This is a genomic window from Vescimonas sp., from assembly GCF_057856985.1.
The window spans coordinates 1-57366 of the sequence record NZ_DBLZXX010000002.1 but is presented as its reverse complement, the minus strand read 5'-3'; the positions used below and the strand labels follow the sequence as shown (position 1 = coordinate 57366).

Here is a 57366-nt window from a genome sequence, read left to right as displayed (position 1 = left end):
TATCGTGCTCTAAACTGGCCCAAAAGTCCATAGCGATCGTACGGATCTGAATTTCCGCAGTTACCAGCTCCGTCCTGTCTGACAGATACACCGGTACCCGGATATCCAGATGTAATGAGCGGTATCCGTTATAGTTTGGTGTGCGGATATAGTCTTGCCTTTTGATGATCTTGACATCCTTTTGCAGCTCCAGCATCTCCGCCACCCGGTACACATCGTCGATATAACTGCACACTACCCTGACACCGGCGATATCATTGATGTGCTCCCGCGCTGCCTCAATGGTCAGCGGCAGCCCTTTATTCAGCAGCTTGGCCGCAAGGCTTTCCACAGACTTTACGCGTCCTTCAATGTGGTGGATGGGGTTCCTCGCATAGAGCACCTTGAACTCATTGTTCAGTATTTCAAATTTCAGCGACAACTGCTTTACGGCGGAATCATAGAGGTTCTGCATGAGCTGTATCTCGTATGGATCATTACAAAGTACTGCTCGGAATTCTGTTCTTACCATTTGCTTGTTGCCCTCCCTTTTTAATTTCGCCCTCCGAGGCCCAGACAAAGGCGCTCCATAGCGGGCGGATGGCGGCTGAGCTGATGCTGCGCTCTTTTCCGTGTCCAGAATGAAGCGATCTTGAGGATTTTCTTCCTGCACGCCTTCTTTTATCGGAACAGCAAAAGACTAACCTTCGCTACCTGACTGACGAAGCGGATCATCTCCTCCTTGCTGTACTTGTCGTAGCCCTCTACAATAACATGCATCAACCCGTTGGAAAGATGCGTATACATCATCTCCAACTCGGTTTCACTGGCCTTCGGCAATTCCCTGTGCCAATAAGCGAGGCTGCCCGGTTTTGCCAGAGCGATCATTTTCGCAATGACAGCCGAACTGGTATTCCCCAGAATGAGTGTCCGGCAGGCTTCCTGATTTTGATCGACCATGGCATAGAGGGCTTCGATCAGAGCCGCCACATCAAAGGAATTAACATATCGGAGGGATTTCTCAAACTCATCAATGAGCTCATTCTCAATGCTCTCCAGCAGTGCAAAGCAGTCGCTGTAATGGGTATAGAAAGTAGCCCGGTTGATCTGGGATAGTTCGCAGAGCTCCTTTACTGTGATTTTATTGACCGGTTTCTCCTTCAGCAGCTTCAAAAAAGACTGCTTGAGTATCATCTGTGTATAGCGTTTCCTCGCATCCAGTTTCGCCATCCGGAAATCTCCCTCAAAAAGATCATCACGTTCCTCAACACACCGGCGGGATGTGTTGATTTAATTTCAGCTGTACAGTAAGTGCTGATTGTTTCTGTTTTCCACTTCAAGTATACTATGCTTGTGAAAGATAATCAACACTTGTGCAATTATTTTGAGAGGAGGCTTTTTGAATGTTTGATAAATACCTAATTACAGGCGCTACCGGCTTCCTCGGCAGAGCCGTTGCGGCGGAGCTGGTACGCCACGATGCTCAGGTGCGTGCGCTTGTGCTGCATAACGACCCCTATATCAGCCTGCTCCCAAAGGAAGTTCGTACCGTCGCCGGCGATGTGTGTGATAAAAGCTCTCTTGCGGACTTCTTTGCGGACGCCGACAGCCGTACCTGTGTGATCCACTGCGCAGGCATTATCTCCGTCGCGTCCAGACCCGGCCCGAAGCTCTATCAGGTCAATGTGGGCGGCACATGGAGGATCCTCCGGCAATGCATGGAGCACGATGTGGGAAGATTCATTTATGTCAGCTCCGTCCATGCCATACCGGAAAAACCGGAGGACTGCGTTATCACGGAAAGCGCTGACTTCTCTCCGGGTCTTGTAGACGGCGATTACGCAAAGAGCAAGGCGGCCGCAACCGAACTGGTCTTTGACGCGGCGGAGCGTGGGCTGAATGCCGGCATTGTCTTTCCCTCCGGCATCATCGGACCGGGTGACGTACAGGGAGGGAGTTTTACTTCTATGGTAAGGTCTTTCCTGGCCGGAAGGCTGCCCTTTGCCGTTCGCGGCGGGTATGACTTCGTGGATGTGCGGGACGTTGCAAAAGGCATTCTGGCCTGTTCCGAAAGCGGAGAGCCCGGCAAGGGCTACATCCTGTCCGGCCACTACATTACGATCCGTAAGATGCTTCAGCTTGTCGGAAAGGCCGCAAAGCTGAAATATCGCCCCGTCTGTCTGCCATTGGGCCTTGCAAGGTTGGCAGCGCCATACTGCGAACGCCGGAGTCTGAAGGATCGAAAGCCGCTGTTTTTCACCCCCTATTCCGTTGCCGTCCTCGCCTCAAACGGGCAATTCAGCCATGCCGCCGCATCGGAACGCTTCGCGTATCAGCCGCGCCCCATGGAGGAGACTTTGCGGGACATGGCAGTCTGGCTTATGGCGCGGAAGGAAAAGGGTGAGCTATGAGTTCGCCTCTGCGTCATGATGCCCCGCCTCCTGCGTAAGGAGCGAGCCTCCCGCTGCCATAAAGGATATCTTGACGGGCCTGCTGCGGGAGGACGCTCTCAGGAGCGTCCTCCGCTTCCTTTCCCGTCCGTCAGGAAAGAGTTGCGGCGGGCGGCGTTTTATGCTATATATTAAAATGTGTCTGCGGATACAGCCTGAAGAAAGCGAGGGCCTTGCCTCTTGAAAGCGACCACCAAGCATCTGCTGCCGACGGTCTTCGTGTTTGCGGCAATCGCCGTAGCCTATGCCTGTCGGATGCTGGCGAAATTCGACATCGGCGGCCCCGCCGTGAACCATATCCGGACAGCGCTCTATCTGCTGCTTTTTACCCTGTGGGGCGTTTCCCTTGACCGGCGCATTATCCAGCGGCAGGCGCTGCACTGCCTGCGGCTGACGGCGGCGCTGATGCTGCTGTGGCTCATACTGCGGACGCTGAAATACAGCTTTGTCACCGGTCTGGCGGCGGGGCGGTACATATGGTATCTCTACTATCTGCCGATGCTGTTCCTCCCACTGCTGTGTGTGTATATCGCCCTGTCCATGGGAAAGTCAGAGGACTACCGCCTGAGCCGAGGGACCGGTATGCTGTCGATCATCCCTGCGGCACTGTTTCTGCTGGTGATCACCAACGACCTGCATCAGCAGGTATTTGCCTTCAAAAGCGGCGTCCCCGGCTTGCCGGTTTCCGGCACATATTCCTACCGCCCGCTGTATTTTATCTGCCTTGGCTGGATGGTGGTCTGTATGGCTTTTTCCCTTGTCTGCCTGTTCCGGAAGAGCCGTATCCCAAGTGGTGAAGGAAAGCGGATAACGCCGTTTGTGCTGGGCTGTGCGATGCTCCTGTACGGTATTCTCTATCTGTCGGGTATTCCGGCTGTTCGGTGGTGGTTCGGCGATATGAACGTGATGTTCTGCCTGCTGTATGCCGCCATCTATGAAAGCTGTATCCGCTGCCGTATGATACCGTCCAACACGGGATATGTGGAACTGTTTGAGGCCTCAACGCTGGCGGCCTGTATTGCGGATCGCAGCGGCCGGATCGTCCTGCGCTCCCGTGCCGCAGGTAAGGATATGACCTGTCCGCAGGAGGGGCAGCGGATCGTTCGGCCCGATGGTATGCGCATTTCCTCGGCGCCCATCAGCGGCGGCTACGCCGTTTGGCAGGACAATGTGCGCCAGCTGGCGGAGCTGCGTACCCGGCTGAATGCGAACAAGGAGGAAATGGAGCGCAACAAGAAGAAGCTGAAGGACGCCTATCTTGTGCAGAAAAGTCTGCATGAGCTGACGGAAAAGAACCGCATATACAATGAACTGGAGGCAAAGCACAGCAGGCAGACAGCTCAGATGCGGCAGATGCTTGCCCAATGCGAGAGATCCGGACCCGCCGAGAGACGAAGCCTGCTGAAGAAGGTGCTGCTGCTGGGCACCTACATCAAGCGCAGCGCCAATTTGTACTTCCTCAGCAGCGAGTACCAGTGGCTGCCGCAGCAGGAGCTGCGGCTGACGGTCGACGAAGCCGTGCGAGCCTTGACCGCCTGCGGCACGGAGTGCGGCGTGATCTATCGCACAACGGAACCGATGCGCGCCTCTGAGGTCGTGCGTCTGTTCGATCTGCTGGAAATCGTCGCGGAGACCACGGTAGACGATCTGCACTCGCTGTTTATCTCCGTTTCCGACAGCGCGATGGATCTGTCGGTGGAGTGCGCCGCCGATCTGTCGGCGATCGCCTCCCTGGAGGTGACGGTGCGGCAGGAGGACGGCTTGTGGCTGATCCGCACAGGGATAAGGGGGCGGGAGGATGCATAAGCTGAGACGCTTCGGGTTTAACGCCATCAAGGAGAGCTTTGACCGGCTGCCCACCGCCGTATGCTTTTTTGACCGCTCGGGCGGCATCGTGCTGTGCAACCGGCAGATGTATCGGCTGAGCCAGTATCTGCTGAACAGCGATATGCAGTATCTGGAGGAGCTTCAAAAGGCGCTGGCCTCTCCGCCAAAGGGCATAATGCCCATTGCCAGCACGGAGAATACCTACCGCTTTCCGGACGGGCTGGTATGGAAATTTGAGAAGGCGGCCGTGACCGACCGATATGGGGAGACGTATATACAGCTGACCGCCGCAGATGTTACGGCGCTGCACCGGGCGCTGGAGCAGCTGGCCGAGGATAACCGAAGGCTTGAACAGGACGCGGAAAAGCTGCGGCGTCTCTCGGAAAACGTGGCGGCGGTGGCGCGGGAGAGGGAACAGCTTGCCGCCAAATCCGCCATGCACGACAGCCTTGCCGCCTGTATTACCGTCACGAAGCAATATCTGGCCGGAGACCTTGGCGGCATCAACGCAGACGTTGTGCTGCGGGAATGGGAAAAAAGCATTGTCTTTCGTGACGCAGAACGCTTGCCGGCAAGGGAGGCGCTGTATGAAAGCGCGGATAGCAGCGGCGTGGCCATCAGAATAAGAGGTACAGAGCCGGCGGGAGGCGCGGCGGATCTGATGTATGCCGCCATGCAGGTCTGCCTGAGCAACGCCATACAGTACGCGCGGGCAACCGAACTGATCGCCAACATCTGGGAGGACGGCGACAGATATACCGTCCTGATCCGAAATAACGGAAAGCCGCCGGAAAAGACCATCACAGAGGGCGGCGGTCTGTCCAATCTGCGCCGCAGGATCGAAAGGATCGGCGGGACCATGACGGTGCAGAGTCTGCCGGAGTTCGCGCTGGTGATAGGAATACCAAATCGGGAGAATTTGGAGGAGGGGAACGAATGGCTGTCAGAGACATATTGATCGTTGAGGATCAGGCGCTTGCCAGAATGTATCTATGCTCCTGCGTGGAAAAATGCGCAGACTGCCGGGTGGCGGGCACGCTGAATCGTGCTGATGCGGCGCTCCGGCGGTGCGGCGACAGTCATATCGACCTGATTTTAATGGATATCTGCACCGAAAACGACTCGGACGGCTTAACCGCCGCTGAGGAGATCAAGAAGATCTATCCCCGGATCAAAATTGTGATGGTGACCTCCATGCTGGAGGGGCGGTTTCTGGCGCGGGCAAGAAAAATCGGCGCCGACAGCTTCTGGTATAAGGATTCCCCTTCCGGCGATCTTGTTGGCGTGATCGAGGGGACGCTTTCCGGAAAGAGCTATTGGCCGGACAGCACGCCGGCAGTGCAGCTGGGGAACACCCTTTCCTGCGGCCTGTCCGATCAGGAACTGGAGACGCTGCGCCTGCTCTGTGAGGGGCAGACCAACGCCGAGATCGCCGCGGGGATGAACGTGGCGGAATCCACAGTGCGCACCTATATCAACCGGATGCTGGAGAAAACCGGATACCTCAACCGCAACCGGCTGATGGTTGCCGCTGTCAGCAAGCGGCTGGTGGTGCCGGGGAGCCTGTTCGGCACGGCGGAAGAAAACTGAACAGGAATACGTGCATTCACAGCATCATCCGCAATCAGCGGCCCTGTCTGTCCTCACTTTCGTGGACAGACAGGGCCGCTTTTCCATGCTACAATAGCAGCATAGAATGGGACGCGGTAAACCCGTCGGATATACAGGAAAGGGAAGAGGGATGGCACAATGCGTAAAATTGTGATAGATATGCAGAATTATCTGTTTGCCGACGTTGTGGCGGCCGCTTTCAAAAGCTCTGACTACGATATCGAGGTGATCCGTGCAGAGTCCCCAAGGGACACCGTGGAGCTGTGCCAGATATACGAGCCCTTTGTGCTTGTGATGGAGGTGACAGGGTATGCCCCGTGGAAGCTCGGCGAAAGACTGAGACTGCGCGGCGAGGTAAAGGCGCTGTGCCCCAACTGCAAGATCGCGCTGATGGTGGATGCCAACACCGAACGACAGACGGCAAAGGACATCCGGGACGCCAAGAAGGACGGGCTGATCGATCAGTTTTTCTACGGCTCCATGCCTGCCGAGTACCTGATGGATCAGATCTATGCTATGTGAAGGAAAGAGCCCGCAATGGGATATTTCATAAGCAGCTACAGGAACCTGCCGAATCGGGCAACGACGGAAAGGAGAAAATGTTATGGCGAACAAGTGTGGAATTTGCGGCGCGGACATCAACCTGATGCAGACCCAGAAGCTGGCGGACGGCAATTGCATCTGCCGTAAGAATTGCAGGAGCAGGGGCTTCAAGGTGTACGACTATGTACATGGCAATCTGCCCGGCGTGAAGGCGCATCTGGATCAGGTGGCGCGGGGGACGAAGCTGTGGGATCACTACTTTGTGCCCCGTCTGAAGACAAAGGATAAGAACCAGAAGCTGACACGCTTCGGCGCAAACCTGTATGTGGCGGAGGACATCGGGCTGGTGGCCTTTACACAGGTGGACTACAAGATCCTGATATTCGGCAAGACCACACGGGCCTGCGTGTACCGCATCGCCGATCTGCGGAACTATAAGTATGAGGAGCAGATGGTGAAAAACGGCGACAAAACCGAGAAAAAGTCAACGGTGCGGATGGTCTTTATCAACACCGCGGGCATGAACGCCTTTAACCTCGAGGTGAACAACTTCAAGGAGTATGAAAAGCTCAGCAAGTATTTCGATACGCTCTTCGGCGTGCAGAAAACGCTGGGCAACGCCGCCAACACGTGGAAGCAGCAGATGACCGCCATCAAGGATATGGCCTCGGGTCTCAGCGCCGCCATGCGGGGCGAGGAGGACGCCGGGGAGAAGGCGGCCGCCGCCATCAATTCGCTGGACGCGGCGGTCTACGGCGACCGCACCGAGTGGATCCGCCGGGCAGACGCGGCCCTTGCCGCGTTTAACGGATAAAATTGTTTAGGAGGCAGAAATCATGAAAAAGCAGTGGCTCAGCATGATATTGGTCCTTTGTATGGTGCTGTGTCTGGCGCCCGCCACGGCGCGAGCGGAAGAGAGTAAAACATGTAAGGTAATAATCACCGTGGAGGTGAACGGACTGCCTACGAGCGTCAGCGCGGCAGGCACGACCTTTACATTCCAAATCAAGAAGGCCATAAATGCAGTGACTCCACAATACTATGTTTATGATACGACGACTGTCAACGTCGGAGCAGACGGAAAAGGAACAAGCACCGTACCGGTCGAGGAGGGCAAATATATCGTGAAGCAGGATGTACCCGGCGATCCAATCGGGGAGTATGTATGGTACAGCATTTCTTATACGGGCGGCAGCAACGAAAGCGGCCCGCAGGACGTGTATGGCAACGGAAAAAGCACCGAATTCAAGGTATACAACACCTATAAACCAGCGAGCGAGACAAATGTGACCACACTGCCGATCACGGTGACCGGATATAAGGCGGGCGCAAATGTAAAAGATGCCAAGGTTACAACGACAGAACCCGGTATTGCGCTTAGCTACTTCCGATTTATGGAAAAGAACTTGGCGGGTGAATGGACGCCCGCACCTCTGACCGAAACCTTCAAGGCGGATACAGAATATCGAGTAGAGATTTATTTTAATGAGATTTCGGGGTGCAATTACGACGAGCTTAAAAAGGAGAACGTGACCGTAAACGGAGTGAAAGCGGACGCCTTTGAAACGACGTGGGATGATTCTCCGAAGAACGAAGATTATCGGGTGGTCCACGGCCTTGGCAAACCGGAGGTCGTCAAGAAGGTGGATCACATTGAGATCACAACACCGCCTGCCAAGACCGTGTACAACGCCGGCGACAAGTTCGACCCGAAGGGCATGGTGGTCACTGCGGTTTACGAAGATGGCACCAGCGAACCCATTACCAACTATATCATATTCCGCGGGGATAAGCTCGTTCAGGGGCAGGCGGATGTGACGATCCAGTATGACGATGGCAGCGGCAGCAGCAATATCAAGGTCAGGCAGTCCATCGAAGTGAAGCCGTATGTGGGAGACCATCGGCATACCTACGATGGCGGCCCGTGGTACGCGGACGCGAAGAGCCACTGGCATCAGTGTACCGACAAGGATTGCCCGGATCGGTATGCCAGCACAAAGGATCTGGCGTCCCATACCTTCGTGTGGAAGGTAGACAAGGCGGCCACCGCCACTGAAACCGGATCGAAGCACGAGGAGTGCACCGTCTGCGGCTTTGAGCGCAATGAAACAGAGATCCCCACGCGGCACGGCAGACCGGACACCAAGCCGGACGGCGGCGCGGAGAATACCGCTACATCTCCCAAGACGGGCGATGCGGGTATCGCGCTGTATGCAGGGCTGTCCCTGCTGGCGCTGAGCGGCAGCGGATGGGTCGTTGGCAAAAAGCGCAGAGGAGAGAGGTAAAATTCGCCTTCCGCAGGCGGCAGGGATCGTTTCGCCCTGCCGCCTGCAGAGATGGTGCGCCGGGTACGCTTTGACGGCGCAGGCAGCCGGGACACCTTATTACGCGGTATTTTTCACGAAAGGGTGAGACTCTAACATGAAAAGAAGAATCGTTTTGTGCCTGTTGGCGCTGGCGCTCCTGCTGGTGACAGGATGCACGCAGGAAAAGGAAGCGGAACCACTGACCGTAACGCTGTGGCACGTCTATGGCGGCGAGGTGGATTCCCCGCTGAACGGCCTGATCGAGCGGTTCAACAGCACCGTGGGCGCAAAGCAGAACATCCGCGTGAAGGTGGAGCTGGTCAGCAACAGCGGCAGTATTCATAAAAGCGTGCTGGCCGCCGCCAACAGCGATCCGGGCGCACCGTCGCTGCCGGATATGTTCGTATCCTATCCCAAGACGGTGCTGGCTCTGCCGGATCAGAGCATATTGGTGGACTATCGGGATTATTTCAGCGAGGAGGAGCTGGCGGCGTTTATCCCTGCCTTTCGTGAGGAGGGGATGATCGGCGGGCGGCAGGCGATTTTGCCCCTTGCCAAATCCACGGAGGTGCTGTTTGTCAACCGGACGCTGTTTGACCGGTGGGCAGCCCAGTCCGGCGCCAGCTATGACGATTTGACTACATGGGAGGGCGTTTACGCGCTGGCAGAGCAGTACGCCGCGGATACCGGCAAATGCTTCTTTGTCCACGACTACCACTTCAATTATTTTCAGGTGGGCGTGGAGTCTCTGGGCGAGGACTTTTTTCAGAATGACGGCGTCAGGTTTGGTCCCGGATTCGAACGGGCCTGGGAGCCGTATGCCCGGGCAGGTCTGACGGGCGGTTTGTGGCTGTACGACGGGTACGCCACGGAACCGCTTCGCACCGGAGATGTGGTGGTATCTGTGGCATCTTCCGCCAGCGTGCTTTACTATTCCGACACGGTGACGTATCCGGACAACACCTCGGAAAAGGTGACGATCACTTCCATGCCCTGCCCGGTGTTTGAAGGGGGCGACAAGCTGGTGATGCAGCGCGGCGTGGGAATGTGTACCGTGAAGTCTACCCCGGAACGGGAGCAGGCGTGCATCACGTTCCTTAAATGGCTGACCGAGCCGGCATGCAACGTGGAATTCGTCACCAGCCTGGGCTACATGCCGGTGACGCAGGAGACATTTGAGAAATATCTGCCCGATGCCGTGGAAAAATTGAGCAACCCGCTGTATGTGTCGCTGTATGAGACATATCTGCAAATGCAGGAGGCGTATACCTTCTGCTACCCGCCGCAGATGGAGAATTATCTGGATCTGGAGACGCGGTTTGAGAATCTGGCACGGCTGAAGCTGACGGCAGGGCGGACACAGTATCTGGAGGGCGGCAATACGCTGGACGCCCTGATCTGGGAGACTTTAGAGAGTTTTAAGCTGGATTACGGCACGTGAAAGAGGAAGGCACATGCGATCGATTCGGAATGCGATTCAAAATTCGTATGCAGCCAGCCGCAGTATGGCTGTGCGGCTGGTGCTGTATTGGTTCATAATGGCGCTGCTGCTGGTGGCGGCCATCCTGTCTATCCTGATGGCCACGGGCGTGCTGTCCCATCCTGCACGGCAGCTGGCCAGCGCCCTCGACATTCAGCAGAAAAATACATATGCGGCACTGGATGCGCAGATGGATGAGCTGACAGCCCACAGCGTGGCCATATCGGAAAAGCTGGGACGGGAGCTGGACACCTTCCTTGCGGCCAAGGGCATTCCCTTTGACGCGCTCAACGATGACCCAGCCACCATCGCGGAGCTGGAAAAACGGCTGTACGCGCCGCTGAGCAGTACGTTGAGCGCCGCCTCGTGCAGCGGGATATTCTTCTGCCTGAATGTGACCGCCAACACAGAGCTGCCCAACGCGGACGTGCTCAGGGCGGGACTGTATCTGCGCTATACAGGGCTTCAGCCTACGGTGGCCTCGGAGCAGGATGCGGTCTGCTTTCGCGGCGCGGCAGAAGCGGCGCGGGGGTTACGGCTTCAGATGCACAACCGCTGGAATCCGGAGCTGAATACCGCGCTGATCCCCGGCAGCGAGAGGGTTTCCGCCAGTCAGGTCGAGCGTCCGGCGGAGGGCAGCCTGTGGGTAAAGCGTACAGAACTGCTGGATACATGGGAATATGTGACGCTTCTGTGCGTGCCGATCCTGGATGGCAGCGGCACCGCGCGGGGATTTTGCGGCATGGAGATCAGCGACCTCTATTTCAGCCTTTCCCACGATACCGTGTCCAGCGCCTATGGCAATATGCTGACCCTGCTGGCGCCCATCGACGGCGACAAGCTCGATCTGTCGGGGGCTATGCTGGGCGCTACCAATGGTACGCGCCTGACGGCCGAGGGTACGCTGCATATCAAGCCGGGGAAATACTATACCGTCTACTCCGATGGCAAGGAGTCCTATCTGGGGCGGCACCGGCTGCTGGACGCCGTCACCTCGGACGGCGTTCCGCTTGCTGTGGTGACGCTTGTGACAGCCAACGCCTTCCGCAGCTATGAACGCAACTCGCAGATCGCATGGTTTTTGGGATCGGTATTCTTTTTGCTGGCAATGCTGGTTGCCGCAACCGTGCTGTCCCGCCGCTTCGTCAAGCCCATCAACGAGAGCCTTGCGGCGGTCAGAGGCGGCACAACGGAGGTGGTGGCCTCCGGTATTTCGGAGATCGACGAGCTGCTGACCATGATCCGCACCCGGCCGGCGGGCGCGCTGCCGCCCGATGTGGAGGCGCGGCTGTGCGGCTTTGCGGAGAGGGCGGGTACGCTGACCGGCATGGAACGTACCATCCTGCAATACTATATGGACGGCTATACCGTCAAGGATATTCCTGAGCTGGCACATATCAGCGCCAGCACGGTAAAGACTCATAACCGCAATCTGTACCGAAAGATGGAGGTAGATTCGTTCGATGAGCTGAAGGTGTATATTGAACTGTTCGCCAGCTGCGGCCGCAGTGGTGAGCTGCTGAAAAGATAAGAAAGACGATAGCAGAGTGCACAATCCAAGTCACATTGGATTGTGCACTCTGTCTACGCCTAAGGGCGATTTTCACGTTTGCCGGCAAAATTCACCCTTTGGGTAATAGAAATTTTACGTAAAACCACATATAAGTGTGTATATAGCTGAGCGTGAGTACGGGAAAGAACTGCGACGTAAGCAAGGAGGGACTGGAATGCGCCGCATCATTAAAGCGTCCATGGAGGACAGATCCTCTATGGAAAGGTTTCAGTTTTCATTGCGCTGTGCGGTATGCGGCTCCCTTTGGGAAAGTCAGCCGGTGTGCTTCTCCAAGGCGGGGATGCAGCCGGAGAGCGAAGGAAAGCGCGTGATTTTTCAGGCGCTGTACCGGCGGGAGCGAGAGGAAGCCTTCGAGTGGGCCGCCACAGAGGCGCTGGAGCATTTCAGCCTGTGTCCCATTTGCAAACGGCTGGTTTGTGACCGGTGTTTCCTGCTGGGCGAGGATATTGACCTGTGTACGGACTGTGCGGCGTTCTTACAGGAGAGCGGCGAGCCGGTAGAGAACTCATTCACAAAACACGGCTGAAGCGGAGGAGCTGCCTATGAAATGGAAGGGCTGGATAGGAGGTGCGCTGCTGGTCATGATGCTTTTCGGAACGCTGGGCTGCGGTAAAAAACGCGGCCCTGTAACCGGCGGTATGGTGGACGGCCCCGGCATGATGTATACGCCGGAGGATCAGAGCCCCTTTGCGGGGAAGTGGCAGAGCCGGGACGGCAGCATCGTCATGGAGGTGGAGAGCAGCGACCCGTTGGAGAGCTCCCGCATACAGGTGTTTGTGGACGGCGAGCTGGATTTCGAGTCCGATATGTGGGTGTATCAAACCGGAAGCGTGAAGCTGACGCAGGAGCACAAGAGAATCCTCATGACGGGGACGTTCAGCGGCCTGACGTTCAATCACAAGGAAAACGCTTTCCGCATCCGGTACAGTGACGACAGCGGCTTGAAATGGCTGACGAGAGACGGCGCTGCGTGCAGCGAGGAGGATGTGAGCTTCTCTTACGAGCCGCAAACACCGCCGCCCGCGGCGTGGAGCTGTCCCACCTGCCATGCGGAGAATGAGGGCGGCTGCTGTACCAGCTGCGGCATGGAGAAGCCGCTGACCTGCCGCCGATGCGGCTGGCAGCCGGCAAACGAAAAACTCCCCGCCTACTGTCCCGAATGCGGCCTCCGCCTCAAGTGAGACGTGCCAATATAATGTAGAGTAAAGATAACACAGAAACACTAAAAAAACAGGAGGAGACATGATGAAAAGATTGAGAAAGCCTGCGGCGCTGCTTCTGGCGCTGGTGATGGCGCTGACGCTGGCGGCCTGCGGCGGTAAGGGCGCCAGCAAGACAAACCCCGCCGTGGGCAAGTACATCGGTGAGACGGTCCTGTCCTTCGATGAGTGGGTGCCCATGGACGAGGTGTATGATCTGGGTGACAACTACATTGAACTGAAAGAGGACGGTACGGGCTGCTTTATGCTGGACGGTGACCCGACGACCATCGACTGGAAGCTGGATAAGGACGGCGCCCTGACGCTGGACAGGGACGGAGCGATCTGCAACTGCACGCTGAAGGACGGCCTGATCACGGTGAATGACTACTTCGGCTTTGACCTGCAGCTGACGTTCCGTAAGAGCGGAGGCAGCACAGGCGGGAACACCGGCGCGGATGAAATGTCTTTGGATGACTTTGCCGAGGTATACGGCGGCGACTGGCACGGCATGGCGGGTCTCACCGACGCCACCGGCGCATTCGAGGAGCTGAACGATACCGCCCATGAGATCCTGGCGCGGCTGGTGTTCGACGGGGACGGAGACTGTCAGGTCTGGCTGGCCATGTATCTGGAGGGAGAGAACGATTTCAACTTTATCGACACGTATGCACGCGTCGTGCCGGATGACGACACCGGTCTGGAGCTGCGGGGTACGTTCATGGGCGGCGAGATGCAGGACGGCATCCTGTCCGTGGACGAGACCGGCGCACTGTATGTCAGCTGCGAGGTGGATTCCGACCTGGTGGACGGCTCTATCAGCCTGCTGGCCAACCTGCGGCATTTGGACGACGAGAACTGGACAGACGAGGACTACATCCCCATGCCGGAGAGCGCCGTGGAGTATTATCGCGGCATGACCTTTATGGAGATCGCCAGCACCTTTGAGATTGACACCAGTCTGATCCCCGATAACGGCAGCGGCGACGCTGCCGCTGCCATCCCCGACGGCGGCGACAACGGCGGTCTGCCGGAGAACTATCCCTTCGAGCGCACCACCTCCAACGGCGAGGGCGAGTACGGCAAGTCCAATCCCGATGCCACCGGCCGGGCGGATCTGGCCACCATGCAGAAGGTGCGTCAGGAGCTGTGGGACATGAGCTCCTCCAAATCCTCGAAATTGACCTATGACGACATCAAGGCTATGCTTGGCGGCGAGGACGGCATCCCCCATACCGGCATGGATGAGAAGAGCTGGAACAGTGAAAAGCACGCCTACGGCTGGTTCAACGGCGAGGGTGACTACTACGTGCTGTACTTCGTGGTGCGTGACGGCGACGAGTACTACACGGCCGCTACCTTCTCCAGCAGCGTGAGAGGCGACAGCTGACGAACGGTACGGAAATCAGAGAAAGGAAGGACGAGATATGCAAGTGACATTGAACGCACTGCCCGCTTCGCTGGCGGAATTTCGGAATCTATCCCTGCGGACACCCGAGGAGGTAGTGGCGGGCTTCCTGTGCGCCCTGCACCTGTATGTGAAGAACCCCAGCGAGGGTGTGGAGACTATGAACCTCCTGCGAGGGCCCCGTCCTATGACCCCCTATGACAGCCAGTTCCTGCGGGATCGTCTGCGGGGCAAGGAATATCTGCCGCTGGCGTATTTTGCCGGAGCCACGCCTCAGAACAGCTATGTGCCTACCCAGCCTTATGTGCTGAAGGTGCTGGCCGATCCCCGTCCGCAGGATATTGAACCGGGCTATCTGCGCCTGTTCATCGCCACACCCGGCGCGGACTCTCCCCGCCCCATCAAGCTGCGGCAGAAGCCCTCCACCGGCGAATGGTTCCTGTGGGAGTATTCCAGTCCCCTCAGCGGCATCCGCATCCCGGCCGCCCAGGACCCCTGGGCCTGAGCCGTGAAGCGGCGGTGGTATCCGCTGGCGCTGCTTCTGGCGCTGGCGGTGAGCCTGACGGCCTGTCAGGTGGAGTTCATCCCCCGCGGGCAGCCGGAGAACAACGGCAGCACCACGATAGACACACCGCCCCTGCCCGGCGGCAACACCGACCCGGTGGATGTGACCGACCCGGTGGGCGGAGATGAGGAGCCCTCCGGCGGCAGCACGGACTACACCATGGAAAAGTACCGGCGGTATCTGGAGGGTGAGTGGGCCGGCGTGGAGGGCGAGATCGAGGGCGATCGGTATAAGCTGGCGGACGAGGAAATGTCCCTGACGCTGACGTTCATGAGCGCCGACGGCGTGACCGAGGACGGGCACGGCACATGGAGCATGGGCGCATGGTACGAATATACCGACAGCTATGGCAACCACGAAAAGCTGGATGGGCTGCACGTGGAGTTCCACAAGGGGCCCATGTACTACGGCTGCGCCAACGAGGAGTGGTACGCGGAGCTGGTGGGTGGCCCGGAGAACGTGGAGTACACCGTGACCGTCGTCGACAACAACTATCTGGAGCTGTACCGCTATGTGAAGGATTCAGCCATGGTATGGTTCGTCAGCTGCGAGCGGTCGGACGGCCAGTGGATCGAGGAATAGCAACGGTTTTCCATTATAGGCGGAAATAAATACAGAGAAAAGGAGATTACATAACTATGGGACTGATTAAAGCGGCATTGGGCAGTGCGGGCGGCGTACTGGCTGACCAGTGGAAGGAATACTTTTATTGCGAGGCACTGCCCGAGAACGTGATGGCTGTCAAGGGTCAGAAGCGCACCTCCGGCCGCAGCAGCAACACCAAGGGCGGCGACAACATCATCTCCAATGGCAGCGTCATCGCGGTGGCCGATGGCCAGTGCATGCTCATCGTGGATCAGGGCAAGATCGTGGATATGTGCGCCGTGCCCGGCGAGTACACCTATGACCAGTCCACCGAACCGTCCATTTTCGTGGGCGATCTGGGCGAAGGCATCAAAAACGTATTCAACAACATGGCCAACCGCTTCACCTTCGGCGGTGAGGCTCCCAAGGATCAGCGTGTCTATTACTTCAACACCAAGGAATTGATCGGAAACAAGTATGGCACCGCCAATCCCGTGCCCTTCCGCGTGGTGGATCAACGCGCCGGTATTGATATTGATGTGGGCATTCGCTGCTTCGGCGAGTACAGCTACCGCATCTGCAATCCCGCCCTGTTCTATACCAATGTGTGCGGCAACGTGGCGGAGGCCTATACCCGAGACAAGCTGGACGGCCAGCTGAAAACCGAGCTGCTGACCGCCCTCCAGCCCGCCTTTGCCAAGATCGGCGAGGATGGCATCCGCTACTCTCAGCTGCCCGGCCATACCATGGAGCTGGCAGACGCACTGAACGAGGTCCTCAGTAAAAAGTGGCGTGACCTGCGTGGTATCGAGATCGTTTCCTTCGGCGTGTCCAGTGTGACGGCGGACGAGGAAGATGAGAAGATGCTGAAGGAGCTGCAGCGGAACGCGGCCTTCATGGATCCCACCCGCGCCGCCGCCCATCTGGTGGGCAGTCAGGGCGATGCCATGAAGATGGCGGCCTCCAACACGGCTGCCGGCCCTGCTATGGCCTTTATGGGCATGGGAATGGCCGGTCAGGCCGGCGGAATGAACGCTCAGAACCTGTTTGCCATGGGCCAGCAGCAACAGGCCCAGCAGGCGGTGCAGCCCGCACCTGCCGCTCCCGCCGGATGGACCTGCTCCTGCGGCCACAGCGGCAACACCGGCAAGTTCTGTGCCGAATGCGGCCAGCCCAAGCCCGCCCCCGCCGGCGAGTGGAAATGTGCCTGCGGCGCGGTGAACACCGGCAAGTTCTGCGCCGAATGCGGCCAGCCCAAGCCCGCCCCCGCCGGTGAGTGGACGTGCGCATGCGGAACGGTCAACAAGGGCAAGTTCTGCGCCAACTGCGGTCAGCCTCGCCCCTAAAGCCATGAAGAAGATGATCGTCATTCTTATCGCGGGTGTTGTGGTGGGTATCACGATCTCGGGTCTTTATAAGCACTTTGTCACCGACCGCATAATGGACGGCGGCGGCATGGAGAACGAGTTCGCCAACGCCTTTCGGGATGGCGACACGCTGAAGAGCATCCGCTGGTCGCAGAGCGCCTCGAACTACGACGACTGCTTTCACTTTGATCTGGAGGAGACGGACGGCGCGTATACCATCTCCGGATGGTGCATTGACACCGAGGGCAGCCGAGAAAGGGTAGAGCGCACAGACGCGCCCCTGACGCCGGAGCAATGGGCGGAGGTGGAGGCGTGCCTGCGGGAGAACTGGCATCAGCCGCCCACGGCCTTGCCGGAGGGGGTGCTGGTCCTTGACGGGGCGGAGAGCTACCTCTACATCACCAGCCAGAGAGAGGACGAGATCTTCACGGCAGAATACAACGGCGAGTATGAGGACGCCCTGAGGACGCTCCTGCGGGAGCTCCTTATAGGCACGTCCGGGGAATATGCTCCGGCAGAGGAGGAGTAAGAGCACCGTTACCCGGCAGCCTCAGACGCAGGCGGATCACTACCCGTTATGCGGCGTGAAGCGCGGCGGCAAGAGCCTCTGTCAGGACCGGGGAACGCCCCTGTGACAACAACAGATCACCGTCAGCCGGCAGGCATACTGCCGGCCGGTGATAGCGTTAGGAAAGGAGAAAACAATGAACGATTACTACGATTATTACACTTACAGCAGTCCCCCTACCTTTAACCCGCTGCCCACCATTATCTCTCTCGTGTTGTGCGTGTTCGTTCTGGTGTGCATGTGGATCGTTTTCCGGAAAGCCGGTAAGCCCGGCTGGGCAGCCATTGTTCCCTTCTACAATCTCTATGTGCTGTTTGATATCACCTGGGGCAGCGGTATGCGCTTCCTGCTGCTGCTGATCCCCATCTACAACATCATTCTGGGCATCCAGACACAGGTTCGGCTGGCCAGGGCATTCGGCAAGAGCGGCGGCTTTGCGGCGGGACTGGTTTTCCTGCCCTACATCTTCATCCCCCTGCTGGCTTTCGGCAAAGAAACATATCAGGGCGTTCCTGTCAAGGCGGCTCCCTATCAGAACAATCCCTATCAGCAGGGCGGCTATTCCCAGCAGCCCCAGCAGCCCTATCAGAATCCCTATTCCCAGCAGCCCCAGCAGGGGCCCTATGGCGCCGCGCCTCAGCAGGGCTACCAGCAGCCGCAGTATAACGTGCCCCAACAGGGCTACCAGCAGCCCCAGCAGTCTCAGTATGCTGCGCCTCCCCAGCAGCCCCAGCAGTATGCGGCCCCTCAGCAGCCTGTTCCTCAGCAGCCCCAGCAGTATACGGCACCCCAGCGGCCTGCCCCTCAGCAGCCGGAGCAGACCGCTGCCGCTCCCGCTTTTTGCCCCAGCTGCGGCGTGAAGAGCAACGGTGAGAAATTCTGCCAGAACTGCGGCGCACCTTTGCACTGATCCTTCCTGCCATAGCTGGACGGAATAACAACTGACGATGTAAAAGAAAGGAAACCTATCATGAAAAAATCGATTGCACTTGTATTGGCCATGTTGATGACGCTGTCCCTCACTGCCTGCGGTGGCGGCGGCAGCAGCGATAAGGGCGGCGCTCTGCCCGGTATTGATATGAAATCCACGGATACACAGACCGTGACCTCTGACAGAGCAACGCTGGAAGTGCTGAACGAGACATTCTTCACCTATCTGGGCGGTCTGAACTACTTCACTGAAAGTGATGCACAGTCGAAGCTGACCTATGCGGACCTGAAGGAGCATATCGGCGTGGATTGCTCCGAGTATCGGTATGAAGAGGAGTACCAGCGCGGTGTATACACCTGGTACGCCGCCGAGGATGACGCGTGCTGCCTGTCCCTGTTCTTCGGCGACAACGGCAAGCTGATTGCTGCCGGCGCGTATAACCTCAGTCTTTGATCGACACTGGCTGACCGTATTATCTGAACGCCATTTTCCACGGGAGCGGCCAAAGCCGCTCCCGTAGCGGAAAGGAGAGAATCATGGCATCCCAAATTACCAACTATAAATGCCCGGCATGTACCGGCCCCCTGCACTTTGCAGGCGCCTCCGGTATGCTGGAATGTGATTTCTGCGGTGCGAAATATGACGTGGCGCAGATCGAAGCTCTGTACGCGGAGAAAGAGGCCAAGGCCGTGGCCGCCACGGAGCAGGCTAACGCCAAGGCGGAACAGAACCGCCAGAAAATGGCGGACATGGAGTCTCAGGGCTGGGATACCTCCAGCCTGAGCAGCGACTGGGGCGCGGAGGCCGACGGCATGAAGGCCTATAACTGCCCCAGCTGCGGCGCGGAGCTGATCTGCGACGCCTCCACCGCCGCCACGTCCTGCCCCTACTGCGGCAATCCCACCGTGGTTCCGGGCCAGTTCAGCGGTGCGCTGAAGCCGGACTTCGTCCTGCCCTTCAAGCTCAGCAAGGAGGACGCCGTGGCCGCCCTGAAGAACCACTATAAGGGCAAGCCCCTGCTGCCAAAAGCGTTCACCAATGGCAATCATATTGAGGAGATCAAGGGCGTGTATGTCCCCTTCTGGATATTTGACGGACAGGCAGAGGGCACCGTGGACTACGAGGGTCATATCACCCACGTCTACGAAAGCGGCGACTACGAGATCACCGAGACGGAACACTATGACGTGCGCCGCGGCGGCTCCATTTCCTTTGAAAAGGTACCGGTGGACGCGTCCAGTAAGATGCCTGACGACCACATGGACTCTATCGAGCCTTACGATTATAAGGAGCTGCGTGCCTTCTCTACGGCGTATCTGCCGGGTTTTCTGGCGGATAAGTACGATGTAACGGTGGAACAGAGCTGCGAGCGGGCGGACGGACGCTGCGCCGCCTCGCTGGAGGGCGCGCTGCGCCGCACCACTACGCAGTACGACGCCTGCATCACCAAGGACAAGGATATCCGGCTGCGCCGCGGCAAGGTGCATTATGCCCTGCTGCCCGTCTGGATGCTGCACACCAAGTGGAACGGCAAGGATTTCCTATTTGCCATGAACGGACAGACCGGAAAGCTGGTGGGCGATCTGCCTACGGATATGGGTAAGTTCTGGGCCATCTTCGCCGCCATTGCCGCACCGGTGAGTGCCATCGCGGCGGCAATACTGATGCTGATGTAAGGAGGGCGGCTGAGATGAAAAAAAGAATTCTGACATGTCTGCTGGCCCTGCTGGCGGTGCTGACGATGATGGTTCCCGCGTGGGCGGAGCAGACCGAGGATGACATCTTCATTTACGACACGGCGGGCCTGCTGAACGAGGACGAGTGGCTGGAACTGGAGATGCTGGCCGATGAGATCTCATGGCGGTATAGATGCGCCGTGTATATCGTCACCGTGGAAGACTACGAGGACTACGGCAGCGACCCCTACGACGCGGCGGCCAATATCTATAATGAAAACGACTTTGGTATCGGAGAAGGCCGGGACGGCATCCTGCTCCTGCAAAGCACATGGGGCAGAGATTACGGCCTGTACATCCGGGACGGTTATGCCAACAGCATGGTGGGCAAATATGCCCGAACGCTGTTGGAGGACGCCTTTCTGGACGACTTTGCCGATGACGACTATCGAGGCGGCTATGAGGATTATCTGTCCACCTGCGCCGACTTCTTTGAGCGGGCCGCCCAGGGACATCCTGTCCGCAAGCCGCTGATCAAGGTGCTGCCTCTGGCACTGGGCATCGGATTGGGGTTGGCGCTGCTGGTGTGCCTGATGCTGAAGGCAAAAATGAAGTCCGTTCGTCAGGGCGCGGAGGCGGACGCCTATGTGACCGCCGAGGGACTCAATCTGACGGAGCAGTATGACCACTATACCCACACCACTGAGACCCGCCGGAAAATTTCCAGCGACAGCGACAGCGACAGCAGCAGCCACTCCGGCGGCGGCTCCGGCTCCAGCGGTAAGTACTAATACTACGCGGCGGAAGGAGGAAGCGATGAAAAAGAACCCCATTCTCTGTCTGCTGCTGGCTCTGGCGATGATGGTATCGCTGACAGCCTGCCAGATAGAAATTCCCGGCATTGGAACCGTGAATATCAACGACGGCAGCAACACAGGCAGCCACGCAGGCGGCAATACGGGCGACGATACGGGCAGTGATCATACGATCCATACGGGAAACGACAATGACGACTCCCTTACCCTGCTGCGGAAGAATATGGCAGAGGTGCCGGACTATATCTTCGCGGTGGCCTACATCAGCAGCGCGGCAGGCGGTCCGGACGATTTTGAGCTTCCAATACAGGAGTGGGTGAGTGAAGCGGCGCCGGAGCTGTGTGCCCAGTATCCTTTCGTCCGGAATATTCCCCGTGAACGGGTGGTGGGCAGCGGCGGTAGCCTGTTCTGCGTGGTGCCCCGTGATCCCAATGCGTCTGTGGCGGTGAACCGCATCCAATGGAACGAGAAGACGGGCGGCTATGATCACGTCGAGGTGCTCTACCGCAGTGAGAGCGGTGAGCCGATCCTGGTGTTTGCCTGCGCCGACATGGGGGAGTCTATCGATCCCGACACCGAGGTGATCGTGACCAACAGCGGGGAGGAGCCGCTGAAGTGGTATCCCTATTACGGTATAGTGGCGCTGCCCTACTCTTCTGAGGACGGCCGTGAGCTGGGTTACGACTTTACCGTTTACACCGGAAACGACAGCATGGATGGCGGCGATGTGGGCGACGACGGCATGTGGACGGCCCCTACGGCAGAGCAGCTGGCCGCGCACGTCTGGACGTGGCAGGGCGATCTTGCGGAGCAGCCCGCCATGGCCACCATGTCCCTGACACAGGGCGGCGGCGCGGAGCCGGGGCAGATCACCTTCACATGGTGGTATACCAAGGACTACGGCGATCCGCAGGAGATCTATGAGGGCAGCTGGTCCCTGACGGACGGCGGAGAGTATATAGATCTGACCATGACCCGCAGCGGCGGCCGGCAGTATACGAAGGGCGAGCCGCCCACCACGGTGTCGGGTATGTTCCCTGTGCAGGTACCCGCGGCCTTCGATGTCTTCCCGGTGCTGAATGTGAGCGGCGGAGGCGGCGCCTACGGGTTCCCCATCCAGCAGTTCCCCTACGAGATTCTCATGTTTAACCCCGCACAGGGATAAGTGACAACAAAACGCAGGAAGGAGACGACGTCATGCGTAATAATGGAAAGAAACTGGCCAGACTGCTTGTGGCGGCGCTGCTGGCCTTGGCCATGACGCTGTCGCTGACAGCCTGTCAGGTGGAGATACCCGGTGTGGGGACGATCAACATCAACGACGGGCATGCGCCGACCGGCGGGAATACGCCTGACGGAGGCGGTACGGACGGTGACGGTATGGACGGCGGCGAGCCGGGAGCCTACGATGACTCTCTGGACCTGCTGCGGCAGGAGCTGGATGAACGGCAGCAGGACGAGCGCTTCGCAGTGGCCTACATCGGCGATATCGACGGCAAGCTGAGTGATCTGGCGATCCCGCTGCGGGACTGGATCAACGATACGGCGCCGGGGCTGTGCGCCCAGTATACCTTTGTTCGGAATATCCCGCAGGAGCGGGTGGTGGGCGACAGCGGAAGCCTGTTCTGCGTGGTGCCCCGTGACCCCAACGCCACCGTGGCGGTGAACCGCGTCCGGTGGAACGAGGCGAAGGGCGGCTACGAGACCCTTGAGGTGCTCTACCGCAGCGAGAGCGGCGACCCGATCCTGCTGTTCGTCTCCAACGATCTGGGGACTGTCCCCACCGATACCGCGGAGCTGCTTTTGACCGACAGTCATCCCGATACCCTGAGCTGGTATCCCATCCCCGGAATCGTGGCGCTGCCCTACGACTATGAGAATGACCGGAAGCTGGCCTATGACTTCACCTTTTACTCGCAGGAGGGGAACGACGGCTTCGGCAGCGACATCGGCTGGACGTGCCCCACAGGCTCCCAGCTGACGCAGGAGGTATGGGCGTGGCAGGGCAATACGGATAAGCCCGCTCTGGCCACTCTGGAGCTGCACGCCAACAGCAGTCAGGAGGGCGATTGGGGCACGGCGACCTTCACCTGGTGGTACGAAAGCGACTTCGTCACACCGGAGGAGGTCTATACAGGCGACTGGGGACTGACCGGCAACGGGGAATACTCCGGTGTGATCATGCTGGATCTGACCCGCACCGGCGGCAAGAGATACACGCCCGGCGAGACGGAACGGATCATCCACGATGGCTTCATCGTGCAGGTTCCCATGGCCTTTGAGGACTACACCTATCTGTCCATCGACAAGGGACAGCACGGCTCCTATCTGCCCGTTCAGATAGAGCCGGACACGGTACTTTATTTCTATCCCCAGTGGACGGAGTAAGCGTGCGTGAACACGGGAAGGAGACGATGCCATGCGTAAATGCTGGAAAGGGCTGGCGGTGATCCTTGGGATCACGCTGGCGGCCCTGGCTTTGTTCACTTGGCGCGGAGCGCGCCGGAAAAATAACGACGAATAATGGAGGTAAAACACATGAAGAGAAGCAGAAAAACCTTATTCGCCCTGCTGTTGGCCCTGGTTATGGCACTGGGGCTGACCGCCACCGCATGGGCGGCGGAGGGCAACGTAACTGTGAACCTACCGGATGGTTTCATAGAGCAGACTCCTAATGTTCCCATGGATCCGTCTGACCCGGTGTATAAAATCCATTTTACCAAAGTTGTGGAGCAGGCGGGTACATGTGCCCCCGGCAAGGAAACCTTCAAATTTGAAGCGGTCAATGACGTTATTGATGCTGCTGAATATCCGGATGTTCAGCGCAGTGTCGAGATTGAGACAAATGGCGCAGGTACCTATCAGGGCACGCTGACCATCACCGGACCGGCAGTTCAGGTTCAAAATTTTGTTGGTAGAGGCTTTTATGTCCGCGAAGTGCAAGGCGATGATCAGTGCTGGACATATTCCAATAAAGAGTACCATGTCGCATTTGACATAGATAATACTACCAGAGAGCCAATGCTGACATTCTATCTTAATAACGAAGAAGTGTCTGAGATGACCTTCACGAACATTTATACCGAGAATCTTACTACCGTTGAGGTTCCCTTCACCAAGACGGTGAAGCTGGGCGGCCATGCCGGCCCCGGCAAGACGGACTTTACGATCGCGGTGTGTGATGTGAATGCCCATGACTTGTCCCATTATACGGATGTGAAGTACACCGCTACCGTCACCACTAACGGTGCGGGCGACTATGACGGCAAGCTGATCATCAGCGGCCCGGCGGGGAAGGTCAGTGAGTTTGTCAGCGAGGGCTTCTACGTCCGTGAGGTGAACGATGGCCTTCCGAAATGGACGTATTCCGATGCGGTGTGGTATGTGAGCCCCAATGGGGAAATTTTCCCCGCCAGGATGGAGACAACAGACAACGGGGATTTTTATGATGCGATCAACAATGCCGATGCGGTAGGCAAGATGACCTTTGAGAATATTTATACCCGCAGCGGCTCCTCCCATACTACCCCCGATGAGAAGCCGACTTCCTCTCCCAAGACCTTTGACGCCGGCATGGCGCTGTACGGCGTAAGCGCCCTGCTGTCGCTGACCGGAACCGCGCTGGTCATCAAGCGTAAAAACGGCTGATTGATCGATACGCAGTTCGTCTGAGACCGATCTGCAAACACTTCATCTTAAATAGCCATAAGGCGGCGGACAGGTGATGTCCGCCGCCTTATGGCGCGTATTCCTCCTTGCGGAGATACCTTTGTTTGTCAGCCCATATCGGCGGCCAGCGCCTTGTCGATTTGGGCCTGCAGTGCCTCCGCCTGATTCTTTTCCGTAACAGCACCCACGATGGGATCGCCCACGATATTGCCGCTGCGGTCAACCACATAGGTGGTGGGGTATGCAAAGATGCTGGCGGTGAACTTGCCTGCCTCTCCATCGGAAGCAAAATACACGTTCTGATAGGTCGCGCCCTTCTTGGCAAGCACATCCTTCGCCTCCGCGATCGCTGACTCATCGCCGTCTAGCGTGAAGGTGTTGACGCCGATGAGGGCGCCGCCCTTTTCCGCAAGCTCCTTGTTCAGCGCATCCAATTCACCAAGCTCTCCTACGCAGGGATTGCAGGTGGTAAACCAAAAATTCACAACGGTGACGGCGTTGCCGGAAAACAGAGTGCTGCTGTCCACATCGTTTCCGTCCAGATCCTTGCCGGTAAAGGCGGGGAACTTCTGCGCGGTGCTGCCGTCATCGGGCGGCGTGGTCGTGTCGCTGCCCGCCGGTACGCTCGTGCCGCCATCCTCTGCGGGCGCCCCGGATAAGCTGGGGAATTTTTCCTCCAATGCAGCCAGCCGGTCCTCGATATTTTTGATTTCCGTGGCTTTTTCCTTCAGCAGCTCGTACTCCTCGTCGGTGAACTGCTCCTTGGCGGCTTCAATGGTGCTCAGCAGAAATTCGCCGTAGTTTTTGCCGTTCTCCGTCGTGGCCATGCCCTTGTCGGCGGACAGAAAGAGCTTCTCCCACAGCTCGGTGTTCTCCGCCTGGATGGCGTTCTCCTGTGCCATCAGCTCATCGTACAGCGCTGCCGCCTCCTCGGCGGTCTGCGGCTCCTTGTCCGTGTCCTCATTCCCCTCCGCTTGCTTCGCGCCGCAGGCGACCGTACCGGCGGCCAGCACCAGCGCCAGCAGCAGTGTGATGATTTTCTTTGCGTTCATTTTGTTTCCTCCGTTTTTAATTCATTTGCAGGTTCTTTTTTGCCGTCTCCAAAGCCGTAGCGGAAGCTGACGGCGCTGGTGGGACAGGCGCGGATGCACATCCCGCAGCGGATGCACTCGGTATGGTTGGGCGTCTTTGTCACGTCCACATCCATTTTGCAGGCCTTGGCGCATTTCCCGCAGGAGACGCATTTGCTCCTGTCTACCTTCATCTGGAACAGAGATACCCTGTTGAACAGCGCGTAAAACGCACCCAGCGGGCACAGCCACTTGCAGAAGGGCCGGTAAAATACGATACTCAGTACGATCACTGCCAGCAGAATACTGAATTTCCAGGTAAACAGGCTGCCCAGCGCCGCCCGGATGCCGGAATTGGCAAGGGACAGCGGAATTGCGCCCTCCAGCACGCCCTGGGGGCAGAGGTACTTGCAGAAGAAGGGGTCGCCCATGCCCACGTCGTTCACAAGGAATGCCGGCAGCAGAAAGACCATCACCAGCAGAACGGCGTACTTCAGGTATGTCAGGGGCTTCAGCTTCTTTGTGGAGAGCTTCTTTGTGGGGATCTTATGCAGCAGCTCCTGAAACCAGCCGAAGGGACACAGAAAGCCGCAAATAAAGCGCCCCAGCAGAACTCCCAGCAGAATGAGAAAACCTGTGATGTAATAGGAAAAGCTGAATTTGGACGAGCCTACCACTGCCTGAAACGCTCCGATGGGGCAGGCGCCGGAGGCCGCCGGACAGGAGTAGCAGTTCAGACCCGGCACACAGACGGTTTTCCCCGCGCCCTGATACAGTCCGCCCTTGAGGAAATTCGGCAGGTGCAGGTTGGTCAATAGGGCTGCCCCCGCCTGTATCCAGCCCCGAAGGCGGGACAGGGCCTGTGATACATTTGAAAACTTCTTACCCAATGCCCACACACTCCAGACATAATTTGATGGCCTTGCTCAGTACCGACGCCGCCTCGCCCCGCCAGACGCCGAAGCACAGCATGGCGGCTCCCGCCAGCAGCAGCGTGACCTGCGCCGCCTTTTTTCCGTGGTTCAATTTTCATCACCCTTCCTGTTTTCTGCTGCCATCATAGTACAAAAGAGTTAAAGTCTCTGTTAAGAACGAAAATTTTGCGCAAACATTATTTGCTTTTGCGATAATAATGAACAAGGTGGAATTTTATCATCGCCCCGCTGGAGATGCAAGGCTTCGGCCGTGTTCTCTATCAAGCTTACGAAACGACGTGAGGTGCCGTTATGAAAATGAAGGGCAAGCCGCAGGCGAAGCGATACGTCATCTACTCCCGCAAATCCAAATTCACCGGCAAGGGCGAGAGCATCGAGAACCAGATCGAGCTGTGCCGCCAGTACATCGCCATGCACTTTGGCGAGGATGCGGCGGAAAACGTGCTGGTCTACGAGGACGAGGGCTTTTCCGGCGGCAATCTGGAGCGCCCGCAGTTCAAGAAAATGATGAAGGACTCCCAGAAGATCGCCTTTGCCGCCATCGTGGTCTACCGCCTCGACCGCATCAGCCGCAACATCGGCGACTTCGCCAAGCTCATCGAGGATCTGGGCGACCGGCACATTGACTTTATCTCCATCCGCGAGCAGTTCGACACGTCCTCCCCCATGGGCAGGGCTATGATGTACATTGCGTCCGTGTTCTCCCAGCTGGAGCGGGAGACCATCGCCGAGCGCATCCGGGACAACATGCATGAGCTGTCCAAGACCGGACGCTGGCTGGGCGGCACAACGCCCACGGGCTATGCCTCGGAAAGCCTGTCCAGCGTGACGGTGGACGGAAAGGTGAAGAAGGCCTGCAAGCTCAAACCCATCCCGGAGGAAATCCAGCTGGTTAAGACGATCTTCGAGGTGTTCATGGAGACCGGCTCTCTCAGCAAGACCGACCGGTACCTGTTGGAGCACCGCTGCGTCACGAAGCGCGGCAAGCAGTTCACCCGCTTTGCCATCCGGGGCATTCTCACGAACCCGGTTTACATGATTGCCGACGAGACGGCGTATCAGTATCTGAAAGAAAACAATGTTGACCTGTTTGCCGAGCGTTCGGAATTCGACGGCAAGCACGGCATCATGGCGTACAACCGCACGCTCCAGCGCCCCGGCAAGGCGAACCAGATCCGTCCCATGGAGGAGTGGATCGTGGCGGTGGGCAAGCATCCGGGCATCATCGCGGGCAGCGATTGGGTGCGGGTGCAGGCCATGCTGGATGTCAACAAATCCAAGAGCTACCGCAGACCCCGCAGCAACGTGGCGCTGCTGTCCGGGCTGCTGCGCTGCGGCGAATGCGGCGACTATATGCGCCCGAAGCTGACCAACCGCCGCACGGCGGACGGAGAGCTGATCTACACCTACATGTGCTCCACCAAGGAGCGCAGCCACGGCACGGTCTGCTCTATGAAAAACTGCAACGGCAACACGCTGGACGCCAAGATCATCGAGGAGATCCGCAAGCTGTCCGCCGACAAGGAGACCCTTGCCCGGCTGCTGGCGCAGACCAAGAAGGTCATCAGCGGCAGCAAGGAGGGCTACGATGCGGAGCTGGCACTGCTGAAGGAGAAGCACGCGGAAACGGAGGACCGCATCAAGCGGCTGGTGGAATCCCTGTCCGTTGCCAGCGACACCTCTGCAAAGTACGTCATGGAGCAGATCGACGAACTGCATCGAGAGAGCGAGACCCAGCAGGCAAGGCTTTCCGAGCTGGAAGCCCTGACTGAACAGAGCCGGATGCTCCATCAGGAGTTCGCCTTCCATCAGGAAATGATCGAATCCTTCGCCAATGCGGTGGATTCTGCCACGCTGGAGGAAAAACGCCGCCTGCTGCGCACCATCGTCAAAAAGGTGGTCTGGGACGGCAAAAATGCCTATGTGTACCTCTTTGCGGAGGATGGAGAGGCGGATTTGCCGCCCATTGAGCAGCCGATGTATCCGTTGGGAGAGGATAGCGAATGAGATACTGATGCACTTCCGGGCGCAGCGGAAGCTGCAGGGGGAGGTATCGCTGTCGGACACCATCGAGACGGGGCCGGAGGGAGATGCCCTGTACCTCAGCGATGTGGTGGGCGAGGAGGACACCATGCTGGAGGAGCTGCAGGACAAGGAGAACCGCAAGCTTATCCGGCGGCTGGTGGCGGAGGTGCTGACGGAGCGGGAGGCCGACATCATCCGGCGGCGCTACGGACTGGACGGACGACTGCCCCAGACCCAGAAGCAGGTGGCGGCTCTGTACGGCATCAGCCGGAGCTATGTATCGCGGATCGAGAAGAAAGCACTGGGGAAGCTGGAGGAAGCGCTGCGGGGACGTGTATAAGAGAAAACATGCAGCGATTTTACTCTGGAGAAAAATATTTCTCCTATAAGTATAATGCGGAGTTTCCGTGTATTTTTTGCGGAATATTTGCGGATATAATGGGGGAATAGCAGCTTTATATAGGGGGGTTGTGCAGGTTGCAAGAGAATTCACCTATGAGGGTGAAAAAAATTCCTTACGAAAGATATTGCCTTTTTATGGGGGGAGCAGGTATAATACACAATTGGTATAGAACCCCTTTAGGGTGGATTTTGGGAGGACAAAAAAGAATGAGAAATATCAAGTGCGGTGTTGCGGACATCCGCAAGCGGGTCTTTGCCGAGGTGGCGAAGCTGGCCTATGAGGGTGGAGACTACACGCGCATGGAGAAGCTGCCCTATGAGATCGTGCCCGGCGAGGTGGGGCGGCAGCGGGAGTCCGTGTTTCTGGAGCGGGCCATCGTGGGTGAGCGCATCCGGCTGGCCATGGGCCTGCCGCTGCGGCCGGTGACGGAGCACTCGGTGCTGTCCGACGGCGTGGAGGAGAGTGCCATCGCCGCGAAGTACTACGATCCCCCGCTGATCAACGTCATCAAGTACGCCTGCAATGCCTGCGCGCCCACCCACTACGAGGTGACCAGCGCATGCCAGGGCTGTTTGGCGCGGCACTGTCAGTACGCCTGCCCCAAGGGGGCCATCTCCACGGAGCGGGGTCAGGCCGTCATCGACCAGGATAAGTGCATTAAATGCGGCAAGTGCAAGGAAGCCTGCTCCTATCAGGCCATTATCAAGTTCACCCGCCCCTGTCAGGAGGCCTGCGGCATGCACGCCATCGGACAGGATGAGTACGGACGGGCGGACATCGACTACGACAAGTGCGTGAACTGCGGCATGTGTCTGGTGAACTGCCCCTTCGGCGCCATCGTGGACAAGGGCCAGCTGTTCCAGCTGATTCACGCCATCCGCAAGGGCGATAAGGTGGTAGCCATCATCGCGCCGGCCTTCTGGGGTCAGTTCGGCGACAACGTGACTCCGGGCCAGATCCGCGAGGCCATGAAGATGCTGGGCTTTGCCTCTCTGGAGGAGGTGGCCATCGGTGCCGACCTGTGCGCCATCGAGGAGGCCGAGGAGTTCCTGCGGGACGTGCCGGAGAAGCAGCCGTTCATGGCGACCTCCTGCTGCCCCGCTTGGTCTGTCATGGCCAAGAAGGAGTTCCCGGGCTTCGCACCCTACATCTCCATGACCATGACGCCCATGGTGCTGACGGCGCGGCTGCTGAAAAAGAAGGACCCCAACTGCCGCATCGCCTTTATCGGCCCCTGCGCCGCCAAGAAGCTGGAGGCCAGCCGCCGCTCTGTCCGCAGCGATGTGGACTTCGTGCTGACATTTGAGGAGCTGCGGGGCATGTTCGAGGCCAAGGGCATCGACTTCTCCCAGATCGAGGACAGCGCGGCCCACTACGAGGCATCCGCCCCCGGCGTGGGCTTCGCCGCCGGCGGCGGCGTGGCCAAGGCAGTGGAGGAGGTCATCCACCGGATCCGTCCCGAGGTGGAGGTCAAGACCGTAGCAGCGGAGGGCCTGGACGAGTGCCGCAAGATGCTGCGCGGCGCCCGCACCGGCAAGTACAACGGCTATCTGCTGGAGGGCATGGCCTGCCCGGGCGGCTGCATCGCAGGCGCCGGTACAGTCCAGCCGGCGGAGAAGTCCCGCCGGAATCTGGAACGCTACAAGCAGGCGGCGCCCATGGCCAACCCCATGGATACCCCCTATCTGGAGGACATCCATCTGGTGTACGAGAGCGGCGACGAGTGGGACTACGTGGAGCGCCACTGACGCGGAGACACTGAGGTATATGCCATCGACCTCCCGAACCGCGGGGTTCCGGCCCACCGGCGGAGAGTGGTATGCGCACCAGCTTTGAGTCAGAAGAGGAAGCAGGCGAGTGGTTTTCCATATACAAAAAAGCTGTTCTGTCAGAGACGGAACAGCTTTTTTTACGTCATTCATTCTCTCCCAGTACGATGCGGTAGTAGTCGTACTGGATGATGAGCCGCGCGTAGGTGTATTTGGCGGAGACAAGGCGGTTGACGGCGTCCACGTAGCCCTCCTCCGGTGTGACGCCGGGGGCGGGGGTGAAGGTGCCGGTGCGGGCCTCGTAGACGCCGGCGGCGGTGGCCCAGCTGTTGCCCACGGGAGTGGGCAGTACCACCAGCGGGATGCAGCCGGAGGCGCTGGCAGGGTCGTAGTTATCCGCCAGAATGTCGCGGCCGGACAGCAGGCGGGAGTCGTAGCGAAGACCGAACAGGTTGCTGAGGGTGGGCACGATGTCCACGGCGCTGCAGGGCGTGTCCACGGTGACGGGCTGGTCCATGCCTCCGCACCAGAGGATCAGCGCGTTGCGGTAGCGGGAGGTGTCCAGATCCGAGTCCTGACGGCCCGTCAGCTCGGCGTAGTAATCCACGCCGGTCTCCGCCAGCGCGTAGGGGTAGTGGTCGGCGGAGAGACAGATCACGGTGTCGTCGGCGATGCCGCGGGCCTCCAGCTGGTCCACCAGATACGTCAGGGCGGCCTCCAGCTCCAGATTGGCGGCTACGTAGGCCTGCACCGGCGCACTGGCGTTGGGGTAGGCGGCCTCCGCTGCGGCGCGGTTCTTGGCAGCCATGGACTGGCCCCAGTTATAGCTGCCGTGGCCGCTGACAGTCATGTAGTAGGCGTGGAAGGGCTGGCCGGTGGTGAGGTAGGCGTCCACACAGCTGTCCAGCGTGGCCTCCAGCATTTCCAGATCGGAGTAGGGCCAGCTGCTGTCCTGAGTGGCCAGAGTCAGACCGGAGCCAATGCCCTCATAGTCGTAGCCCAGGTTGGGGTGAGTGGCGTTGCGGCCATAATAATTATAGGTGTTGTTGTGCCACGCCGGTGTCTGATAGCCCAGAGCACGGAACTGATTGCCCAGCGCCAGCGGCATGTAGTCATAGCGGCTGGCCCAGAAGCTGACATCGCCGCCCACCCATGTGGGCAGCAGGCCGGTGAGGACGGCAAACTCGCCGCCGGTGGTGGACTGGCCCCAGCCGGGCTGGTAGTAGTTGCTGAACACGAAGCCCTCGTGGGTCAGGCGGTACAGGGTGGGGGTCAGCTCCTGAGAGATGAACCAGGGCGAGAAGGACTCTGCCGTCAGCAGGATCAGGTTCTTGCCTGCGAACATGCCGGTATACTGGTTCTGGCGGGAGGGGGTGCGGGCGGCCATATAACGGTGCAGCGAGGCCAGCGTGCTGTCGCCGGTGGACTCGGCTAACGCGGTAAAGTCGATGTCCAGCATATTGTAGCCGTAGTCCACGGGCGTGGGCTCCGGTTCTGGTGCGGGGTCAGGCTCCGGCAGGGGTTCCAGCGGCGGCGTGGGCACGCCGGTGACGGCGTAGGTCAGCTCCAGCCGCAGAGCAGTGTTCAGACCGAAGCGGGGAACGGCACTGTTGGTGTTGAAATCGTAGGTGAACAGCGCGGCGCTGGGGCCGAAGCGGCCGACGGCGTCTCCGCCGCCCAGCGTCAACAGGGCCAGCAGCGCCAGCACCAGCAGGCCGCGGCGGCCCATGGAGTCCTCCGGTACGATGCGGCGGCGCAGGACAATGGCCAGCACCGGCGGCACCAGCGCCAGGAGGATGAAGGGCAGGCGGGGCAGCACCACATCGGGGATGGTGCCGGCGAAGTCGCCCACCACGTGACCGGTCATGGTGACCATGAACGTCAGGGCAAAGTAGGACTTGAAGTAGCTCTTGCAGCAATATTCCACGCAGACGCAGACAGTCCACAGCAGCGTCAGGATCAGCGCGGCCCAGCGGGAGACCCTGCGGCAGGGCAGAGCATTGGCCAGCAGGCTGATGAGCAGGCCCAGACCCAGCGCGGTCAGGGCGGTAGGCACCAGCGCCGCGTCGAAAAAGACAGTGCTGCTGTCGAAAGCGCGCAGCAGCAGTTCATGGTACAGCAGGGCCAGCGGGAAAAAGAGCCAGCGCAGCGAATAGCGGGAGGCCGCAGGTGCCTCCGGCTGCGACACAGTATCCAGTTGGGCGGGGGAGGTGCTCTCCATACGGTTCGCCACCTTATTTCAGACCGGTGAGCCCGGCGGAATTCTTTCTATTATAACACGATGCGGCAGAAACTGCAACTGCCGGCGCGGTCATTCCTCCGGCGGGTCCGGCAGAAATTCCATCAGGTCGGCGGGCTGGCAGTCCAGCGCGGCACACAGGCGGTTCAGGGTGTCCAGCCGCACGGCACGGGCCTTGCCGGTCTTGAGAATGGACAGGTTGGCTATGGTGATGCCTACCCGCTCGCTCAGCTCCGTCAGGCTCATTTTGCGGCGGGCCAGCATGATATCAATGTGAAATACGATCATACTGCCACCTCACACCGTCAGGTCGCTCTCGTCCTGGAGGCGGGCGGCATCGGCTACCAGACGGCTCAGGGCCATCGCCATGACGCCCACCAGAGTGCAGACCATGACGCCCGCGGGCATGGCGATGACCGTCATGCCGGGGGAGCCGGCGCCCAGCAGAGCCAAGGTGATGACACCCGCCGGCACCAGCACTGCGTCGAAAAATGCCAGGCGGGACACAGTGGCCATGGCCCGGGCATTCTCCATACAGAAGGCGTCGCCGCGGCCGATGCGGCCGAATACGGCCCACAGGGCGGCCATGGCCCAGAATACCGGTACGGCGAACAGCCACGCGAAGATCAGGCAGGGCCAGAAGGCCCAGGCGTACTCAGGGTCGGCCAGGGCGATGCCGTGGCCCAGCTGAGGCAGGAACCAGAAAAAGATGGCCCCGCACACCAGAGCTGCGATCATAAGGCCGGTGCGCAGCAGGACGGCCAGCTTTTTATGCGCGATATGCTTCATGTCTCACACATCCTTTCTGATGTCAGCATACCACGGATTATATCGTTTGTCAATCATTATTTATCGAAATACAATAAAAAGTTACTGTGAAGCAATAAATAAAAAATCCAGCAGAAAGCGGTTGCATTTTGGCGGGACATGGTGTATTATAGAGCGCGAGAACAACCGCATATTTGTCTTCGGGGCGGGGTGAGATTCCCCACCGGCGGTATAGTCCGCGAGCGGCGAGAGCTGCATGAACCGGTGTGATTCCGGTACCGACAGTATAGTCTGGATGAGAGAAGGCGTGTATGGCATTTTTGTAATGCTCTTTTTTGATGCGTACACCTTGGAAGGCAATTTTCCGGGTGTTTATCATCGAAAAGGAGTGTTTTTTTATGACTCAGAAGCAAAAGACCCATCGTATCGCCGTGGCCGCCCTGCTGGCGGCGGTGGCCGCCGTCCTCCAGTTCGTGGAGTTCTCCATCCCCATCATGCCCGCGTTCGTGAAGCTGGACATCTCCGACCTGCCCGCCCTGCTTGGCACGTTCTCCCTCGGCCCCGTCTACGGCGTCGCCATCCAACTGGTGAAGAACCTGCTGCACCTGCCCTTCGGCTCCAGCGCCTGCGTGGGCGAGCTGTCCAACTTCCTGCTGGGCGCTACCTTCGCCCTCATCGCCGGTATCGTCTACAAGAAGCACAAGAACCGTTCCGGCGCTCTGTGGGGCTCTGTGGCCGGCGCCGCCGCCATGGCGCTCATCAGCCTGCCTCTGAACTATTTCATCGTCTACCCCGCCTATGTGGTGCTGTACGGCCTGCCGCTGGAGGCCATCGTGGGCATGTATCAGGAAATTCTGGGCACGGTGGCGCAGATCCCCACCGGCAATGCCCTGTTCAACTGCCTGCTGGTGTTCAACGTCCCCTTCACCCTGTGCAAGGGCCTTCTGGACGTGGCGCTGTGCTTCCTGATCTACAAGCCCCTCAGCCCTCTGCTGCACAAGTAAGCGGCCGGATACATAAAAAGCTCCCCCGACACCGTGTCGGGGGAGTTTTTTATGTATCCGTGTTATTCGGCGGTTCTGCTGGCGGCTTCGCGGCCGGCGCGGAACGCCTGAAGGTTCAGATCCTTGACCTTGGCGGGCACCGTCTCCGCCACGATCTGCTCCCAGTCGATATTGGGGCAGCCCAGGGAGTCGCACATGGCGCCGAACAGCACCACGTTCATGCACTTGGGATTGCCCAGCTCCAGAGCGATGTCACTGGCGGGAATCGCGATGGTCTTGAAGTGCCTGGCCATAGCCTCGATGCAGCCCTCGGGGTACGTCTCGGCGCCGGAGGCGATGGTGGTGGACTTGATGGCGTAGTCATTGATGACGACCACGCCGCTGGGCTTCAGGAACTCCGCGTATCGGACGGCTTCCATCTTCTCCAGGGCCACCATGATGTCGGCCTCGCCGCGGCCAAACACGGGGCCGTAGACCTTGCTGCCCCAGCGGACCTGGGTGGACACGCTGCCGCCGCGCTGGGCCATGCCGTGGACCTCGCTCTGCTTGACATCGTAGCCGGCCTTCATGAAGCCGTTGGACATGATCTTGGAGATCAGGATAGCGCCCTGACCGCCTACGCCTACCAACAGGCAGCTTTTCACATCGCTCATGTTATTTCTCCTCCTTTTCGATAGCGCCGAAGGGACACGCCTGGGCACAGACGGTGCAGCCCACGCACTGGGTGCGGTCGATGAATGCCTTGCCGTTCTCCATGGAGATGGCGGGGCAGCCCACCTTCAGACAGCTCTTGCAGCTCCTGCACTTGTCGGCATTGACCACGCACATGCCGTTCTCGTGCTTCATCCGCTTGATCAGCAGGCAGGGACGGCGGGTGACGATGGCGGGGTTCTTGCCCTCGTTGAGGGCGGCCACTGCGGCGTCCACGGTCTGCTTCATGGCCTTCAGATCCTGAGGATCCACAGTGAACACGGGTGCGAAGCCGTAAGCCTCCAGCACACCCTCCACGCGGATCATGGGGGCAGGCTCGCCCATCAGGGTGAAGCCGGTGCCGGGGTTGTCCTGGTGGCCGGTCATGCCGGTGATGCGGTTATCCAGCACACAGGGGATCATGCGGCCGTTGTTGTAGATGATCTCGGCGGCGCCGGTCATGCCGCTGTGGAAAAACGTGGAGTCGCCCATGACGCCGAACACCACCTTATCGGTGACGCCCTCGCGCTGGAAGGATTTGGCTATGCCCATGCCTACAGTGAAGCCGCCGCCCATGCAGAGGCAGGCGTCCATGCAGTTCAGGGGCGCGGCGCTGCCCAGAGTGTAGCAGCCGATGTCGCCGGTGACCACGTAGTTCTTGTTCTTGGACAGGGTGTAAAAGAAGCCGCGGTGAGGACAGCCGGGGCACAGCGCGGGGGGACGCTTGGCAGCCTGGACCTCGGTGATGACCTGATAGCTGGGCTTCACGCCCAGCACCCGCTCACGCACCAGCTCGGTGTTCAGCTCGTACATGTTGCCGGTGAGCTCCTTGCCCACGCAGTCGATGCCGGCGGCCTTGATCTGCTCCTCCATGAACGGCTCCAGCTCCTCAATGACGTACAGCTTCTCCACTTTCTTGGCGAAGTCGCGGATCAGGCCCATGGGCAGGGGGAAGGTCAGGCCCAGCTTCAGGAAGGATGTGCCCTCGGGGAATACCTCCTTGGCGTACTGATAGCTGATGGAAGCGGTGATGACGCCCACCTTGCCGTCGCCCAGCTCCAGCTTGTTCAGGCCGTTCTCCAGTGCGCGGGTGCAGCCGTACTCCGCCAGCTTGGCCAGACGCTCCTCCACAATGGGGTGGTTCATATAGGCATTGGCGGGGGTGCAGACAAACTTGCGGACGTTGCGCTGGTAGGCGGGAGCGGTATGCTCGGTGCGCTCGCCGAATTCCACCAGACCCTTGCTGTGACAGACGCGGGTAGTGGTGCGGTACAGCACAGGGGTGTCGAACTCCTCGGAGATCTCGCAGGCCAGCTTCACAAAATCCTTGCACTCCTGAGAGTCGCTGGGCTCCACCATAGCGACCTTGGCGGCCCGGGCATAGAGACGGTTATCCTGCTCGTTCTGGGAGGAGTGGCAGGAGGGGTCATCAGCGCTGACAACGATGTAAGCGCCGTTGACGCCCATGTAGCCGGCGGTAAACAGGGGGTCGGCGGCCACGTTCAAACCTACCATCTTCATGGTGCAGAAGGAGCGGGAGCCGGCCATGGCCGCGCCGTAGGCCACCTCGGCGGCCACCTTTTCGTTGGGGGCCCACTCACAGTACACATCCTTGCCGTACTGGGGCAGGTTCTCCAGGATCTCCGTGCTGGGGGTCCCGGGGTACGCGGAACAGACCTTGATACCGGCCTCGTAGACGCCACGGGCGGTGGCCTCATTGCCGGACATCAGATGTTTCATAGCTTTTTCCACCTTTCTATATATATCCTATTTTTTAATATTGACCGGCTTCCTGTTGGCCGCGGAGCACCCGCAGGGCACCCTCCGCCAGCGAGCGCATCTCCTCCTCGCCGGGGAGGCGGAGTACGGGGGCCAGCCTGCCCACGTAGGCGGTGATGTCGTCGCAGAAGGACTGCTCATACGCCATGCCGCCGGTGTAGACGATGGCATCCACGTTGAAGTGCAGCACGGCGGCCATGGTGCCGATATCCTTGGCCAGCTGATATACCAGAGCCTCATAGGCTGCGGCGGCCTGCTGGTCGCCCTCCGCCATTCTGGCGCAGACCACGCGGAAGTCCGTGGTGCCCAGGTAGGAGAACATGCCGGCGCGGCGGCCCAGCGTCTTTTTCACCTCGGCGCGGGTCTTGCCGCTGAAGCAGTAGTCAATGAGCTGGTTCACCGGCAGGCCGCCGCCGCGGTCCATACCCATGGCGCCTTCGTCCTTGACGTTGCACACGTCCACCACGCGGCCGTGCTGGTGGGCGCCCACGCTGACACCGCCGCCCAGGTGGCAAACGATGAGGTTTACCTCCTCATAGGTACGGCCCAGCTGCTGCGCGGCCTTGCGGCCGATAGACTTATGGTTCAGCGCGTGGAACAGGCACCTACGGCGGAACTCGGCAAAGCCGGTGTAGTGGGCCACCTCGGTCATCTCATCCACGCAGACGGGGTCCACGAAGAAGGCGGGGATGCCCACGGTGTCGCCCAGCTGCTTGGCCAGGTACGCACCCAGGTTGGAGGGGTGCTCGCCGTAGGGGGCGGCCTCCACGTCGCGCATGACGCGGTCGTTGACGGCGTAGGTGCCGGAGGGGATGGCGCGGTACAGGCCGCCGCGGCCGCACACGGCATCGAAGTCCGACAACTGGTAGCCGGCGCTGGTGATGGCGCTGAGAATGGCCTCGCGGCGGTAGTCCGCCTGGTCGATGACCCGCTCGAACCGGTCCAGCTCCTCCGCGGAGTGGTCGATGGTCAGCTTGTAGAGCTGCTCCTCGTCCTGGAACACCGCGATCTTGGTGGAGGTGGCGCCGGGGTTGATGACTAAGATCTTCATCGGAACCCTCCTTATATAGGTCATGTGATTTGTGGTCAGTGAATATTTCACCGAATTATTTAATGAACCATTCACATTATGGCACTGTCAATGACGGAAGTCAACAGCGATTTGAATATTTTCGGAAACTCGTCATATCGCACAAAAAAGCGCCGCGGTCACTGTGAAAAACAGCATCCGCGGCGGGGGAACGGTTTTTGCGGCTCTGTGGGGGAGAGTGCAGTCTGTGCAACAACCGCAAACACAGGGCATACCGAAATCGTATTTATGTGGAAAATGGGAAATTCTGCTTTTCAACAGAAGAAAACTATGGTATACTTTCCCCATTATTTTATAGGCGATACAATAGCGATACCGTTAATTTTGGAGAAGCAGGGAGTGAGGAAAATTGAGTGAGTTGCTGAGAATGGAGCATATCAGCAAACGGTTTGGCAGCTTCTACGCCAACAAAGACATCAGCCTGACCGTCAATTGCGGCGAGGTGCTGACGCTGCTGGGCGAAAACGGCGCGGGCAAGTCTACGCTGATGAATATCCTGATTGGTCTGTACCAGCCCACAGAGGGCAAGATCTTTCTGGAGGGGAAGGAGGTCCGCATCGAGTCCCCCAGCCAGGCGGTGAAGCTGGGCATCGGCATGGTACACCAGCACTTCATGCTGGTGGAAGCGATGACGGTGTTCGACAACATTATCCTGGGTGACAAGCACGCCAAGGGGCTGTTTATCGATCGGGCCGCCCGCCGCAAGGAGATCGAGGAGCTGTCCGCCAGATACGGTCTGGACGTACAGTTGGATCGGCTCATCACGGAGATCTCCGTGGGCGAGCAGCAGCGCACCGAGATCCTGAAGGCACTGTATCACGGCGCGGAACTGCTGATTTTGGACGAGCCGTCCGCCGCTCTGACGGACATCGAGGTGGAGGGCCTGTTCGCCATCATGCGCAAGCTGGTGTCCGAGGGCAAGAGCATCATCTTTATCAGCCACAAGATGCGCGAGGTCATGCACATCTCCGATCGTATCACCGTGCTGCGGCTGGGTGAGGTGGTAGGCACCGTCAACTGTGCCGACACCGACAGCAAGAAGCTGGCCAGCATGATGATCGGCCGCGAACTGGTCGCCTCCCAGTACGAGAAGAAGGACTGCTCCGACGCGGAGATCGCGGTGGAGCTGTCCCATGTGGATTATCATAAGGAGTCCAAGCATAACGGACTGAACGATATGTCCCTGACGGTGCACCGCGGCGAGATCGTGGGTATCGCCGGTGTGGACGGCAACGGACAGACCCAGCTGGCCCAGCTTATCACCGGCGTCATCTCCCCCGACAGCGGCACACTGTCCTTGTCCGGCCAGCGGCTGGCTATCTTTGACCCCCATGGCTTCATTGAGGACGGCGTTTCCCACGTGCCGGAGGACCGCAACCTGCAGGGCCTCATCGGCGACATGTCCATCGCGGAGAATCTGGTGCTGAAAAGCAGCGGCACCGCCGCTTTCAGCAGCGGCGGAGGACTGCTCCTGAAGAAGAAGGCTATCGCCGGCTACGCAGAGGAGATGGCGGAGAAGTATGATATCCGCTGCACCTCGGTGGAGCAGGACGTGCGCAGCCTGTCCGGCGGCAACCAGCAGAAGGTCATTCTGGCCCGCGAGCTTGAGTCCGATCCCGTGCTGCTGGTGGCCACCCATCCCACCCGTGGTCTGGACATCGGCGCGGCCAGCTTCATCCACGACCAGATGATTGCGGCCCGCGACCGCGGCGTGGGTATCCTGCTCATCAGCGCCGACTTCGACGAGATCCTGGAGATGTCCGACCGTATCCTGGTGTGCTTCGAGGGGCAGATCATGGGCGAGTATTCCGGCAAGAATCCTCCCATCGAGGAGATCAGCCTTGCCATGACCGGTAAGTAAGGGGGGATACATACATGGAAAAGTTGAAACGCTCTCTCGGCAGCTTCGCGGTCCCGCTGCTGTCCATCCTGCTGGCCTTTCTCATCGGCGGTATCATCATGGCGGCGCTGGGCGCCGACCCGTTCACGGCGGTGAAATTCCTGTTTCAGGGCGCCTTCGGCTCCCGCGCCAACATCGGCACCACGCTGAACAAAGCTACGCCCCTGATGTTCACCGCGCTGTGCGCCTGCTTCGCCTACAAGTGCGGCGTGTTCAATCTGGGCGGCGAGGGCCAGTTCCTGATGGGCTCCATCGCCGCGTTCCTGACGGCCTATTTCAGCGGCCTCACCGGCTTCGCGGGAATTCTGCTGGCACTGCTGGCCGGTACGCTGGCCGGCGGTATCTGGGGCCTCATCCCCGGCGTGCTGAAGATCACCCGCGGCCAGAACGAGATGATCATCTCCATCATGCTGAATTATGTGGCCACGCTGTTCATGGGCGTGCTCTATACCAGCTGGATCCGGGATGAGAACATCCCTCAGACCCCTGCCGTTTCCAAGCTGGTGCAGCTGCCCCGCGTGATATCCGGCATGCGCTTCACCTGGGGCTTCGTGCTGGCACTGGTGGTGGGCCTCGTGATGTACTACGTGCTGTTCTGGACCAGCGGCGGCTTCAAGCTGCGGGCGGTGGGCTATAACATGACAGCCAGCCGCTTTAACGGAATCCCTGTCAAACGCTATATCCTGACCAGCTTCATCATCTCCGGCGCCATCGCCGGTCTGGGCGGCGGCGCGGAGCTGCTGGGCACCCAGTTCCGCCTCATCAACGGCTTTGGCGCGGGCTACGGCTTCGACGGCGTGGCCATGGCGCTGATCGGTCAGCTGCACCCCATCGCAACGGTGATCGTGGCGCTGTTCTTCGCGGCGCTGCGTGTGGGCTCCACCACCATGCAGGCCGCTACCGGCGTCCCCACCAGTGTGTCGGACATCATTCAGGCGCTGGTGATCGTGTTTTCCGTGGCCGGTATGGCCCTGACGAAGCTGCCGGAGTTCGAGTCCTGGAAGAGCCGGCTGTTTTCCGGAAAGAGAAAGGCGGGTGACAAGTAATGGATTGGATCTCCAGTTTGCTTCTGGCCACCGTTCGCCTGGCCATCCCTCTGCTGCTGATCTCTCTGGCCGAGCTGTACGGACAGCGGGCCGGCATGGTCAACATCGGCCTGGAGGGCCTGGCCGCCATCGGCGCGCTGGTGGGCTTCCTGGCCTGCTACATCACCGGCTCCAACTGGCTGGGCCTGCTGTGCGGCGCGCTGGCCGGTCTGCTGGTCAACATGATCTACGCATTCTCCACGGTGACACTGTGCGCCGACCATACAGTGTACGGCATGGCGATCAACATCTTTGCGCCGGCGCTGGCGTCCTTCATCTACCGCGTGTATTTCGGCACCGGCTCCGACCTGAAGCAGATCGTCACCATGCCCAGCGTCGCCATCCCCGGGCTGAAGGATATCCCTGTCATCGGACCCCTGCTGTTTGACCAGAGCCCCATGGTGTACCTCACGATCCTGCTGGTGGTGTTCACGTCCGTGTTTTTCAACCGCACCCGTGCGGGCCTGAGCTACAAGGCGGTAGGTGAGCATCCCCAGGCTGCCGCCACGCTGGGCATCAACGTCATCGGCGTGAAGTATATCGCCTGCGCCATCTGCGGCGCGCTGGCCGGTATGGGCGGCGCGTACCTGACCACCTGCTACTCCAGCACCTACACCGACGGCATCGTGGCCGGCCGCGGCTTTATCGCCCTGGCTGCCGTCATCTTCGGCCGCTGGAGCGCCGGCGGCGTGCTGCTGGCCTGCCTGTTCTTCGGCTTCTGCGACGCGCTGCAGATCCGGCTCCAGGTATCCGGCATCGGTATCCCCTATCAGTTCTTCCAGATGATTCCCTATGTGGCCACCGTCATCGTGCTGAGTGCCATCGGCACTCGTCAGAGCGGCCCCAAGGCCAACGGTCAGGCATACCGTAAGGAACAGCGGTAATGCGGTAATAACGCGGAAGCGCGTTGTTATAAAAGATTTTATTTAGGAGGAAAAAAGAATGAAGAAGTTTCTTGCGCTGATGCTGGCGCTGGTCATGGCTCTGAGCCTGGTGGCCTGCGGCAGCAAGCCCGCCGGTGGCGACAGCAATACCGGCGACGGCAACGGTGATGCCAACACCGATGGCGACAAGGTCTACAAGGTCGCTATGATCTGCGACTCCAGCATCAACGACGGCGGTTGGGGCGCTGCCTGCTACAACGCCATGGTCGCTGCCTGCGACAAGCAGGGCTGGCAGTACGAGGTCACCGACTCTATTTCTCAGGACCAGTACTACGATTCCATCACCGCCTACTGCGCTCTGGGCTATGACATGATTTACGCTCCCGGCAACCAGTACACCGATGCCGTGCTGCAGGCTGCTGAGGAGTATCCTGACATCGCCTTCGCCCTGCTGAACGGCGCGGAGAAGACCCCCGGCGAGGCTGTCAACGGCAACGTCAGCTCCCTGCTGCCCAACGCCCAGCAGATCGGCTGGATCGCCGGTGCGCTGGCCGGTCTGATGACCGAGAGCGGCAAGCTGGGCTTCATCGGCGGTATGGAGCTGGATACCACCAAGGGCAAGATCGCCGGCTTTGAGGAGGCCGCCAAGTATGTGGCCGCGCAGGAGGGCAAGACGGTCGAGCTGCTGAACGTCCCCTACGCCAACTCCTTCTCCGATGCCCCCAAGGGTAAGGAATTTGCCACCGAGCTGATCAGCCAGGGTGCTGACGTGTTCTTCGGCGACGCCTCCGCCGTTGACTCCGGTGCCCGCGAGGCCATCGATGCCGCCAACGCCGCTGCCGGTTCCGTGAAGATCTACGACATCGGCCAGCCCGCCGACATCCTGGGTCAGAACGAGTGCATCATCTGCTCCCAGGTCACCGATAACTCCGCCATGATCGTTGCCTCCATGCAGGCTGTCGAGGCCGGTACCTTCGGCGGCAACACCGTCTACGGTACACTGGAGAACGGCACCCTGTCCGCCGGTAAGATCAGCGATCTGGTCCCCGCCGATGTGCAGGAGAAGTACAACGCCTACCTGCAGCAGATGGTGGACGGGACCTTCATGAAGTGATCGAGCCATCCGCAGCATAAAAATACCCCCGCGCACACCGGTGCGCGGGGGTATTTTGTTTGTTGCGCGGGAACCCTTACTCCGGCTGCTTCCAGCCGTCCAGCAGCGCCTGGGCCATCCGGCAGCCGCGGGTCACCGGATCGAAGCTCTGCTCGTCGATACGCCACTCAAACAGCATGCCGCGGTGCATCACCACCAGGTCGGCCACCAGCTCGCTGGGGTCGTGGTGAGGGGCGATGCTGCCCTCCTGCTGGCAGGCGGCGATCAGCTCCCGCAGCACGCGGAAGTAGACACGGCTCTCATTATCCTGAAGGATGGCCTGCTCCGGATATTTCAGGCCGTGGATGAAGCTGCGGTACAGGGCGGGGTCTTTGGAGCTGATGTCCAGCGACTTGCCTACAAAGTCCAGCAGCTTGCTGCGGGCGGAGGAGGCGTTGTCGGCCAGGTACGACTGCTCCAGCAGCTGGTACTGGGCGTCCACGTTGCTGGTGACCTGGATGATAAGCTCATCCTTGCTCTTGAAGTAGTGATAGATATTGCCCACGGAGCAGCCGGCGGCCTGCGCGATCTGCTCCACGGCCACATTTTCAAAGCCGTCCCTGTCAAACAGGTCCAGCGCCACGTTCTGGATGCGGGAGCGCATCTCCAGTGCCTGCCGTTTGCGGGCGGTCAGCGGTTTTTCCATACGTTCTCCTTTGGCAATTTTTTGTTATCATACCAGCTTTTTTATCTCAGGTCAAGGCGGCAGGAGGGGACAGATGTCGACAAAGATCGTTAAAGAAAAGATTTTCAAAAAATCGAAAAAGAGGGGTTGACATTTGGGGGGGACATGACTATAATAACACTTGTTCGTGACGCGCGAGTGGTGGAATTGGCAGACTCGCTAGATTCAGGTTCTAGTGTGCATTACGCACGTGCGGGTTCAAGTCCCGCCTCGCGCACCAACAGGAAAACCCTTGAAGCCGCAAGGCTTCGAGGGTTTTTTCTTTTCTTCGGAGCAGTTTTGGCCTTATTGGTCAACCGGCGGAAACCGTGCGCCGCAGACGCCAGATAGATGCCTGTCACGTCGGGCTCCTTGTGTCCCGGCAGGCGGGGCACGGTGAAATGGGCGCCCCGAGTCTTTTCCTCCGTGCTATCATAGCGCCATGATTTCACTAACCACACTTTTCTTTTCCATGAAGGAAACCTCGAAAAACGGCCCCAACTGCGGCAGGGAGAGCGCAGTTGGAGCCGTTTTTTATGCATTCAGCTTTTCTTCCTCGTCGTGGACGAACATAATGAGAAAACTGACGGTCAGCAGGCCGCAGGACAGCCAGATCGTCCCCGCGCCCCAGTGGAGGGTGGCTATGCTGCCGATACCCGCGCCCAGCGCGAACAGCAGCACCACACCGAAATACGTCAGCGCCTTGCGGAGTATTTCCTTATCCCTCGTATGGAAGTAGGCGCACAGCGCCTCCGTTCCGCTGCGCATATTGCCAATGCACATGGTGCTGGCGTAGGCGTGGCCCCGCACCTTGCGGAAGGTCTGCACCTGCATGGCGCACACGAAGGACACCACGGCGTTGGCAGTGGTGTTCAGCGTCTCCGGCAGGAAGCCCACCGCCGCCAGCAGTACGATCTCCGCCAGAATGATGAGCTGCCGCCAGTGTACCTTCTCCATCCGCTTGAAGTGCCGGTGGACGCACTCCGCGATGTAGATACCCAGCAGGAACGCCAGCACGGGGACTAAGTAGCGCAGCGCCTGTCCCCAGTCTCCCTCGAATAGATGCGTACTCAGCAGCACGATGTTGCCGGTCTGGGCGTTGGCGAACACCTTGCCGCGGCAGCAATAGGTATAGGCGTCCTGCAATCCTCCGGATAGGATGATGAAAAAGGCCGTCAGCATGGAATCGGACATTTGCCCGTGGTGCTTTTGCAGGAATAGCATGTGTTCCGCCGCCTCACTTTGCCACAGGCGCGTCCAGCCAGTAGATGACGTAGCACTCCTGCATCTCGCCCATATAGAAGAAGATGTTTTCGCCCATCTCGATGTGCTCGCCGAAGGTCAGATCAGGCACGAACAGCCGTCCGCTGGTGCGCTTGGGGCCCTTGATGGTAAAGCCCTCCGCTGTGGGATGCTGCCGCAGCTCATTGGCGGCTTCCTCCAGACCGGGGAAGTGCAGCGTCCGCTCCAGCTCCGCCAGCTGCGTCGCGCCGTTGATATAGACCAGGTGATTTTCGTCCTTGAACCAGTTGATACGCATGATACGTCCTCCTTGGTGGTGATGTGGGTAGTATAGCACAGTGTGCAGGGTTTGTCACCCCTTGTATGCCTGCTGCCGGTCGCGGCCCGTTCCCCGTGCCGGACGCTATCATGCACACACTGCATGATACGCGTCTGCGGCGCTGGGGGTATCCGTACAGAGAAAAAACGTAAATTGTGCAGATTTATGTGCCGCCGCACTTGCCAAGCTCTCGCAAAAAGGCTACAATAACAAAATGAAAGAGATTCAACCCGTGTTGAATCTTGCACAATAATGTATTGAAAAAAACGCGCCGCACTGTCAAAGTAACCACCGTCACGGGGGATACAGCACGACAGAATGGTAAGAAAGGAGGATACTTGTGATAGACATCAGTTATCGTATTTTTGATTTGGTGGCCAGCACCAACAGCCTGACAAAAACGGCGGAGATCGTACACCTGACACCATCTGCGGTGAGCCATTCTCTGCGAAAGCTGGAGGAACGGCTGGGAATGCAGTTGGTGGTCCGCAACCGCGATGGTCTGCGGCTGACCCAATACGGTCAGGAGCTGATCCCCCATGTCCGCTATGCGCTGAAGGCGGAGGAGCGGCTGCAGCAGGAGATCGTGCGGATCTGTGATATACGTACCGGTATCCTGAATGTGGGCGTATTCAGCAGCGTGGGCTGCAATTGGATGCCTGACATTATGCTGCGGATGCAGAAGGAGTATCCCCAGATCAAGATGTATATTCACCAGGGCAGCTATACCGGACTGGAGGCGGCTGTGGCAAATGGGGAGCTGGACGCGGCATTTGTATCGGTGCCTATCACTGGCAGCATTCCGGCGTACCCGCTGCTGCATGACAGACTGATGTGCATTACGCCGAAGTCCTTTGAAGCGGAAAACGGAGATTATATTACGCTGGAGGATCTGCGGAAGAACACGCTGATCCTGCCGCACGCGGAATCCGACTTTGACGCGCGGGCCTTCCTGTCCGCCAACAATATCGAGATGGAAAATCCGCACCAGTTGGCAGATGACGCGCTGATTATCGCCATGGTGGAAAGCGGACAGGGCATCAGCATTATGCCGGAGCTGGTGCTGGACTATCTGGGCGGAAACATCCGCGTGTTTCCTATCGAGGGCGCGCCGTTCCGCACCATCGGTATCGCTACACAGCGCAGCGAGTACGTGACCCCCGTGACGAAGATCTTCGTGCGGACGGTGCAGGATTATGTGGCGCAGCGATATCCCGAAGAGCTGCCCTACTTCCGTTGAGTGCAGCAGAAAACTGAAGAAGCATAGAAAAAAGCGGACGCTGCTGAACAGCGTCCGCTTTTTTCGCGCCGGGAAAATGCAGAGAAAAAGGGGAATGAGGCGGAAAAATCACAGGGAGATAATACCGATAGAGCTGAGCACCACGATGAGCGTGATGATGGGGCAGATGTAGCGGATGAGGAAGGTGAAGATACTCTTCCAAGTGAACTTGAACTTGCCGCCCTTTTCTACCTCCTCGATAACGGCAGCGGGCTTCCAGATCCAGCCAACGAAGATGCACAGAGCCAGGGCTGCCACAGTGGCGAAGCAGTTCTCGCACAGGTAGTCGATGGAGTCCAGAATGTCGGTATCCTTGCCCATCCAGCTCAGCATGCGCACGCCGCTGAGGGAGCTGTAACCCAGAGAAACGGGGATGGCGATGATCAAGTTGGCGGCCAGCGCCAGCAGGGTGCCCTTCTTGTTGCTCCAGCCCCAGTGCTCGCAGGGGATGGCGGCGTTGGCAGCGGTCATACCGATCACGGAGCTGATAGCGGCAAAGAACACGGCAACGAAGAACATGAAGCCGAAAATGGCGCCGCCGGGCATGCTCTCAAAGACGGCTTTCATGGTGATGAACAGCATACCTGCGCCGGTAGAGGGGGAATAGCCAAATGCAAAAGCGGCGGGAATGGTGGCCAGAGCGGCCAGCAGAGCGACGACCATGTCACCCAGAGGAACCAGCAGGGCATTCTTGGCCAGGTCACTGTCGTCAGGGGCATAGGAGCCATACATCAGGTTGGTACCGAAGCCGACGTTCAGGGAGAAGAACATCTGGGCCAGGGCGATGCCGAACACGGTGAGCCAGCCGCCGGAGCTCATAACATTCTCGGTGCTGGGCTGGAACAGGAACTCGATGCCCGCCTCGGCGCCGGGCAGGGTGCAGGCGCGGATGGCCACAACGATCAGCAGAACGACCAGCGCGGGGATCATCCACTTGCAGGCCTTCTCGATACCGCCGGCCATGTTCTTGCGGACGCAGAGATAGGCGAGAAGCAGGCCCAGGAAGGTCCAGACCAGGGGCTCCACAGGGTTGGAGATGAACATGGAGAAGTATTCGGCGCTGTCCATGGTCCAGAAGGTGCTGGCGGGATTAAAGATCGCGATGCCGAATTCCACCATGTACTTGATGATCCAGCCGAACAGCAGGCAGTAGAAGCCCATAACGCCTACGCAGACGATGGCGTTCAGGATACCGACGAACTTCCATTTCCGGTTCAGCTCTGTCCAGGCTGCGATGGGGCCCTTGCGCATCTTGCGGCCAATCGCGTACTCGGACAGGGTCATGGGAATGCCCAGCAGCAGCGCCACCACGACGTAGATGATCAGGAAGTAGAAGCCGCCGCCGCGGCCCAGCTTGGAGGGGAAGCCCCAAACATTGCCCAGGCCGACAGCGCCGCCGATACAGGCCAGCATCATGCCGAGGTTGGAGCTGAATTTAGAGCGTTTGACATTTTTTTCTTCCATTTTCTCTTGATCTCCTCTTCTATTTAATTTTGTAACACAGGGCTGACAGCCCAATTACAACAGGGGGAACTTCAGGAAAGCATGGTGTGTACCATTTCATAGACCAGCTCGCTCATTTTGGCGTGGCCCTCCTCGTCCAGATGGACGCCGTCCACCTTGCCGGGCTTGATGAACTGAGCCGCGTCGATGAACTCGACATCCAGCTGCTCGGCCACGGTGCGCAGGCACTTGCCCAGCTGGCGGCTGTTGTCGATGCTGGTCTGATCCGTCACATCGTTTTCCTTGAAGGTCAGGCGATCCTCCGTGATCTCTACCGGAGAGATCAGCAGGATCTTCATCTTCTCGCCGGGACGGTCGACCCCCAGCTTTCGTGCCGTTTCCAGCATATACTGCACGGCGCGGGCGGTGGAGATGGGATTGCCGGCGGGAATATTGGACTGAAAATCGTTGGTGCCCAGCATAAAGACCAATACATCAATAGGAGCCGCGCTGCGGAGGACTGCGGGCATGGTCTTCAGACCGTTCAGCTCCGGATCAAAGGGATCGTCAAAGACGGTGGTGCGTCCGGTGAGACCTTCCTCGACCACGGTGTAGTCCTGATAGCCCAGCTTTTCCTGCAGGCGGGCCGGCCAGCGGATGCTCTCGTCATATCGCTCACCGGTAATGGGAATATAGCCCCAGGTATTGGAATCGCCGAAACAGACAATGCGTTTTTTCATATGGGGGGTTCCTCCTTGTCCTGTTTTGTCAGATCGGCCTTCTGCCGACGCCGTCTTTTCAGACGGTAGACAGAACGCACAAAGCGCTTCGCTTGTATGCAGGTATCATAGCACACTCTGCACAGCTTTGCGTTGAAGAAAATTCAAGTGGGGTGTGAATTACTTGCGGAGACAGATGCGCCGCATAGTGCTACAATGCAGACAACCGACCATACCGGCATGACCGCCATGTGTCGGCGCGGCAGAAAACACCGCGGTAAGGAAAAGGAGGAGCATTTTATGATACAATACGCAAAACGCATGGGCGCCATGGCCTACACGGCCAACGTGGTCAGCAACTTATTTGGCGCGATGACAAACCCCGATATTATTTCTTTCGGCGGCGGCGCGCCGGCCAAGGAGGCCCTGCCCATCGACATCCTGCGCCAGCTGACGGATGAGGTCATCCGGAAGGACAAGCGCGGCGTGGAGGCTCTGCAGTACGGCCCTCTCAGCGGCACCAAGGACATGAAAGAGGTCATTGTCAACGAGCTGCTGCTCCCCAAGGGTGTGAAGTGTACCACTGACAATGTGATGGTGGTGGCCGGCGGCCTGGAGGGCATCAACCTGACCTGCCAGGTCTATATTGACCCGGGCGACGTGATTCTGGTAGAATCCCCCACCTTCGTACACTCCGTGGAGATTTTTGAGATGTTCGAGGCCAAGTGCATTGGCGTGGACATGGACGAGGACGGCATGAAGATGGACGATCTGGAGGCGAAGATCCAGAAGTACCATCCCAAAATGATTTACGTGATCCCCACCTTCCAGAATCCCAGCGGCCGTACTCTGAGCCTGGAACGCCGGAAGAAGGTGGCGGAGCTGTCCGCCAAGTACAATGTGCTGGTGCTGGAGGACGACCCCTACCGTGATATTCGATACAGCGGAGAGGACCTGCCTCCCATCAAGTGCTTCGACACCGTGGGCAACGTGGTGGTGGCCAACAGCTTCTCCAAGATCTTCTCCCCCGGCGTGCGCCTGGGCTATGTGATGGCGGAGCCGGAGACCATCCACTATCTGACGGAGGCCAAGTCCGCCACCAACTCCCATACCTCCATGCTGCCCCAGGTGCTGTGCGCCGAGTTCTTCAAGCGCGGCTACTATCCCGCACACCACAAGATGCTGTGCGACCTGTACCGCCAGCGTCGGGACGCCATGCTGGAGTGCATCGACAAGTATTTCCCCGAGGGCACCAAGCACAGCTTCCCCGACGGCGGCCTGTTCACCTGGGTGGAGCTGCCCGGCGACATTGACACCGCGGAGCTGCTGAAGGAGTCCAGTACTGATCCGGAAGTGGGCGTGGCATTCGTGGCCGGCGCGGGCTTCTTCGTGGGCGGCAGCGGCGCGGGCCGCAACTGCATGCGCATGAGCTTCGGCAACAATTCTCCGGAGAAGATCCGCGAGGGCGTGATGAAGCTGGGCAAGCTGATCGAGAAGAAACTGGCTCAGCAGAGCAAGTAATCGAAAGGAGCAGCAGAAATGACGAAACGCAGAATGAAATCCATGGACGGCAACACCGCGGCGGCATACGCTTCCTATGCCTTTACCGACGTGGCCGCCATCTACCCCATTACCCCTTCCTCCGACATGGCCCAGCACATTGATGAGTGGGCCGCCACCGGCAAGAAGAATATCTTCGGCGAGACCGTGCAGGTGGTAGAGATGCAGTCCGAGGGCGGCGCTTCCGGCGCTGTTCACGGCTCCCTGCAGGCGGGCGCCCTCACCAGCACCTACACCTCCTCTCAGGGCCTGATGCTGATGATCCCCAATATGTTCAAGATCGCAGGCGAGCTGCTGCCCGGCGTGTTCCATGTGGCCTCCCGACTGGTGGCCTCCAACGGTCTGGGCATCTTCTGCGACCACAGCGATGTGATGACCATCCGCACCACCGGCTTTGCCATGCTGTCCTCTGCCAGCGTGCAGCAGGCCATGGACATGGCAGCCGTGGCACACCTGAGCGCCATCAAGGGCCGCGTGCCGTTCCTGCACTTCTTTGACGGCTTCCGCACCAGCCACGAGATCCAGAAGATCGAGGTGCTGGAGTATGACGAGCTGGCACAGCTGGTAGACAAGGACGCCATCAACGCCTTCCGCCGCAGCGCCATGAATCCCGATCATCCCAGCGTCCGCGGCACCGTGCAGAACGCCGATATCCACTTCCAGCAGCGCGAGGTCATCAATAAGTATTGGAAAGAACTGCCCGATGTGGTAGAATCCTACATGGGTGAGATCAACAAGCTCACCGGACGGGATTACCACCTGTTCAACTACTACGGCGCGCCGGATGCGGAGCGCATGATCGTGGCCATCGGCTCCATGACCCAGACCATCGAGGAAGTGGTGGACGCGCTGAACGCCAAGGGCGAGAAGGTCGGCCTGCTGACCGTGCATCTGTACCGCCCGTTCTCTCTGGAGCACTTCTTCAAATACATTCCCAAGACCGTGAAGGTCATTACCGCGCTGGACCGCGTCAAGGAGATCAATGCGCAGGCTGAGCCCCTGTACATGGATGTCAAGACCGCGTTCTACGGCAGAGAGCATCAGCCCGTGGTGGTGGGCGGCCGTATCGGCGTGGGCGGCAAGGACATTCGTCCGTACCACATCTATCAGGTGTTTGAGAACATGAAGGCCGCGTGTCCCAAGGATCATTTCACCGTGGGCATCATCGACGACATGTACGACAGCGATCTGCCTGCCGTGGATGAGATCGTCATCGACCATGCCGGCACCACCGCCTGCAAGTTCTGGGGTCTGGGCTCCGACGGCACCGTGGGCGCCAACAAGAGCGCCGTGAAGATCATCGGCGACAACACCGACAAGTATGCGCAGGCTTATTTCGCCTACGACTCCAAGAAGTCCGGCGGCGTCACCGTATCCCATCTGCGCTTTGGCGACACCCCCATCCGCTCCACCTATCTGATCGACAAGGCGGACTTCATCTCCTGCTCCCAGCAGTCCTATGTCAGCAAGTATGACGTTCTGGCCGGTCTGAAGGACGGCGGCACATTCCTGCTGAACACCATGTGGGACGATGCGGCGCTGGAGCACAACCTGCCCGCCGAGATGAAGCGCTATCTGGCGCAGCACCACATCCGGTTCTACACCATCGACGCTGTGGACATCGCCCGCAATCTGGGTCTGGGCAACCGCACCAATATGATCATGCAGTCCGCGTTCTTCAAGCTGGCGGACATCATCCCCATTCAGGATGCCGTCAAGTATCTGAAGGATTCCATCGCCGTGACCTACGGCAAGAAGGGCGACGATGTGGTGGCCATGAACTGTGCCGCCGTGGATCAGGGCATCACCGGCCTTCACGAGGTGGCTGTGCCCGCGTCTTGGGCGGACGCTGTGGACGCGCCTGCGGCCGAGACCAGAGAGGTGCCCGACTACATCAGGAACTTCCTGGAGCCCGTGAACCGCATGGAGGGCGACAACATCCCCGTCAGCGGCCTGCTGCCCGTGCAGGACGGCGCGTATCCTACCGGCACCTCCGCTTACGAAAAGCGCGGCGTTGCCATCCGCGTGCCCCACTGGGACGCCGAGAAGTGCATCCAGTGCAACCAGTGCTCCTTTGTGTGCCCCCACGGCTGCATCCGTCCCATCCTGACCACACCGGAAGAGACTGCGGCGGCTCCCGAGGGCTATGTGACCAAGCCTGCCAACGGCGCCAAGGAGTATCAGTTCCGCATCGCCATTTCCCCCAACGACTGCACCGGCTGCGGCAACTGCGTCAACGTGTGTCCCGCCAAGGAGAAGGCTCTGGATATGCGCCTGCTGGAGCAGGAGCAGGACGAGGCCGCTCGCTGGGACTACGTGGCCGCTCTGCCCGAGAAGAAGAACCCCTTCAACAAGCTCACCGTCAAGGGCAGCCAGTTCGAAAAGCCCCTGTTCGAGTTCTCCGGCGCCTGCGCCGGCTGCGGCGAGACGCCCTACATCAAGCTGGTCACCCAGCTGTTCGGCGACCGCATGATGATCGCTAACTCCGCCGGCTGCGCCCATGTGTTCTCCGGCAGCGTGCCCTCCGCGCCTTACTGCAAGAATGAAAAGGGCCGCGGCCCCGCGTGGAACAGCTCCCTGTTTGAAGATACCGGCGAATTCGGTCTGGGCATGTTCCTGGGCACCCGTCAGGTGCAGAAGGAGATGGCCTCTCTGGCCAAGAAGATCCTGGAGCTCCACGCCAGCAGCGAGCTGGATGCGGCGCTGACGGACTGGCTGGACAACCAGATGGTGTCCAAGGGCACCCGCGAGCGCGCGGACCGCGTGATCGCCGCTCTGGAGCCCGTGAAGGAGAGCAGCGAACTGCTGACCGAGCTGTACGAGAACAAGGACTATCTGCCCAAGCGTTCCCAGTGGCTCATCGGCGGCGACGGCTGGTCTTACGACATCGGCTACGGCGGACTGGACCACGCTCTGGCGGCCGGCGAGAACATCAACGTTCTGGTGCTGGATACCGAGGTGTATTCCAATACCGGCGGACAGGCTTCCAAGGCGACCCCCACCGCGGCGATCGCCAAGTTTGCCGCCAGCGGCAAGCGTACCAAGAAGAAGGATCTGGGCCGCATCTTCATGACCTACGGCTACATCTACGTGGCGCAGGTGTGCATCGGCGCCGACAAGGCGCAGACGCTGAAGGCGCTGGCCGAGGCCGAGGCTTATCCCGGCCCCTCCATCGTCATCGCCTACTGCCCCTGCATCAACCACGGCATCAAGACCGGCATGGGCCTGAGCCAGATGGAAGCCAAGCACGCCGTGGACTGCGGCTACTGGGCGCTGTATCGCTACAATCCCCAGCTGGTGGGCACCGGCGTGAATCCCTTCACGCTGGATTCCAAGGAGCCCACCATGTCCTTCCGCGAGTTCCTGATGAACGAGGTCCGCTACGCCTCCCTGCTGAAGGCGTTCCCCGATGAGGCGGAGGGCCTTCTGGAAAAGACCGAGAAGGACGCCATGGAGCGGCTGGCCTACTACAAGAAGCTGGCTGCCGAAAAGGAATAAAGAGCCAGGCAGCGTTGCGCCTGCGACAGACGGGCGCACCAACTCCGTGTTGGTGCGCCCGTTTCTGAGGTAAAACAATACGAGAAGGGAGCTTGACCATGGAAAAGGTCGATCTGACACAGCTGATAGGACTGCGGACGGAACCCCGCTATATGGAGTACAACTGGCGGGACATCGCACTGTACGCGCTGGCGGTGGGTGCCAAGGCGGAGGATCTGCAATACACCTATGAAAAGGTTCTGAAAGCGCTGCCCACCTACGGGACGATCCCCTACTGGGGCACGGTGAATGTAAAGCCGTATCAATGGATGCCGCTGCCCGCCTCCATGATCGCCAACGAACTGATCAAGCCCACCATTTCTTTTTTGAACATGGATCATGAGATCATCATGCACCGCCCCATCGATCCGATCAAGGGAACGTTTCAGTATCAGGATGTGATCACCGACGTGTACGATCGGGGCGAAGGCAAGGGCGCGGTGATCAAGACGCGGGTGGATGTGCGGGACGAGGCCGGCAACGCGGTCTGCACCAATTATTCCACCACATTTTTCCACGAGGCCGGCGGCTTTGGCGGGAAGCCCATGCCCAAGAGCCCCGTGGTCATTCCGGAGCGGAAGCCGGATGTGGAAGCAGACGACTATATCAGCCCCGTGCAGAATCTGCTGTACCGGCTGACGGGGGACACCAATCTGGTGCATGTAGATCCGGAATATGCGCAGAAGATGGGCTTTGAGTCCTCCTTTATGCAGGGCCTTTGTTCCTTTGGCTTTGCCTGCCGGATGGCGATAGCGGCCCTGATCCCCGGGGAGCCGGAGCGCATGACGCGCATGGCCGCCCAGATGAGCAGCGTGCTGTATCCGGATACGCCGGTGCGGCTGGAGCTGTGGCATGCAGGTGAGAAGCAGGCATACTTCCGCCTGATGAATTTGAAAACAGGAAAACCCGTGCTGAACCGCGGCGTTTTTGAATGGAAATAGAGGATCGGAAGAGAAAGGAGCAAGACATGAATTTTGAACTGACAAAAGAGCAGGCTTTGCTGAAGAAGGCGGCACAGCAGTTTGCAGAAAATACACTGGAGCCCACCGCGGCGGAGCTGGATGAGACCCACGTTTTCCCCGTGGAGAACTTCAAGCAGATGGCACGTTACGGCTTCACCGGCATCGGTGTGCCCAAGGAGTACGGCGGTGTGGGCGGCGGCATGACCGAGGAGGTCATCGCGGTGTCCGAGTTCGCCAAGAAGTGCATGGCCTCCGCAGCCACCCTGTCCATCCACCTCATCGCACCCCAGGCCATCGCCAAGTACGGCACCGAGGCCCAGAAGCAGAAGTACCTGCCCCGCCTGACCAAGGGCGGCGAGCTGGGTGCCTTTGCCCTGACGGAGCCCGGCGCCGGCAGCGACGCGGCCCGGGCCCAGACCACGGCCATTCTGGATACGGAGACCAACGAGTATGTGCTCAACGGCACCAAATGCTTCATCTCCGGCGGCAGCCGCGCCGGTGTGCTGGTGGTGTTCGCCCTGACGAACCCCGCTGCGGGGCTGAAGGGGATGTCCGCCATCATTGTGGAGGCCGGTACGCCCGGCTTCACGGTGGGCAAGGTGGAGAACAAGATGGGCCTGCGGGGCAGCGAGACCGCGGAACTGATCTTCGAGGATTGCCGCGTACCGGCGGAGAACCTGCTGGGGCAGGAGGGCAAGGGCTTCAAGATCGCCATGCAGGCGCTGGACGGCGCCCGCATCGGCGTGGGCGCCCAGAGCATCGGCCTTGCCGAGGGTGCGCTGGAGCTGACGGTGAAATATATGCACGAACGTGTCCAGTTCGGCAAGCCCATCGCCACGCTGCAGGGCCTGCAGTGGTATGTGGCGGATATGGCTACCAAGACTGAGGCGGCCAAGTGGCTGACCTACTACGCCGCGTATCTGGATGACAGCGGCAAGCCCTTCGGCAAGGAGGCGGCTATGTGCAAGCTCAACGCCTCTGAAAACGCGCGGTTCGTCACGAATCTGGCACTGCAGATCCACGGCGGCTACGGCTATATGCACGACTATCCTCTGGAGCGGATGTACCGCGATGCAAAGATCACGGAAATTTACGAAGGCACCAGCGAGATCCACAAGGTGGTCATTTCCCGCGCCGTGCTGGGCAAGTAATTGAGGAGGTAAAAGGTAAAATGAAAATCATCGTCACTGTAAAGCAGGTTCCCGATACCTCCGGTAAGGTGGCCGTGAACCCCGATGGCACTCTGGACCGTGCGTCCATGCAGACCATCATCAACCCCGATGACATGAACGCCGTTGAGGCGGCTCTGACTCTGAAGGACGAGCTGGGCTGCAAGGTCGTGGCGTTCACCATGGGTCCCCCTCCCGCCGAGGGCATGCTGCGTGAGCTGATGGCCATGGGCGTGGACGAGGGCGTTCTGGTCACCGCTCGTGAGTTCGGCGGTTCCGATACCTACGCTACCTCCCAGATCATCGCCGCTGCCATCGACACCTACGGCATCGACGAGGATGACATCATCCTGGCTGGCCGTCAGGCCATCGACGGCGATACCGCACAGGTGGGCCCCCAGATCGCTGAGAAGCTGCATCTGCCCCAGGTCACCTATGCCGGTGAGATCACCAAGGACGGCGACACGCTGACCGTGAAGCGCATGCTGGAGGACGGCTACATGACCATCAAGGTCAAGACCCCCTGCATGATCACCTGCATCAAGGAGCTGAACACCCCGCGTTACCTGTCCGTGGGCGGCGCGTTCGAGTGCTACAGCAAGCCTCTGGTCACCATGACCTATGAGACGCTGAAGGATCACGAGCTGATCGATGCCACCACCATCGGTCTGAAGGGTTCTCCTACCAACATTCTGACCTCCTTCACGCCCCCTCAGAAGGGCGCGGGCATGATGCTCGAGGGCGCTGACAAGGCTACCACCGACAAGCTGGCGGGCATTCTGGCCGCCAAGCACATCATCTAAAAATACTTCACAAAAATGCAAGCATTTTTGTGAGCATTTCGGCAGACTGCGCGCACTCGCTGCGCTCGCACACTCCGCTTGCCGAGCGGTATTTTTCGCCACGTACACGCCGCGGCGAAAAAACGTGATTGCAGCTTGCCGAATCGAAACGTGCTGAAATGCTTGTCAAATCTGAAAGAAGGGAACTTAAAAATATGTCTTTTAATAGTTCGGACATTCAGTCCTTCAAAAACGTATGGGTTTTCTGCGAGCAGCGTCAGGGCGTGATGATGCCCACAACCTTCGAACTGATCTCCGAGGGCCGGAAGCTGGCCAACGAGCTG

General features: G+C 59.3%; 53 protein-coding genes, 1 tRNA gene, 1 pseudogene and 1 riboswitch (1 of these 56 only partly in view). Of the genes and pseudogenes, 39 read left to right on the top strand and 16 right to left on the bottom strand.

Annotated features, from left to right (window positions below):
- Positions 1–454 carry the 5' portion of a GTP pyrophosphokinase gene (locus ACZM22_RS03205; RefSeq protein WP_484437978.1) on the bottom strand. 146 nt of this gene lie to the left of the window's left edge, so only the first 454 of its 600 coding nucleotides appear in the window; the start codon lies at positions 452–454; its stop codon lies off the left edge, out of view.
- Positions 455–660: 206 nt separating this feature from the next.
- Positions 661–1209, bottom strand: a complete 549-nt coding sequence (locus ACZM22_RS03200; protein ID WP_484429798.1) for a TetR/AcrR family transcriptional regulator — start codon at positions 1207–1209, stop codon at positions 661–663.
- A 173-nt stretch (positions 1210–1382) separates the two neighbouring features.
- Between ACZM22_RS03200 and ACZM22_RS03195 the strand changes: the two genes are divergently transcribed.
- The 23 genes from ACZM22_RS03195 (at position 1383) to ACZM22_RS03085 (ending at position 24531) form a co-directional block, all read left to right on the top strand.
- On the top strand, positions 1383–2390 hold the full coding sequence (locus tag ACZM22_RS03195) for an SDR family NAD(P)-dependent oxidoreductase (RefSeq protein ID WP_489543083.1): 1008 nt from the start codon (positions 1383–1385) through the stop codon (positions 2388–2390).
- A 219-nt stretch (positions 2391–2609) separates the two neighbouring features.
- A complete protein-coding gene (locus tag ACZM22_RS03190) occupies positions 2610–4235 on the top strand; it encodes a histidine kinase N-terminal 7TM domain-containing protein (protein ID WP_489543082.1) in 1626 nt (541 codons plus the stop codon).
- A complete protein-coding gene (locus ACZM22_RS03185; RefSeq protein ID WP_489543081.1) occupies positions 4228–5214 on the top strand; it encodes a sensor histidine kinase in 987 nt (328 codons plus the stop codon). The genes ACZM22_RS03190 and ACZM22_RS03185 overlap by 8 nt, the downstream gene beginning before the upstream one ends.
- Positions 5193–5846: a response regulator gene (locus ACZM22_RS03180; protein ID WP_489543080.1), complete on the top strand. Its 654-nt coding sequence runs from the start codon at positions 5193–5195 to the stop codon at positions 5844–5846. Before ACZM22_RS03185 ends, ACZM22_RS03180 begins: the two co-directional genes overlap by 22 nt.
- Positions 5847–6005: 159 nt before the next feature.
- On the top strand, positions 6006–6389 hold the full coding sequence (locus ACZM22_RS03175; protein WP_489543079.1) for a hypothetical protein: 384 nt from the start codon (positions 6006–6008) through the stop codon (positions 6387–6389).
- 82 nt (positions 6390–6471) lie between these two features.
- Complete coding sequence (locus ACZM22_RS03170) at positions 6472–7224, top strand: hypothetical protein (protein WP_489543078.1); 753 nt, start codon at positions 6472–6474, stop codon at positions 7222–7224.
- A gap of 22 nt (positions 7225–7246) precedes the next feature.
- Positions 7247–8695, top strand: a complete 1449-nt coding sequence (locus ACZM22_RS03165) for a bacterial Ig-like domain-containing protein (RefSeq protein ID WP_489543077.1) — start codon at positions 7247–7249, stop codon at positions 8693–8695.
- 136 nt (positions 8696–8831) lie between these two features.
- A complete protein-coding gene (locus tag ACZM22_RS03160) occupies positions 8832–10157 on the top strand; it encodes an ABC transporter substrate-binding protein (RefSeq protein ID WP_489543076.1) in 1326 nt (441 codons plus the stop codon).
- A gap of 13 nt (positions 10158–10170) precedes the next feature.
- Positions 10171–11727 (top strand): helix-turn-helix transcriptional regulator, encoded by a 1557-nt coding sequence (locus tag ACZM22_RS03155; protein WP_489543075.1) that lies wholly within the window; start codon positions 10171–10173, stop codon positions 11725–11727.
- A gap of 196 nt (positions 11728–11923) precedes the next feature.
- A complete protein-coding gene (locus ACZM22_RS03150; RefSeq protein ID WP_489543074.1) occupies positions 11924–12295 on the top strand; it encodes a hypothetical protein in 372 nt (123 codons plus the stop codon).
- 16 nt (positions 12296–12311) lie between these two features.
- Entirely contained in the window at positions 12312–12950 is a 639-nt protein-coding gene (locus ACZM22_RS03145; RefSeq protein ID WP_489543073.1) for a hypothetical protein, read from the top strand.
- 64 nt (positions 12951–13014) lie between these two features.
- Complete coding sequence (locus ACZM22_RS03140) at positions 13015–14358, top strand: hypothetical protein (RefSeq protein ID WP_489543072.1); 1344 nt, start codon at positions 13015–13017, stop codon at positions 14356–14358.
- A 37-nt stretch (positions 14359–14395) separates the two neighbouring features.
- A complete protein-coding gene (locus ACZM22_RS03135) occupies positions 14396–14881 on the top strand; it encodes a DUF6935 domain-containing protein (protein ID WP_489543071.1) in 486 nt (161 codons plus the stop codon).
- A gap of 3 nt (positions 14882–14884) precedes the next feature.
- Entirely contained in the window at positions 14885–15523 is a 639-nt protein-coding gene (locus ACZM22_RS03130; protein WP_489543070.1) for a hypothetical protein, read from the top strand.
- Between the two features lie 56 nt (positions 15524–15579).
- Positions 15580–16872 (top strand): SPFH domain-containing protein, encoded by a 1293-nt coding sequence (locus ACZM22_RS03125; protein ID WP_489543069.1) that lies wholly within the window; start codon positions 15580–15582, stop codon positions 16870–16872.
- A gap of 13 nt (positions 16873–16885) precedes the next feature.
- On the top strand, positions 16886–17422 hold the full coding sequence (locus tag ACZM22_RS03120; RefSeq protein ID WP_489543068.1) for a hypothetical protein: 537 nt from the start codon (positions 16886–16888) through the stop codon (positions 17420–17422).
- Positions 17423–17597: 175 nt separating this feature from the next.
- Positions 17598–18371, top strand: coding sequence for a DUF5684 domain-containing protein (locus ACZM22_RS03115; RefSeq protein ID WP_489543067.1), 774 nt, complete (start codon positions 17598–17600; stop codon positions 18369–18371).
- Positions 18372–18431: 60 nt separating this feature from the next.
- Positions 18432–18845, top strand: coding sequence for a hypothetical protein (locus ACZM22_RS03110; protein ID WP_484424697.1), 414 nt, complete (start codon positions 18432–18434; stop codon positions 18843–18845).
- Between the two features lie 83 nt (positions 18846–18928).
- Positions 18929–20068 carry a hypothetical protein gene (locus tag ACZM22_RS03105; RefSeq protein ID WP_489543066.1) on the top strand — a complete coding sequence of 380 codons (1140 nt, stop codon included), beginning with the start codon at positions 18929–18931 and terminating at the stop codon, positions 20066–20068.
- A gap of 14 nt (positions 20069–20082) precedes the next feature.
- Positions 20083–20859, top strand: coding sequence for a TPM domain-containing protein (locus ACZM22_RS03100; protein ID WP_489543065.1), 777 nt, complete (start codon positions 20083–20085; stop codon positions 20857–20859).
- Between the two features lie 25 nt (positions 20860–20884).
- The gene (locus tag ACZM22_RS03095; RefSeq protein ID WP_489543064.1) at positions 20885–22048 is read left to right on the top strand and encodes a hypothetical protein; all 1164 of its coding nucleotides are present in this window, start codon (positions 20885–20887) and stop codon (positions 22046–22048) included.
- Between the two features lie 32 nt (positions 22049–22080).
- On the top strand, positions 22081–23271 hold the full coding sequence (locus ACZM22_RS03090; protein WP_489543063.1) for a hypothetical protein: 1191 nt from the start codon (positions 22081–22083) through the stop codon (positions 23269–23271).
- Positions 23272–23421: 150 nt separating this feature from the next.
- Complete coding sequence (locus ACZM22_RS03085; RefSeq protein ID WP_489543062.1) at positions 23422–24531, top strand: hypothetical protein; 1110 nt, start codon at positions 23422–23424, stop codon at positions 24529–24531.
- A gap of 128 nt (positions 24532–24659) precedes the next feature.
- On the opposite strand, the gene ACZM22_RS03080 is transcribed toward ACZM22_RS03085, so the two are convergent.
- The 3 genes from ACZM22_RS03080 to ACZM22_RS03070 are packed head-to-tail and all read right to left on the bottom strand — an operon-like array spanning position 24660 to position 26648.
- On the bottom strand, positions 24660–25604 hold the full coding sequence (locus tag ACZM22_RS03080; RefSeq protein ID WP_489543061.1) for a TlpA disulfide reductase family protein: 945 nt from the start codon (positions 25602–25604) through the stop codon (positions 24660–24662).
- Complete coding sequence (locus tag ACZM22_RS03075; RefSeq protein WP_489543210.1) at positions 25601–26479, bottom strand: 4Fe-4S binding protein; 879 nt, start codon at positions 26477–26479, stop codon at positions 25601–25603. The genes ACZM22_RS03080 and ACZM22_RS03075 overlap by 4 nt, the downstream gene beginning before the upstream one ends.
- Positions 26480–26504: 25 nt before the next feature.
- Positions 26505–26648 carry a CD1871A family CXXC motif-containing protein gene (locus ACZM22_RS03070; protein WP_483268792.1) on the bottom strand — a complete coding sequence of 48 codons (144 nt, stop codon included), beginning with the start codon at positions 26646–26648 and terminating at the stop codon, positions 26505–26507.
- A gap of 200 nt (positions 26649–26848) precedes the next feature.
- On the opposite strand from ACZM22_RS03070, the gene ACZM22_RS03065 reads away from it, so the two are divergent.
- The 3 genes from ACZM22_RS03065 to ACZM22_RS03055 all read left to right on the top strand — a co-directional run bounded on the left by ACZM22_RS03065 (position 26849) and on the right by ACZM22_RS03055 (position 30733).
- Positions 26849–28564: a recombinase family protein gene (locus ACZM22_RS03065; RefSeq protein ID WP_489543060.1), complete on the top strand. Its 1716-nt coding sequence runs from the start codon at positions 26849–26851 to the stop codon at positions 28562–28564.
- A gap of 7 nt (positions 28565–28571) precedes the next feature.
- On the top strand, positions 28572–28922 hold the full coding sequence (locus ACZM22_RS03060) for a sigma-70 family RNA polymerase sigma factor (protein ID WP_483268794.1): 351 nt from the start codon (positions 28572–28574) through the stop codon (positions 28920–28922).
- A 269-nt stretch (positions 28923–29191) separates the two neighbouring features.
- Positions 29192–30733 (top strand): 4Fe-4S dicluster domain-containing protein, encoded by a 1542-nt coding sequence (locus tag ACZM22_RS03055; RefSeq protein WP_483268795.1) that lies wholly within the window; start codon positions 29192–29194, stop codon positions 30731–30733.
- A gap of 166 nt (positions 30734–30899) precedes the next feature.
- Here ACZM22_RS03055 and ACZM22_RS03050 read toward each other — a convergent pair whose 3' ends face one another.
- The 3 genes from ACZM22_RS03050 to ACZM22_RS03040 form a co-directional block, all read right to left on the bottom strand.
- Entirely contained in the window at positions 30900–32975 is a 2076-nt protein-coding gene (locus ACZM22_RS03050; RefSeq protein ID WP_489543059.1) for an LTA synthase family protein, read from the bottom strand.
- Positions 32976–33065: 90 nt separating this feature from the next.
- Positions 33066–33281, bottom strand: coding sequence for a helix-turn-helix domain-containing protein (locus ACZM22_RS03045; protein WP_489543058.1), 216 nt, complete (start codon positions 33279–33281; stop codon positions 33066–33068).
- Positions 33282–33290: 9 nt separating this feature from the next.
- Positions 33291–33782 (bottom strand): DUF2975 domain-containing protein, encoded by a 492-nt coding sequence (locus ACZM22_RS03040; protein WP_489543057.1) that lies wholly within the window; start codon positions 33780–33782, stop codon positions 33291–33293.
- Between the two features lie 171 nt (positions 33783–33953).
- A riboswitch (FMN riboswitch) is annotated at positions 33954–34072 on the top strand.
- An 87-nt stretch (positions 34073–34159) separates the two neighbouring features.
- Between ACZM22_RS03040 and ACZM22_RS03035 the strand changes: the two genes are divergently transcribed.
- Positions 34160–34765, top strand: coding sequence for an ECF transporter S component (locus ACZM22_RS03035; protein WP_489543056.1), 606 nt, complete (start codon positions 34160–34162; stop codon positions 34763–34765).
- A gap of 62 nt (positions 34766–34827) precedes the next feature.
- On the opposite strand, the gene ACZM22_RS03030 is transcribed toward ACZM22_RS03035, so the two are convergent.
- The 3 genes from ACZM22_RS03030 to buk are packed head-to-tail and all read right to left on the bottom strand — an operon-like array spanning position 34828 to position 38285.
- The gene (locus ACZM22_RS03030) at positions 34828–35418 is read right to left on the bottom strand and encodes an indolepyruvate oxidoreductase subunit beta (protein ID WP_489543055.1); all 591 of its coding nucleotides are present in this window, start codon (positions 35416–35418) and stop codon (positions 34828–34830) included.
- 1 nt (position 35419) lies between these two features.
- Entirely contained in the window at positions 35420–37195 is a 1776-nt protein-coding gene (gene iorA, locus ACZM22_RS03025; RefSeq protein WP_489543054.1) for an indolepyruvate ferredoxin oxidoreductase subunit alpha, read from the bottom strand.
- A 34-nt stretch (positions 37196–37229) separates the two neighbouring features.
- Entirely contained in the window at positions 37230–38285 is a 1056-nt protein-coding gene (gene buk, locus ACZM22_RS03020) for a butyrate kinase (protein WP_489543053.1), read from the bottom strand.
- 388 nt (positions 38286–38673) lie between these two features.
- On the opposite strand from buk, the gene ACZM22_RS03015 reads away from it, so the two are divergent.
- From ACZM22_RS03015 to ACZM22_RS03000, 4 genes are read left to right on the top strand one after another with little or no spacing between them, the layout of a single operon-like run.
- Positions 38674–40185, top strand: a complete 1512-nt coding sequence (locus tag ACZM22_RS03015; protein ID WP_489543052.1) for an ABC transporter ATP-binding protein — start codon at positions 38674–38676, stop codon at positions 40183–40185.
- Positions 40186–40199: 14 nt separating this feature from the next.
- Positions 40200–41270, top strand: coding sequence for an ABC transporter permease (locus ACZM22_RS03010; protein ID WP_483268929.1), 1071 nt, complete (start codon positions 40200–40202; stop codon positions 41268–41270).
- Positions 41270–42193 carry an ABC transporter permease gene (locus ACZM22_RS03005; RefSeq protein ID WP_489543051.1) on the top strand — a complete coding sequence of 308 codons (924 nt, stop codon included), beginning with the start codon at positions 41270–41272 and terminating at the stop codon, positions 42191–42193. Before ACZM22_RS03010 ends, ACZM22_RS03005 begins: the two co-directional genes overlap by 1 nt.
- Before the next feature lie 58 nt (positions 42194–42251).
- The gene (locus ACZM22_RS03000; protein ID WP_489543050.1) at positions 42252–43307 is read left to right on the top strand and encodes a BMP family ABC transporter substrate-binding protein; all 1056 of its coding nucleotides are present in this window, start codon (positions 42252–42254) and stop codon (positions 43305–43307) included.
- Between the two features lie 76 nt (positions 43308–43383).
- Here ACZM22_RS03000 and ACZM22_RS02995 read toward each other — a convergent pair whose 3' ends face one another.
- Positions 43384–43992: a TetR/AcrR family transcriptional regulator gene (locus ACZM22_RS02995; protein ID WP_483268932.1), complete on the bottom strand. Its 609-nt coding sequence runs from the start codon at positions 43990–43992 to the stop codon at positions 43384–43386.
- A gap of 171 nt (positions 43993–44163) precedes the next feature.
- Between ACZM22_RS02995 and ACZM22_RS02990 the strand changes: the two genes are divergently transcribed.
- Positions 44164–44251: transfer RNA gene (locus ACZM22_RS02990), tRNA-Leu, on the top strand.
- A 293-nt stretch (positions 44252–44544) separates the two neighbouring features.
- Here the strand turns inward: ACZM22_RS02990 and ACZM22_RS02985 are convergent.
- Both ACZM22_RS02985 and ACZM22_RS02980 read right to left on the bottom strand, forming a co-directional pair.
- Positions 44545–45234 carry a YoaK family protein gene (locus tag ACZM22_RS02985; RefSeq protein ID WP_489543049.1) on the bottom strand — a complete coding sequence of 230 codons (690 nt, stop codon included), beginning with the start codon at positions 45232–45234 and terminating at the stop codon, positions 44545–44547.
- A gap of 13 nt (positions 45235–45247) precedes the next feature.
- The gene (locus ACZM22_RS02980) at positions 45248–45550 is read right to left on the bottom strand and encodes a hypothetical protein (RefSeq protein ID WP_176924755.1); all 303 of its coding nucleotides are present in this window, start codon (positions 45548–45550) and stop codon (positions 45248–45250) included.
- 361 nt (positions 45551–45911) lie between these two features.
- On the opposite strand from ACZM22_RS02980, the gene ACZM22_RS02975 reads away from it, so the two are divergent.
- Positions 45912–46811, top strand: coding sequence for a LysR family transcriptional regulator (locus tag ACZM22_RS02975; RefSeq protein WP_484424947.1), 900 nt, complete (start codon positions 45912–45914; stop codon positions 46809–46811).
- A 108-nt stretch (positions 46812–46919) separates the two neighbouring features.
- On the opposite strand, the gene ACZM22_RS02970 is transcribed toward ACZM22_RS02975, so the two are convergent.
- Entirely contained in the window at positions 46920–48314 is a 1395-nt protein-coding gene (locus ACZM22_RS02970) for a sodium-dependent transporter (RefSeq protein WP_489543048.1), read from the bottom strand.
- Positions 48315–48385: 71 nt separating this feature from the next.
- On the bottom strand, positions 48386–49033 hold the full coding sequence (locus ACZM22_RS02965; protein ID WP_484424949.1) for a GDSL-type esterase/lipase family protein: 648 nt from the start codon (positions 49031–49033) through the stop codon (positions 48386–48388).
- A 279-nt stretch (positions 49034–49312) separates the two neighbouring features.
- Between ACZM22_RS02965 and ACZM22_RS02960 the strand changes: the two genes are divergently transcribed.
- The 6 genes and pseudogenes from ACZM22_RS02960 to ACZM22_RS02935 all read left to right on the top strand — a co-directional run.
- Positions 49313–50533, top strand: coding sequence for an aminotransferase-like domain-containing protein (locus ACZM22_RS02960; RefSeq protein ID WP_444053773.1), 1221 nt, complete (start codon positions 49313–49315; stop codon positions 50531–50533).
- Between the two features lie 18 nt (positions 50534–50551).
- Positions 50552–54070, top strand: coding sequence for a pyruvate:ferredoxin (flavodoxin) oxidoreductase (nifJ, locus tag ACZM22_RS02955; RefSeq protein WP_489543047.1), 3519 nt, complete (start codon positions 50552–50554; stop codon positions 54068–54070).
- A gap of 98 nt (positions 54071–54168) precedes the next feature.
- Positions 54169–55050 (top strand): MaoC/PaaZ C-terminal domain-containing protein, encoded by an 882-nt coding sequence (locus tag ACZM22_RS02950; protein ID WP_483269172.1) that lies wholly within the window; start codon positions 54169–54171, stop codon positions 55048–55050.
- A gap of 26 nt (positions 55051–55076) precedes the next feature.
- Positions 55077–56222, top strand: coding sequence for an acryloyl-CoA reductase (acrC, locus tag ACZM22_RS02945; RefSeq protein WP_483269173.1), 1146 nt, complete (start codon positions 55077–55079; stop codon positions 56220–56222).
- A 20-nt stretch (positions 56223–56242) separates the two neighbouring features.
- Entirely contained in the window at positions 56243–57043 is an 801-nt protein-coding gene (gene acrB / locus ACZM22_RS02940) for an acryloyl-CoA reductase electron transfer subunit gamma (protein WP_489543046.1), read from the top strand.
- A gap of 194 nt (positions 57044–57237) precedes the next feature.
- Positions 57238–57366: pseudogene (locus ACZM22_RS02935) on the top strand (acryloyl-CoA reductase electron transfer subunit beta); the annotation flags it as partial.

Excerpts from the sequence above, each read along its gene's own strand:
- ACZM22_RS03200 (WP_484429798.1), bottom strand. The coding sequence starts at position 1,209 with ATGGCGAAACTGGATGCGAGGAAACGCTATACACAGATGATACTCAAG.
- ACZM22_RS03195 (WP_489543083.1), top strand. The coding sequence starts at position 1,383 with ATGTTTGATAAATACCTAATTACAGGCGCTACCGGCTTCCTCGGCAGA.
- ACZM22_RS03185 (WP_489543081.1), top strand. The coding sequence starts at position 4,228 with ATGCATAAGCTGAGACGCTTCGGGTTTAACGCCATCAAGGAGAGCTTT.
- ACZM22_RS03180 (WP_489543080.1), top strand. The coding sequence starts at position 5,193 with ATGGCTGTCAGAGACATATTGATCGTTGAGGATCAGGCGCTTGCCAGA.
- ACZM22_RS03175 (WP_489543079.1), top strand. The coding sequence starts at position 6,006 with ATGCGTAAAATTGTGATAGATATGCAGAATTATCTGTTTGCCGACGTT.
- ACZM22_RS03170 (WP_489543078.1), top strand. The coding sequence starts at position 6,472 with ATGGCGAACAAGTGTGGAATTTGCGGCGCGGACATCAACCTGATGCAG.
- ACZM22_RS03165 (WP_489543077.1), top strand. The coding sequence starts at position 7,247 with ATGAAAAAGCAGTGGCTCAGCATGATATTGGTCCTTTGTATGGTGCTG.
- ACZM22_RS03160 (WP_489543076.1), top strand. The coding sequence starts at position 8,832 with ATGAAAAGAAGAATCGTTTTGTGCCTGTTGGCGCTGGCGCTCCTGCTG.
- ACZM22_RS03155 (WP_489543075.1), top strand. The coding sequence starts at position 10,171 with ATGCGATCGATTCGGAATGCGATTCAAAATTCGTATGCAGCCAGCCGC.
- ACZM22_RS03150 (WP_489543074.1), top strand. The coding sequence starts at position 11,924 with ATGCGCCGCATCATTAAAGCGTCCATGGAGGACAGATCCTCTATGGAA.
- ACZM22_RS03145 (WP_489543073.1), top strand. The coding sequence starts at position 12,312 with ATGAAATGGAAGGGCTGGATAGGAGGTGCGCTGCTGGTCATGATGCTT.
- ACZM22_RS03140 (WP_489543072.1), top strand. The coding sequence starts at position 13,015 with ATGAAAAGATTGAGAAAGCCTGCGGCGCTGCTTCTGGCGCTGGTGATG.
- ACZM22_RS03135 (WP_489543071.1), top strand. The coding sequence starts at position 14,396 with ATGCAAGTGACATTGAACGCACTGCCCGCTTCGCTGGCGGAATTTCGG.
- ACZM22_RS03125 (WP_489543069.1), top strand. The coding sequence starts at position 15,580 with ATGGGACTGATTAAAGCGGCATTGGGCAGTGCGGGCGGCGTACTGGCT.
- ACZM22_RS03120 (WP_489543068.1), top strand. The coding sequence starts at position 16,886 with ATGATCGTCATTCTTATCGCGGGTGTTGTGGTGGGTATCACGATCTCG.
- ACZM22_RS03115 (WP_489543067.1), top strand. The coding sequence starts at position 17,598 with ATGAACGATTACTACGATTATTACACTTACAGCAGTCCCCCTACCTTT.
- ACZM22_RS03110 (WP_484424697.1), top strand. The coding sequence starts at position 18,432 with ATGAAAAAATCGATTGCACTTGTATTGGCCATGTTGATGACGCTGTCC.
- ACZM22_RS03105 (WP_489543066.1), top strand. The coding sequence starts at position 18,929 with ATGGCATCCCAAATTACCAACTATAAATGCCCGGCATGTACCGGCCCC.
- ACZM22_RS03100 (WP_489543065.1), top strand. The coding sequence starts at position 20,083 with ATGAAAAAAAGAATTCTGACATGTCTGCTGGCCCTGCTGGCGGTGCTG.
- ACZM22_RS03095 (WP_489543064.1), top strand. The coding sequence starts at position 20,885 with ATGAAAAAGAACCCCATTCTCTGTCTGCTGCTGGCTCTGGCGATGATG.
- ACZM22_RS03090 (WP_489543063.1), top strand. The coding sequence starts at position 22,081 with ATGCGTAATAATGGAAAGAAACTGGCCAGACTGCTTGTGGCGGCGCTG.
- ACZM22_RS03085 (WP_489543062.1), top strand. The coding sequence starts at position 23,422 with ATGAAGAGAAGCAGAAAAACCTTATTCGCCCTGCTGTTGGCCCTGGTT.
- ACZM22_RS03080 (WP_489543061.1), bottom strand. The coding sequence starts at position 25,604 with ATGAACGCAAAGAAAATCATCACACTGCTGCTGGCGCTGGTGCTGGCC.
- ACZM22_RS03065 (WP_489543060.1), top strand. The coding sequence starts at position 26,849 with ATGAAAATGAAGGGCAAGCCGCAGGCGAAGCGATACGTCATCTACTCC.
- ACZM22_RS03060 (WP_483268794.1), top strand. The coding sequence starts at position 28,572 with ATGCACTTCCGGGCGCAGCGGAAGCTGCAGGGGGAGGTATCGCTGTCG.
- ACZM22_RS03055 (WP_483268795.1), top strand. The coding sequence starts at position 29,192 with ATGAGAAATATCAAGTGCGGTGTTGCGGACATCCGCAAGCGGGTCTTT.
- ACZM22_RS03050 (WP_489543059.1), bottom strand. The coding sequence starts at position 32,975 with ATGGAGAGCACCTCCCCCGCCCAACTGGATACTGTGTCGCAGCCGGAG.
- ACZM22_RS03045 (WP_489543058.1), bottom strand. The coding sequence starts at position 33,281 with ATGATCGTATTTCACATTGATATCATGCTGGCCCGCCGCAAAATGAGC.
- ACZM22_RS03040 (WP_489543057.1), bottom strand. The coding sequence starts at position 33,782 with ATGAAGCATATCGCGCATAAAAAGCTGGCCGTCCTGCTGCGCACCGGC.
- ACZM22_RS03035 (WP_489543056.1), top strand. The coding sequence starts at position 34,160 with ATGACTCAGAAGCAAAAGACCCATCGTATCGCCGTGGCCGCCCTGCTG.
- ACZM22_RS03030 (WP_489543055.1), bottom strand. The coding sequence starts at position 35,418 with ATGAGCGATGTGAAAAGCTGCCTGTTGGTAGGCGTAGGCGGTCAGGGC.
- iorA (WP_489543054.1), bottom strand. The coding sequence starts at position 37,195 with ATGAAACATCTGATGTCCGGCAATGAGGCCACCGCCCGTGGCGTCTAC.
- buk (WP_489543053.1), bottom strand. The coding sequence starts at position 38,285 with ATGAAGATCTTAGTCATCAACCCCGGCGCCACCTCCACCAAGATCGCG.
- ACZM22_RS03010 (WP_483268929.1), top strand. The coding sequence starts at position 40,200 with ATGGAAAAGTTGAAACGCTCTCTCGGCAGCTTCGCGGTCCCGCTGCTG.
- ACZM22_RS03005 (WP_489543051.1), top strand. The coding sequence starts at position 41,270 with ATGGATTGGATCTCCAGTTTGCTTCTGGCCACCGTTCGCCTGGCCATC.
- ACZM22_RS03000 (WP_489543050.1), top strand. The coding sequence starts at position 42,252 with ATGAAGAAGTTTCTTGCGCTGATGCTGGCGCTGGTCATGGCTCTGAGC.
- ACZM22_RS02995 (WP_483268932.1), bottom strand. The coding sequence starts at position 43,992 with ATGGAAAAACCGCTGACCGCCCGCAAACGGCAGGCACTGGAGATGCGC.
- ACZM22_RS02985 (WP_489543049.1), bottom strand. The coding sequence starts at position 45,234 with ATGCTATTCCTGCAAAAGCACCACGGGCAAATGTCCGATTCCATGCTG.
- ACZM22_RS02980 (WP_176924755.1), bottom strand. The coding sequence starts at position 45,550 with ATGCGTATCAACTGGTTCAAGGACGAAAATCACCTGGTCTATATCAAC.
- ACZM22_RS02970 (WP_489543048.1), bottom strand. The coding sequence starts at position 48,314 with ATGGAAGAAAAAAATGTCAAACGCTCTAAATTCAGCTCCAACCTCGGC.
- ACZM22_RS02965 (WP_484424949.1), bottom strand. The coding sequence starts at position 49,033 with ATGAAAAAACGCATTGTCTGTTTCGGCGATTCCAATACCTGGGGCTAT.
- ACZM22_RS02960 (WP_444053773.1), top strand. The coding sequence starts at position 49,313 with ATGATACAATACGCAAAACGCATGGGCGCCATGGCCTACACGGCCAAC.
- nifJ (WP_489543047.1), top strand. The coding sequence starts at position 50,552 with ATGACGAAACGCAGAATGAAATCCATGGACGGCAACACCGCGGCGGCA.
- ACZM22_RS02950 (WP_483269172.1), top strand. The coding sequence starts at position 54,169 with ATGGAAAAGGTCGATCTGACACAGCTGATAGGACTGCGGACGGAACCC.
- acrC (WP_483269173.1), top strand. The coding sequence starts at position 55,077 with ATGAATTTTGAACTGACAAAAGAGCAGGCTTTGCTGAAGAAGGCGGCA.
- acrB (WP_489543046.1), top strand. The coding sequence starts at position 56,243 with ATGAAAATCATCGTCACTGTAAAGCAGGTTCCCGATACCTCCGGTAAG.